This window comes from Denitromonas ohlonensis (assembly GCF_007625205.1).
GTDB classification, from domain to species: Bacteria; Pseudomonadota; Gammaproteobacteria; order Burkholderiales; family Rhodocyclaceae; genus Nitrogeniibacter; species Nitrogeniibacter ohlonensis.
This window is the reverse complement of sequence record NZ_VMNI01000016.1, coordinates 57,672-111,983: the sequence shown is the minus strand read 5'-3', so window position 1 is coordinate 111,983 and position 54,312 is coordinate 57,672. Positions and strand designations below refer to the sequence as shown.

At 62.7% G+C, this 54,312-nt stretch carries 44 protein-coding genes (1 of these 44 cut by a window edge); 22 read left to right on the top strand and 22 right to left on the bottom strand.

Annotated elements, in window-relative coordinates; all coding sequences use genetic code 11:
• The 3 genes from FHP89_RS16435 to gabD form a co-directional block, all read right to left on the bottom strand.
• On the bottom strand, positions 1 to 201 hold a 201-nt coding region (locus tag FHP89_RS16435; protein WP_313792193.1), incomplete at its 3' end, for a TAXI family TRAP transporter solute-binding subunit.
• 76 nt (positions 202 to 277) lie between these two features.
• Positions 278 to 1,582, bottom strand: coding sequence for a 4-aminobutyrate--2-oxoglutarate transaminase (gabT, locus tag FHP89_RS16430; RefSeq protein ID WP_222105424.1), 1,305 nt, complete (start codon positions 1,580 to 1,582; stop codon positions 278 to 280).
• A gap of 31 nt (positions 1,583 to 1,613) precedes the next feature.
• Positions 1,614 to 3,068 carry an NADP-dependent succinate-semialdehyde dehydrogenase gene (gabD, locus tag FHP89_RS16425; protein WP_144178749.1) on the bottom strand — a complete coding sequence of 485 codons (1,455 nt, stop codon included), beginning with the start codon at positions 3,066 to 3,068 and terminating at the stop codon, positions 1,614 to 1,616.
• A 164-nt stretch (positions 3,069 to 3,232) separates the two neighbouring features.
• On the opposite strand from gabD, the gene pdxR reads away from it, so the two are divergent.
• The 7 genes from pdxR (at position 3,233) to FHP89_RS16390 (ending at position 16,953) form a co-directional block, all read left to right on the top strand.
• Positions 3,233 to 4,717 carry a MocR-like pyridoxine biosynthesis transcription factor PdxR gene (gene pdxR / locus FHP89_RS16420; RefSeq protein ID WP_144178748.1) on the top strand — a complete coding sequence of 495 codons (1,485 nt, stop codon included), beginning with the start codon at positions 3,233 to 3,235 and terminating at the stop codon, positions 4,715 to 4,717.
• A 302-nt stretch (positions 4,718 to 5,019) separates the two neighbouring features.
• Positions 5,020 to 5,559 carry a cupin domain-containing protein gene (locus FHP89_RS16415; RefSeq protein ID WP_222105423.1) on the top strand — a complete coding sequence of 180 codons (540 nt, stop codon included), beginning with the start codon at positions 5,020 to 5,022 and terminating at the stop codon, positions 5,557 to 5,559.
• Between the two features lie 70 nt (positions 5,560 to 5,629).
• Positions 5,630 to 6,622, top strand: a complete 993-nt coding sequence (locus FHP89_RS16410) for a carbon-nitrogen hydrolase family protein (RefSeq protein WP_144178747.1) — start codon at positions 5,630 to 5,632, stop codon at positions 6,620 to 6,622.
• Positions 6,623 to 6,750: 128 nt separating this feature from the next.
• Positions 6,751 to 8,214 (top strand): biotin carboxylase, encoded by a 1,464-nt coding sequence (locus FHP89_RS16405; RefSeq protein WP_144178746.1) that lies wholly within the window; start codon positions 6,751 to 6,753, stop codon positions 8,212 to 8,214.
• 16 nt (positions 8,215 to 8,230) lie between these two features.
• Entirely contained in the window at positions 8,231 to 9,235 is a 1,005-nt protein-coding gene (locus tag FHP89_RS16400; RefSeq protein WP_144178745.1) for a C45 family autoproteolytic acyltransferase/hydolase, read from the top strand.
• A gap of 66 nt (positions 9,236 to 9,301) precedes the next feature.
• Positions 9,302 to 12,061, top strand: coding sequence for an aminotransferase class I/II-fold pyridoxal phosphate-dependent enzyme (locus tag FHP89_RS16395; RefSeq protein ID WP_144178744.1), 2,760 nt, complete (start codon positions 9,302 to 9,304; stop codon positions 12,059 to 12,061).
• Between the two features lie 71 nt (positions 12,062 to 12,132).
• A complete protein-coding gene (locus FHP89_RS16390; RefSeq protein WP_144178743.1) occupies positions 12,133 to 16,953 on the top strand; it encodes an NAD-glutamate dehydrogenase in 4,821 nt (1,606 codons plus the stop codon).
• 145 nt (positions 16,954 to 17,098) lie between these two features.
• Here FHP89_RS16390 and FHP89_RS16385 read toward each other — a convergent pair whose 3' ends face one another.
• Entirely contained in the window at positions 17,099 to 18,028 is a 930-nt protein-coding gene (locus FHP89_RS16385; RefSeq protein ID WP_144178742.1) for a DMT family transporter, read from the bottom strand.
• 111 nt (positions 18,029 to 18,139) lie between these two features.
• On the opposite strand from FHP89_RS16385, the gene FHP89_RS16380 reads away from it, so the two are divergent.
• The gene (locus FHP89_RS16380; protein WP_144178741.1) at positions 18,140 to 18,997 is read left to right on the top strand and encodes a LysR family transcriptional regulator; all 858 of its coding nucleotides are present in this window, start codon (positions 18,140 to 18,142) and stop codon (positions 18,995 to 18,997) included.
• A gap of 38 nt (positions 18,998 to 19,035) precedes the next feature.
• On the opposite strand, the gene FHP89_RS16375 is transcribed toward FHP89_RS16380, so the two are convergent.
• Together FHP89_RS16375 and FHP89_RS16370 are read right to left on the bottom strand one after the other, a co-directional pair.
• On the bottom strand, positions 19,036 to 19,530 hold the full coding sequence (locus FHP89_RS16375; RefSeq protein WP_144178740.1) for a DUF3592 domain-containing protein: 495 nt from the start codon (positions 19,528 to 19,530) through the stop codon (positions 19,036 to 19,038).
• A 522-nt stretch (positions 19,531 to 20,052) separates the two neighbouring features.
• Positions 20,053 to 20,565: a hypothetical protein gene (locus FHP89_RS16370; protein ID WP_144178739.1), complete on the bottom strand. Its 513-nt coding sequence runs from the start codon at positions 20,563 to 20,565 to the stop codon at positions 20,053 to 20,055.
• A gap of 103 nt (positions 20,566 to 20,668) precedes the next feature.
• On the opposite strand from FHP89_RS16370, the gene FHP89_RS21420 reads away from it, so the two are divergent.
• A complete protein-coding gene (locus tag FHP89_RS21420) occupies positions 20,669 to 20,923 on the top strand; it encodes a phage integrase N-terminal SAM-like domain-containing protein (protein WP_449240222.1) in 255 nt (84 codons plus the stop codon).
• A gap of 143 nt (positions 20,924 to 21,066) precedes the next feature.
• The gene (locus FHP89_RS21415) at positions 21,067 to 21,174 is read left to right on the top strand and encodes a hypothetical protein (RefSeq protein ID WP_449240221.1); all 108 of its coding nucleotides are present in this window, start codon (positions 21,067 to 21,069) and stop codon (positions 21,172 to 21,174) included.
• A gap of 268 nt (positions 21,175 to 21,442) precedes the next feature.
• Here FHP89_RS21415 and purL read toward each other — a convergent pair whose 3' ends face one another.
• Entirely contained in the window at positions 21,443 to 25,369 is a 3,927-nt protein-coding gene (purL, locus tag FHP89_RS16360; RefSeq protein ID WP_144178738.1) for a phosphoribosylformylglycinamidine synthase, read from the bottom strand.
• A 199-nt stretch (positions 25,370 to 25,568) separates the two neighbouring features.
• Here purL and FHP89_RS16355 point away from each other — a divergent pair, with 199 nt between their 5' ends.
• Genes FHP89_RS16355 through FHP89_RS16335 form a run of 5 tightly spaced genes read left to right on the top strand, consistent with a single transcriptional unit; the run spans position 25,569 to position 31,306 of the window.
• Positions 25,569 to 26,357, top strand: a complete 789-nt coding sequence (locus FHP89_RS16355) for a phosphatase PAP2 family protein (RefSeq protein ID WP_144178737.1) — start codon at positions 25,569 to 25,571, stop codon at positions 26,355 to 26,357.
• On the top strand, positions 26,354 to 27,265 hold the full coding sequence (locus FHP89_RS16350; protein WP_144178736.1) for a lysylphosphatidylglycerol synthase transmembrane domain-containing protein: 912 nt from the start codon (positions 26,354 to 26,356) through the stop codon (positions 27,263 to 27,265). The genes FHP89_RS16355 and FHP89_RS16350 overlap by 4 nt, the downstream gene beginning before the upstream one ends.
• Positions 27,262 to 28,314, top strand: coding sequence for a glycosyltransferase family 2 protein (locus FHP89_RS16345; protein ID WP_144178735.1), 1,053 nt, complete (start codon positions 27,262 to 27,264; stop codon positions 28,312 to 28,314). The genes FHP89_RS16350 and FHP89_RS16345 overlap by 4 nt, the downstream gene beginning before the upstream one ends.
• On the top strand, positions 28,311 to 29,858 hold the full coding sequence (locus FHP89_RS16340; RefSeq protein ID WP_144178734.1) for an ArnT family glycosyltransferase: 1,548 nt from the start codon (positions 28,311 to 28,313) through the stop codon (positions 29,856 to 29,858). The genes FHP89_RS16345 and FHP89_RS16340 overlap by 4 nt, the downstream gene beginning before the upstream one ends.
• On the top strand, positions 29,855 to 31,306 hold the full coding sequence (locus FHP89_RS16335; protein ID WP_144178733.1) for a glycosyltransferase family 39 protein: 1,452 nt from the start codon (positions 29,855 to 29,857) through the stop codon (positions 31,304 to 31,306). The genes FHP89_RS16340 and FHP89_RS16335 overlap by 4 nt, the downstream gene beginning before the upstream one ends.
• A 54-nt stretch (positions 31,307 to 31,360) precedes the next feature.
• On the opposite strand, the gene FHP89_RS16330 is transcribed toward FHP89_RS16335, so the two are convergent.
• The 6 genes from FHP89_RS16330 to ppsA form a co-directional block, all read right to left on the bottom strand.
• The gene (locus tag FHP89_RS16330; protein ID WP_144178732.1) at positions 31,361 to 32,218 is read right to left on the bottom strand and encodes an SPFH domain-containing protein; all 858 of its coding nucleotides are present in this window, start codon (positions 32,216 to 32,218) and stop codon (positions 31,361 to 31,363) included.
• 9 nt (positions 32,219 to 32,227) lie between these two features.
• Positions 32,228 to 32,680, bottom strand: coding sequence for an NfeD family protein (locus tag FHP89_RS16325; RefSeq protein WP_144178731.1), 453 nt, complete (start codon positions 32,678 to 32,680; stop codon positions 32,228 to 32,230).
• Positions 32,681 to 32,705: 25 nt separating this feature from the next.
• Positions 32,706 to 33,164 carry a bactofilin family protein gene (locus tag FHP89_RS16320; RefSeq protein ID WP_144178730.1) on the bottom strand — a complete coding sequence of 153 codons (459 nt, stop codon included), beginning with the start codon at positions 33,162 to 33,164 and terminating at the stop codon, positions 32,706 to 32,708.
• Between the two features lie 76 nt (positions 33,165 to 33,240).
• Positions 33,241 to 33,603 (bottom strand): hypothetical protein, encoded by a 363-nt coding sequence (locus FHP89_RS16315; protein ID WP_144178729.1) that lies wholly within the window; start codon positions 33,601 to 33,603, stop codon positions 33,241 to 33,243.
• A 12-nt stretch (positions 33,604 to 33,615) separates the two neighbouring features.
• On the bottom strand, positions 33,616 to 34,383 hold the full coding sequence (locus FHP89_RS16310; protein ID WP_260851642.1) for a M23 family metallopeptidase: 768 nt from the start codon (positions 34,381 to 34,383) through the stop codon (positions 33,616 to 33,618).
• 375 nt (positions 34,384 to 34,758) lie between these two features.
• Positions 34,759 to 37,125 carry a phosphoenolpyruvate synthase gene (gene ppsA / locus FHP89_RS16305; protein ID WP_144178727.1) on the bottom strand — a complete coding sequence of 789 codons (2,367 nt, stop codon included), beginning with the start codon at positions 37,123 to 37,125 and terminating at the stop codon, positions 34,759 to 34,761.
• Positions 37,126 to 37,232: 107 nt separating this feature from the next.
• Here ppsA and ppsR point away from each other — a divergent pair, with 107 nt between their 5' ends.
• The 3 genes from ppsR (at position 37,233) to FHP89_RS16290 (ending at position 40,567) form a co-directional block, all read left to right on the top strand.
• Complete coding sequence (ppsR, locus tag FHP89_RS16300; protein ID WP_144178726.1) at positions 37,233 to 38,063, top strand: posphoenolpyruvate synthetase regulatory kinase/phosphorylase PpsR; 831 nt, start codon at positions 37,233 to 37,235, stop codon at positions 38,061 to 38,063.
• A gap of 82 nt (positions 38,064 to 38,145) precedes the next feature.
• On the top strand, positions 38,146 to 39,315 hold the full coding sequence (locus tag FHP89_RS16295) for a DUF2863 family protein (RefSeq protein ID WP_144178725.1): 1,170 nt from the start codon (positions 38,146 to 38,148) through the stop codon (positions 39,313 to 39,315).
• Between the two features lie 115 nt (positions 39,316 to 39,430).
• Positions 39,431 to 40,567 (top strand): ABC transporter substrate-binding protein, encoded by a 1,137-nt coding sequence (locus FHP89_RS16290; RefSeq protein ID WP_144178724.1) that lies wholly within the window; start codon positions 39,431 to 39,433, stop codon positions 40,565 to 40,567.
• 43 nt (positions 40,568 to 40,610) lie between these two features.
• Here the strand turns inward: FHP89_RS16290 and FHP89_RS16285 are convergent, their stop codons facing one another.
• The gene (locus FHP89_RS16285) at positions 40,611 to 41,516 is read right to left on the bottom strand and encodes an alpha/beta fold hydrolase (protein ID WP_144178723.1); all 906 of its coding nucleotides are present in this window, start codon (positions 41,514 to 41,516) and stop codon (positions 40,611 to 40,613) included.
• Between the two features lie 10 nt (positions 41,517 to 41,526).
• Positions 41,527 to 43,872 carry a DNA internalization-related competence protein ComEC/Rec2 gene (locus FHP89_RS16280; RefSeq protein WP_260851643.1) on the bottom strand — a complete coding sequence of 782 codons (2,346 nt, stop codon included), beginning with the start codon at positions 43,870 to 43,872 and terminating at the stop codon, positions 41,527 to 41,529.
• An 83-nt stretch (positions 43,873 to 43,955) separates the two neighbouring features.
• On the opposite strand from FHP89_RS16280, the gene FHP89_RS16275 reads away from it, so the two are divergent.
• Complete coding sequence (locus FHP89_RS16275; protein WP_144178721.1) at positions 43,956 to 44,522, top strand: DUF2062 domain-containing protein; 567 nt, start codon at positions 43,956 to 43,958, stop codon at positions 44,520 to 44,522.
• 31 nt (positions 44,523 to 44,553) lie between these two features.
• Here FHP89_RS16275 and FHP89_RS16270 read toward each other — a convergent pair whose 3' ends face one another.
• The 3 genes from FHP89_RS16270 to FHP89_RS16260 all read right to left on the bottom strand — a co-directional run bounded on the left by FHP89_RS16270 (position 44,554) and on the right by FHP89_RS16260 (position 48,710).
• Positions 44,554 to 46,575 (bottom strand): methyl-accepting chemotaxis protein, encoded by a 2,022-nt coding sequence (locus FHP89_RS16270; RefSeq protein WP_144178720.1) that lies wholly within the window; start codon positions 46,573 to 46,575, stop codon positions 44,554 to 44,556.
• Positions 46,576 to 46,780: 205 nt separating this feature from the next.
• Complete coding sequence (gene lolD / locus FHP89_RS16265; RefSeq protein WP_144178719.1) at positions 46,781 to 47,464, bottom strand: lipoprotein-releasing ABC transporter ATP-binding protein LolD; 684 nt, start codon at positions 47,462 to 47,464, stop codon at positions 46,781 to 46,783.
• Positions 47,457 to 48,710: a lipoprotein-releasing ABC transporter permease subunit gene (locus tag FHP89_RS16260; RefSeq protein ID WP_144178718.1), complete on the bottom strand. Its 1,254-nt coding sequence runs from the start codon at positions 48,708 to 48,710 to the stop codon at positions 47,457 to 47,459. Before FHP89_RS16260 ends, lolD begins: the two co-directional genes overlap by 8 nt.
• 134 nt (positions 48,711 to 48,844) lie before the next feature.
• Here FHP89_RS16260 and FHP89_RS16255 point away from each other — a divergent pair, with 134 nt between their 5' ends.
• The 3 genes from FHP89_RS16255 to FHP89_RS16245 are packed head-to-tail and all read left to right on the top strand — an operon-like array spanning position 48,845 to position 51,938.
• Positions 48,845 to 49,864, top strand: a complete 1,020-nt coding sequence (locus FHP89_RS16255) for a hypothetical protein (RefSeq protein WP_144178717.1) — start codon at positions 48,845 to 48,847, stop codon at positions 49,862 to 49,864.
• On the top strand, positions 49,861 to 51,552 hold the full coding sequence (gene recJ, locus FHP89_RS16250) for a single-stranded-DNA-specific exonuclease RecJ (protein ID WP_144178716.1): 1,692 nt from the start codon (positions 49,861 to 49,863) through the stop codon (positions 51,550 to 51,552). Before FHP89_RS16255 ends, recJ begins: the two co-directional genes overlap by 4 nt.
• A gap of 11 nt (positions 51,553 to 51,563) precedes the next feature.
• Positions 51,564 to 51,938 carry a winged helix-turn-helix domain-containing protein gene (locus FHP89_RS16245; RefSeq protein WP_144178715.1) on the top strand — a complete coding sequence of 125 codons (375 nt, stop codon included), beginning with the start codon at positions 51,564 to 51,566 and terminating at the stop codon, positions 51,936 to 51,938.
• 37 nt (positions 51,939 to 51,975) lie between these two features.
• On the opposite strand, the gene FHP89_RS16240 is transcribed toward FHP89_RS16245, so the two are convergent.
• The 4 genes in view from FHP89_RS16240 to holB are tightly spaced (at most 6 nt apart) and all read right to left on the bottom strand, a layout consistent with a single transcriptional unit that may run on beyond the window.
• Positions 51,976 to 52,686 carry an ankyrin repeat domain-containing protein gene (locus FHP89_RS16240; protein ID WP_144178714.1) on the bottom strand — a complete coding sequence of 237 codons (711 nt, stop codon included), beginning with the start codon at positions 52,684 to 52,686 and terminating at the stop codon, positions 51,976 to 51,978.
• Positions 52,687 to 52,692: 6 nt separating this feature from the next.
• Positions 52,693 to 53,457, bottom strand: coding sequence for a TatD family hydrolase (locus tag FHP89_RS16235; protein WP_144178713.1), 765 nt, complete (start codon positions 53,455 to 53,457; stop codon positions 52,693 to 52,695).
• Positions 53,458 to 53,460: 3 nt separating this feature from the next.
• The gene (locus FHP89_RS16230; protein WP_144178712.1) at positions 53,461 to 53,820 is read right to left on the bottom strand and encodes a PilZ domain-containing protein; all 360 of its coding nucleotides are present in this window, start codon (positions 53,818 to 53,820) and stop codon (positions 53,461 to 53,463) included.
• Positions 53,817 to 54,312 carry the 3' end of a DNA polymerase III subunit delta' gene (gene holB, locus FHP89_RS16225; protein ID WP_144178711.1) on the bottom strand. Its footprint extends 551 nt past the window's final position, so the window shows 496 of its 1,047 coding nt (coding positions 552–1,047); its start codon lies off the right edge, out of view; the stop codon is at positions 53,817 to 53,819. Before holB ends, FHP89_RS16230 begins: the two co-directional genes overlap by 4 nt.

Genomic DNA, 54,312 nt, shown 5'->3' with positions numbered 1-54,312 from the left:
GGTGCTCTCGACCGAGCAGCGGATGCCGTGCTTGGCGCGGTCCTTGTTCATCAGGCGGCAGATGGCGCCGCCGGCGGCGTAATACACGCCCGTGACACCGCCAGTGCCGATGGTGACGAACTTGGTTTCGGCCTGGGCCGGCGCGGCACCCAGCGTGGCACCGAGCGCAAGGGCGGTTGCGATAACGGTCAGTTTGGTCATGTGAGTCTCCTCCAGGAGTTTTTATGGTCTGCTTGATTAGCCAGCTTACGGGGCTGGCTTGCCCGTGAATCAATTGTCAGGCGCGAATGGCCTCGAGCGAGGCTTCGATGATGTCCATGCCCTCTTCAAGCACCGCATCGCTCAGCGTCAGCGGCACCATCACGCGCAATACGTTGCCATAATTTCCGCACATCAGCAGCAGCAATCCTCGGCGTGCGGCTTCATCCTTCAACGCCGTGGCAATGTCTGCCGCGGGTTGATGCGGGTCACCATTGCGGCAAAACTCCACCGCCGTCATCGCACCCAGGCCGCGCACTTCGGCCATGCTGGTGAAACGGGCTTGCATCGACGTGAATCGCGCCCGCATCTGTTCACCGATAAGCATGGAGCGCTCGCAGAGTTTCTCTTCCTCGACCACGTCGAGCACGGCCAGCGCACTGGCCACGGCCACTGGATTGCCGGCGTAGGTTGAACCGAGGCCACCGGGGTCAGCGGCGTCCATGACTGCCGCCTTGCCCACCACCGCCGACACGGTCATGCCGCCACCCAGACCTTTGGCCAGCGTAATGATGTCGGGTTCAATGCCGTAGTGCTCGGTGGCAAACAGTTTGCCGCAGCGGCCAATGCCGGTCTGTACTTCATCGGCAATCAACAGGATGCCGTGCGCATCGCAGAGGGTGCGCAGGCGTTGTAAAAAACCGAGCGGCGCAGGCAAATATCCGCCCTCCCCTTGCACCGGCTCGATGAGAATCGCAGCCACCCGCGACGCCTCGATGCTGTACTTGAATACACGCTCGATCGACGCGATGGACTCGTCTTCCGAGACGCCATGCAGCGCGTCAGGGAACGGGACATGAAAGATCTCCCCGGGGAAGGGGCCAAACTTGATTTTGTAAGGGGCAACCTTGCCGGTCAGCGCCATACCGAACATCGTGCGGCCATGAAATCCGCCGCCAAAAGCGATGACGCCGGACCGGCCAGTCGCTGCGCGGGCGATCTTGACGGCGTTCTCGACGGCCTCAGCGCCCGAATTCACCAGAAACGATTTCTTCGGTGTGTTGCCCGGCGCTGCGGCGTTCAGCCGCTCGCACAGTTCCACATAGGATTCATACGCCATCACCTGGAAACACGTATGCGTGAACTTGTCGAGTTGTTCGCGCGCCGCTGCCATCACTTTGGGATGGCGGTGTCCGGTATTGACCACGGCGATACCCGCGCAGAAATCGATCCAGCGACGCCCTTCGACATCCCAGATTTCGGCGTTGTCGGCGCGCTCGGCAAAAAACGGGTGTGCCTGGCCGACGCCTCGCGGCAAGGCCGCCGAACGGCGCGCCATCAGCGCTGCGTTGGTCTTCGCGGTGTTTCCGTTGCGTGCATTCATACGTTTGCTCCTGCGTCTGTCGATCAGCGAATCAGTCAATACCGCCGATGCAGACGTGCTTGATTTCCAGATAATCTTCAATGCCGTACTTCGATCCTTCACGCCCGAGGCCGGACGACTTCATGCCGCCAAAAGGTGCCACTTCGGTAGAGATCAGGCCGGTATTGACGCCGATGATGCCGTACTCCAGCGCACTGGAGACGCGCATGGTGCGGGCCAGATTTTCGGTATAGAAGTAAGAGGCCAGACCAAACTCGGTGTCGTTGGCCATGGCAACGGCTTCGGCTTCGGTCTTGAAGCGGAACACCGGCGCTACCGGGCCGAACACCTCTTCGCGCGCCAGGCGCATCGCCGGCGTGACGTTGGACAGAATCGTCGGCTGGTAATACGTCCGGCCGAGCGCATGACGCTTGCCGCCGCAGACCACACGGGCGCCCTTCTCGCGCGCATCGTCGACCAATTCTTCGACCTTGGCGATGGCGGCGTCGTCGATCAGCGGGCCTTGCGTCACGCCGTCGTCGGCGCCGTTGCCTACCTGCAGCGCGCTCACCGCGGCGGCGAGTTTTTCGACAAAAGCATCGTAAATGCCGTCCTGAATCAACAGCCGGTTGGCGCATACACAGGTCTGGCCGGCATTGCGGTACTTGGAGGCCATTGCACCCTGAACGGCGATATCCAGATTCGCGTCATCAAACACGATAAAGGGGGCGTTGCCGCCCAACTCCAGCGACAGCTTCTTGATCGTCGGCGCGCACTGCTGCATCAGAATCCGGCCCACTTCGGTCGAGCCGGTAAACGTCAGCTTGCGCACGGTGGGGTTGGCGCACATCTCGCCGCCAATGGCACGCGCGTCGCCGGTGACCACGCTGAAAATGCCCTTGGGCACACCGGCACGTTCGGCCAGTTCGGCCAATGCCAGCGCCGACAGCGGCGTGGCTTCGGCCGGCTTGAGCACCATCGCACAACCGGCGGCCAACGCCGGGCCGGCCTTGCGGGTGATCATTGCCGACGGGAAGTTCCACGGCGTAATGGCCACGCACACACCGATCGGCTCTTTGGTGACGAGCACCCGCTTGTCCGCGTGGTGTGGCGGAATGATGTCGCCGTATATGCGCTTGCCTTCTTCGGCAAACCACTCGATGAACGAGGCCGCGTAGGCGATTTCGCCACGCGACTCGACCAGCGGCTTGCCTTGTTCGGCGGTCATCAGCTGGGCCAGATCTTCCTGGTTGGCGAGCAACAGCTCGTGCCAGCGACGCAAAATTTTTGCGCGCTCCCCCGCGGTCCTGGCGCGCCAGGCCGGCTGTGCCAGGCGGGCTGCGTCAATGGCGCGGCGGGTTTCATCCGCGCCGGCACTGGGCACATGAGCGAGGACTTCACCCGTCGCGGGGTTTTCAACGGCAAAGGTTTGCCCGGTATCGGCGTCGGTCCATTCACCGTTGATGTAGCACTGTTGCTTGAGCAGTGAGGTGTCGGTCAGCTTCAAGATGTCGTTCTCCGAGATTGAGGTCGCCCCGAGGTCCGGGCGGCGCTGTTCGACGAGGCATCAGGCCATCGACTATCCAGCAATAGTTTGATTCTAGCCGCCAGATCGGCGCAGTATTGGTCCAATTTTTACAGAAAGACTGATACCAATTATGGTGCGACGCAATGAACACGGCTAGTCAAATCACCTTGATTCGGCAGCGATTCGAGCGAGAGTCCACGGGCCGCAAGCTACGCACCACGCTGTATCTGGCGATTCGGCACTTGATTCTGGATGGTGCACTGCCTCCCGGCACCCCCTTGCCGGCCACCCGGGTGCTCGCCGACGAACTGGGCTTCAGTCGCAGCACACTGGTGCGGGTGTATGAGCAACTGGTCATCGAGGGCTACCTCCAAAGCCGTGGGGGCGCGAGCACTATCGTTTCAGAAGCCATTCCGGCAGCGTCTTCCGAAAAATCCGGCGTCTTCGAACTCCCCCGCCCCGGCGCCTCCTTGTCGTTGCGGGGACGGGAGATCGCGCGGCACGCCAACAGCAGTCGCATCCAGGGCGGTGCGTTTGTCCCCGGCGTGCCCGACGTCGGCCTCTTCCCTTTTCCGACCTGGCGTCGCTTGCTGTCGAAGAATGTGCGTTTCGAGCAGCGCCATCTCGCCCGCTACAGCCAGGGGGGCTATGGTCCCCTGAAGGTGGCGCTGGCCAACTACCTGCGTGCATCGCGAATGATGGCTTGCACGCCGCAACAGATCCTCATCCTCAACGGCTCCCATCAGGCGATCGATCTCTGCGCTCGCATGCTGTGCGACCCGGGCGATCGAGTCTGGATGGAAGACCCCGGCTACTGGGGCGCGCGAAACGTGTTGCGCGCCAACGGCTTGTCGCTCGTGCCCATTCCGGTCGATGAAGAAGGCATCAACCCGCCGGAGGTCACACCGGGCGAAGATCCGCGCCTGATGTTCGTCTCGCCCTCCAGCCAATACCCGACCGGTGTGGTCATGTCGCTGAGCCGCCGCCTGCGCCTGCTCGAGCAGGCCGAAGCCAGCGGTGCATGGATCATCGAAGATGACTACGACAACGAGATTCGCTACCACCCGCACACAATTGGCGCACTGTTCGGTCAGTCTCGCACACAGCGTGTGCTCTACCTGGGCACCTTCAGCAAGGCCATGTTCCCCGGCTTGCGCCTGGCGTATCTCGTCGTGCCCGAATACCTCGCTGAGTCGTTTGCCATTGGCAACGCCGAGCTGTATCGCGAGGGGCGCATGATCGAACAGGCGGCGCTGGCCGAGTTCATCGACGCCGGCCATCTTGGCGCCCATCTCAAGCGGGTTCGAAACATCTACCAGGAACGCCGAAACGTCTTGCACACCGCCATCGAGTCCCGCCTCCAAGGCGCGGTTCGCACCACCGGCGGCATGGCCGGACTCCATCTGCCTTACTTTTTCGAGACGCCTGTCAACGACGTGGCCCTGGCCAGCGAGGCATTGGATGCGGGGATCGTCTTTCGCCCGTTGTCGATGTACTACGACGATGTTCAGCATCAGCGAACCGGCATGGTGCTCGGATTCGCCGCCGTGCCCTCGGAAGCCATCGACGCGGCTGCCGGTCGGCTGTGTGGCATTGTCGAGCGTCACCTCAAAGCCGCCGCACGGTAAGGGCCGCGGCCACGGCCGTCGCACGACAAAAACGATTTTTGCGACCCGGTTGATGGCGGCAGGAGGCTTGCTTTTTACTCAGGCTTCGTGTTGAGTATATTTAACACTCATGCGCAATCGGCCGGTCTTCGGTGCCAATGCGAATCGCGTTGATCTGAATTTTCGCAGCGCAAAATACGCCCCCGTTTGGGGAGGTTCAACCGGGCATCATGATGAAGCGGTCGCGCCCGGAAGCGTCAGGAGGTATGGCTGTGGTGTCGAATATATCAAGCGATAGCACCCCGTCTTCGGACACCCCTTTTGTGGGTGAGCGCATTCGCGAACTTCGCCACCAGAAAGGCGTTTCGCAACGCGAGCTGGCGCGCCGATCGGGCGTTACCAACGGCATGATTTCACTCATCGAACAGAACAAGACGAGCCCGTCGGTTGCCCTGCTCAAGAAGGTGTTGTCGGGTTTTCCGATGTCATTGGCCGATTTCTTTTCCGGTGTCGACGAAGCCGAGTCCACCCCGGTTTTTTTCGCAGCGCATCAATTGAAAGTGATGGACAACGGCGCGATTCGCTTCCGGCAACTCGGCGACCAGGTTCGAGGCCGGTCGATGCAAATCATGACCGAAACCTACCCGCCGGGCGCGGACACCGGCGAAACCATGCTGTCGCACGAATCGGAAGAAGGCGGCTTTGTCATTCGGGGGCAGATTGAGGTCACGGTCGGGCATCAGAGCACCTTGCTCGGTCCGGGAGATGGCTACTACTTCGACAGCCGCCTGCCACATCGTTTTCGGAATCTCGGGAGCGACACCTGTGAGCTCGTCAGCGCGTGCTCCCCGCCGTCGTTCTGAACCGCCGCACACCGAAGCACCCAAGTCACAACAAGAACAACGAATCCTCCCCGCTACAGGAGACGAATGAATGATTCCGTTTGCCATTGCCGGCGTTCAGATGCAGATCTCGACACGGAATGAAAACATCACCGCCATGGGCCGCAAGCTCGATGTGTTGATGGCGCGCTTCCCGTGGGTGCAGATGGTCTTGTTCAGCGAGCTGGCACCGTATGGGCCGTCGCCGCATTACGCCGAACCAACTGGCGGGCCCGCCGAGCAGATTTTTTGTCAAATGGCGCAAAAGCACGGCGTCTGGCTGCTGCCAGGTTCGCTGTTCGAGCGCGTGGGCGATGACATCTACAACACCACACCGGTCATCGATCCGAACGGTCAGGTGGTCACCCGCTACCGCAAGATGTTTCCGTTTCAGCCCTACGAGACGGGCATCAAGCCGGGTGAAGAATTCTGCGTGTTTGATGTGCCCGAGATCGGTCGCTTCGGCGTGTCGATCTGCTACGACATGTGGTTTCCGGAAACCACGCGCACGCTGGTTGCCATGGGCGCCGAGTGCATTCTTCACCCGACCATGACCGACACCATCGACCGCGATGTCGAGCTGCCGATAGCGCGCGCCAGCGCCACCATCAACCAGTGCTATTTCTTCGACATCAACGGCGTGGGCGATTGCGGCACGGGGCGTTCCATCGTGGTCGGGCCCTCGGGCTACGTGATCCATGAAGCCGGCGGCGGCGAAGAGACCATCCCGGTCGAAATTGATTTTGCGCGGGTGCGCCGCGAACGCGAAGTCGGCATTCGCGGACTGGGCCAGACGCTCAAAAGCTTCCGTGATCGGCCGGTGCCGTTTCCGGTGTATCAGCACGACTCGAAGCTGGACGGCTACCTGAACAGCCTGGGCCCGCTGATCAAGCCGACCCGCGGATCGCGCGCGGGCGTGAGTCTGCCGCCTGGCGCCATCGCGGGACCCGACGGTTCGATGCTGATGCCCAACACACATCTGACCCCCAAGGACTACACCGAGACGACGAACTTCGATCCATCTACTGAACCACCGAAGTACTGATTCATATAGAGGGCTTCATCGTGATTACTTACCTGTTGCTTGGTCTGATCATTGCACTACTCATCTGGCTTGGCATACGGAGCACACGGCAAGCCTCAAACACCGTACCGCCTGAGAGGAGACAAGAGATGAGTGAAAAAATCACCAGCATGTCGGACGTTCGCCTGTTCTTTCACCGCAACGAGCGCCCGATCTATTTCATCAGCGCCACCAACTTCAACCTGGCCGGCATGGACGAACGCGTGCCCCACTTCAAGCACATCAACTACATCGATTGCTTTGACGGCCGCCACCCGAACGTGTTCGTACCCAGCGAACAACCGCATCCGGAGTTCGAGGGTATTGAAGACATCAACAACTACATGCTCCAGCACAAGGAAGTGCTCGACTACATCAAAGGCCGCGGCGGCGACCCGGTGGCCGTGTTCCTGATGTTCGACGAAAAGACCGAAGCGCTATGCAAGGAGCTTGGCATCGAGGTGTGGTTCCCCTCCGCCGAGCTGCGCACCCGCTGCGACAACAAGATGGAGACCGTGCGCATTGGCAACAAGGCCGGCGTGCCCTCGGTGCCGAACGTGCTCTCCAAGGTTGAAAGCTATGAACATCTGCTGAAGCTGACCGAAGAACACAAGCTGGGCACCGATCTGGTGATCCAGACCGCCTTCGGCGACTCCGGCCACACCACCTTCTTCATCTCGAATGAAGAGGAATGGAAGAAGTACGCCGACGAGATCGTGAAAGACCCCGAAGTGAAGGTCATGAAGCGCATCAACTGCCGCGGCGGCACGCTCGAAGCCTGCGTGACCAAGTGCGGCACCGTGGTCGGCCCGCTGCTGACCGAGATCGTCGGCCAGAAAGATCTCACCCCCTACAAAGGCGGCTGGTGCGGCAACGAAGTCTTCCCCGGCGCGTTCACCGAAAAGGCCCGCATCACCGCGCGCGACTACGCCTACGCCTTTGGTAACCAGTTGCTCAAGGAAGGCTATCGCGGCTACTTCGACCTCGACTTCCTGATCGACCAGGATACCGACGAGGTCTATCTCGGCGAGCTGAACCCGCGCATCTGCGGCGCCAGCCCGATGACCAACCACGCGGCCTTCGCTTATGCCGACGCCCCGCTGTTCTTCTTCCACCTGCTCGAATTCAGTGGTGCTGACTTCGACCTCGACGTGGCCGCCATGAACGAGCGCTGGAAGAACCCCAAGTACATCGACAGCTGGAGCCAGCTGGTGATGAAGCACACCGAAGACACGGTGGACATCGTCGACCAGGCACCACAATCGGGCATCTACCGCATGGACGAGGCCGGCAACGTGAGCTACCACCGCTTCGACACGCGCCGCCTGGCGGTCGAGAACGAGAACGAAGCTTACTGGCTGCGCATCACCGGGCCGGGCGACTATCGCTACGAGGGCGCCGACCTGGGCATTCTGATTACCCGGGGCCGCTCGATGACCGAAGACTTCCAGCTCAACGCGCGTGCGAAGAACTGGATCCGCGGCATCCAGAACTGCTACAAGGGCCATCCGCTGGGCACCGTGCAAGAACTGGCCGAGCCGGCACCGACCGCCGGCGCGTTCAAGATTCTCTGATCGGAGCACGCGGCGAATGTCGCTTATCCAGAACCAGTCACTGCTCTTTCGCGCGGTCGAGGAAACTCGGCCGGGCGAGGCGTGGCTGGGCTTGTTTCACGCATTCTGGCCGTCGTATCGCCGCTGGTATCTGCAAAGCGGCGATGCGGCGCGCCCCTATTACCTGCCCTGCGTGCGGGCGCTGCAAGCCCACATGCCAGAGCTGATGCCGACCTACGAGACGCTGGTCAATCTGGCCGGCGGCGGCGACCTGGAAGCGCGCTTTCTGTCGCTGTTCTGCCCGCCGCCCTATGTGTCCGCTTGCTCGCAGGCGGTATGGCCAGGTGAGCATCCGGTGCTGGTGCGTAATTACGACTACCCGGCGCAATTGTGCGAAGGCGTGATTCTCAAGACCGCCTGGAATGGTCGGCAGGTCATGGGCGTCAGCGACTGCCTGTGGGGCTTGCTCGATGGCATGAACGAAGACGGCCTGGCGGTCTCGCTGTCCTTTGGCGGGCGTCGCGATGTGGGCGAAGGTTTCGGTGTGCCGCTGGTATTGCGCTATGTGCTCGAGACCTGCACCACCACCGCCGAAGCCACCGCGGCCCTGGCACGCATTCCGGTGCACATGAGCTACAACGTGACGGTGGTCGATCGCACTGGCGAGTTCGCCACGGTGTACGTCGCGCCCGGCAAACCCGGCGATATCCGACGCACGGCCGCCGCCACCAACCATCAGCACAAGATCGAGTGGCACCAGCACGCCAGCGCCACGGCCACGGTTGAACGGCATCGGCGCCTGCTGCTGATGCTGCAGGACAGCGAGCTGTCGGCCGACACACTGATCGGCGCCTTTTTGCAGCCGCCGATCTATTCCACTGCGTTTTCACGCGGTTTCGGCACGCTCTACTCCGCGGCCTACTGGCCCACGGCCGGACGTGCAGATTTCTTCTGGCCCGGCATGTGCTGGCCACAGTCGTTCGCGCATTTCACGCCGGGCGAGCGGCTCATACAGTTCGGCGAAGCGCAGATTCAGACTTGAGAAAGCCGCGGGGAGCCTCCCCGAACATCACGGCACGAGGCCCAGACCTCGGCGAGGAGACACAAGATGAAGGCAAGCAACAAGCCAAAGAAGTCGCTGGGTGAGTATTACAGCGCGCTCCAGTTGCGCACCGACCGCTGGACCAATCTGCGGATCGCGACCGAGCAGCTCACTCAAACGCTGACCGAAAAACGGCGCCTCGACGCCGAGCGCAAGATCCGCGAGCTGATCGAGGTACTGCGCCCGATCGAGCTGTACTGGGCCTTCCCTGGCCATGACACCTTCGAGCGACTCGAAGTCCTGCTCGAAGAAGGCCGGGTCGAGGCGCTTGCCAATATCGTGCGCAATATCTGCCGCGCGCTCATGAGCAACAGCTATCGGCGCAATCCGCACCACCATGACCTCGACGAGTTGATCGAGGGCAGCCCCGACGACGAATCCAACGAGTCACGCCCCAAAGAGCTGCCCTACTTCGAAGTGCTCTTCGTCGACAACTTCACGCCGATTCAGGAAGCCAACCTGCGCCGCACCATGGCCAGCATGCGGCGCCCCGAAGACCCCTTTGTCTATGAGCCGGTCTTCGTCCCCAGCCTCACCGACGCGCTGATCGCTGTCATGTTCAACCACAACGTACAAACCGTCGTGGTACGCAACGGCCTGCGTCTCGAGTCGGACCAAACGCTGGAGATTCTTCACCGCTACATGTCGCGCCTTGAAGAAGACGCGCTGCAGGACGTGGAGCCCAAGGAATACGGCCCCGAGCTGTGCCGCCTGATCGCCAAGCTGCGCCCCGAGTTGGACGTGTTCCTGTTTACCGATCAGTCGGTCGAAGAGATTGCCGGCGCCAACCTGGGTAACTGCCGCCGGGTCTTTTACAACCAGGAAGACCACCTGGAGCTGCACTTGAATATCCTGCGTGGCGTGTCTGATCGCTTCGAGGCGCCCTTCTTCACCGCCCTCACCGAATACGCCCGCAAGCCCACCGGCGTGTTCCATGCCATGCCGATCAGCCGCGGCAAGTCGATTACCCGCTCGCACTGGATCAAGGACATGGGCGAGTTCTACGGCATGAACATCTTCCTCGCCGAAACCTCCGCCACCTCGGGCGGCCTCGACAGCCTGCTCGAGCCGCACGGGCCGATCAAGAAGGCGCAGGAAAAAGCCGCGCGCGCTTTTGGCGCCAAGCAAACCTTCTTCTCCACCAACGGCACCTCGACCTGCAACAAGATCGTGGTGCAAGCCATCGTGCGGCCGGGCGACATCGTGCTGGTCGACCGCGACTGCCACAAATCGCACCACTACGGCATGGTGCTGGCCGGTGCGCAGGTGGTGTATCTCGACAGCTACCCGCTCAACGATTACTCGATGTATGGCGCGGTCCCGATGCGCGAAATCAAGCATCGCTTGCTCGAACTCAAGGCCGCCGGCAAGCTCGATCGCGTGCGCATGCTGCTGCTCACCAACTGCACCTTCGACGGCGTGGTCTACAACGTTGAACGGGTCATGGAAGAGTGCCTGGCCATCAAGCCGGATCTCGTCTTTCTGTGGGACGAGGCCTGGTTTGCCTTTGCCCGTTTCGGCCCGGCCTATCGGCGCCGCACCGGCATGCATTGCGCCGCCCTGCTGCGAGAGCGTTTCAAGTCACCTGAATACCGCGCCGCCTACGCCAAGTACGCCGAAAAAATGGCGGACGCCGATGACGAAACCCTGCTTAAAACACGTCTGATGCCCGACCCTGACAAGGTGCGGGTGCGCGTCTATGCCTGCCAGTCGACCCATAAAACGCTCACTTCGCTGCGTCAGGGCTCGATGATTCATGTGCATGACCAGGACTTCAAGGATGAGGTCGAACAGGCCTTCCATGAGGCCTACATGACCCACACCTCCACGTCACCCAACTACCAGATCATCGCCTCGCTGGACATCGGTCGCCGGCAGGTGGAGCTTGAAGGTTTCGAGTTCATCCAGCGTCAGGTCGAGCAGGCCATGTCGCTGCGCAAGGCGATCAACCACCATCCGCTGATCAGTAAATATTTTCATGTGCTAACGGTGGCCGAGATGATTCCGGCGGAGTATCGTAAGTCCGGCATCAAGAGCTACTGGGATCCCGAGCACGGCTGGAGCGACATTGCCGAGGCCTGGAGTGAAGACGAGTTTGTGCTCGACGCCACTCGCGTCACCCTCTCGGTATCCGGCTCGGGGTGGGACGGAGACACCTTCAAAAACCAGATCCTGATGGACAAACACGGCATTCAGATCAACAAGACTTCTCGCAATACGGTGTTGTTCATGACCAACATCGGCACCACGCGCTCCTCGATCGCCTATTTGATCGAAGTGCTGGTGAAGATTGCGCGTGAGCTCGACGAACGCCTCGACGACGCCAGCGCGGTCGAAAAGAAGATCTTCGAGCGCAAGGTCAAAGCCCTGCGCGAAGACCTGCCGCCCCTGCCCGATTTCAGCTACTTCCACGACGCCTTCCGCCTCAGCGCCGGCAACGGTACCCCTGAGGGCGACATCCGCTCGGCTTTCTTCTTGGCCTATGACGAAGGCAAGTGCGAGTACATCCCCATCGAAGGCAATGCCATCGAAAAGGAAATCGCCACAGGGCGCAAGCTGGTCTCCACCACCTTTGTCATTCCCTACCCGCCGGGCTTCCCGATTCTGGTGCCCGGACAAGTCATCAGCCAGGAGATCATCGCCTTCATGCGCGCGCTGGACGTCACCGAAATCCACGGCTACCGGCCAGAACTCGGTCTGCGCATATTTACCGAAACCGCACTCGCCGCCCTGGAAGCCAAGCCGGTGATCCAGGCACTGCAGTAATCCACCCACACCACAAACACCCCGGGGGGCCACGAGCGCCCCGGTCAAACAACGACAACAAGGAGAACAGCATGTCACCACGCACCGATGAGGCCGGCTCCAGCCAGATCGAAGCGGTCGTCGAACTGATCCGCAGCAAACTGGCACCTGACCAGGCGGCAGTCGTAGAGCCGTTTGCGCGCAAGTACTACAACCAGGTCGACACCGATGACCTGGCTGGCTTCGAAGTCGCAGATCTGTACGGCGCCGTGTTGAGCCACTGGCAGTTCGCCCGCAAACACGAAGGCGACACCAAAGTGCGCGTGTACAACCCGCGCATGGACGAACACGGCTGGGAGTCCACCCACACCGTGATCGAGCTGGTCGGCCCCGACATGCCCTTCCTGGTCGACTCCATCGGCATCGAGGTCAATCGTCAGGGCCTCACCCTGCACCTCATCATCCACCCGGTGATGGCGGTCGCGCGTGATGCCAAGGGCCAGTACCAACGCATGGTCGATGAGGTCAAGACCAAGGGCGCGCGCTATGAGTCGATCATCCACGTAGAAGTTGACCGCCGCACCGAGCCGGCCGACCTCGAAGCGATCAAGTCCGGTATTGAACGGGTGCTCAAAGACGTTCGTGTCGCCGTGGCCGACTGGCCTGCCATGACGGAGCGCCTCAAAGAAGTGATTGCCGATGCTGGCAACAGCGCCACCCCCGAAAGCCCCGACGAAGTCGCCGAAGTCAAAGCCTTTCTCGAATGGCTGTCGGACGACAATTTCGTGTTGCTCGGCTGCCGCGATTACGACCTGATCAGCAAAAAAGGCGAGAACGAGCTTCGCATCCGCAGCGGCTCCGGCCTCGGTCTGCTGCGCGAAACCGGCGACAGCAGGCAATCGATGTCCTTCGCCGCCCTGCCGCCGCAGCTCAAGGCCCAGGCCCATCTGCCCAACCTGCTCACCATCACCAAGTCAAATACGCGCTCGACCGTCCATCGCCAAGGCTACCTCGACCACCTCAGCATCAAGTGCTTCGACGCCAAAGGCAAGGTCACCGGCGAGCGCCGCATCATCGGTCTGCTCACCTCGACGGCCTACAACACCAATCCGACGCGTATCCCCCTGCTGCGGCGCAAGGTGCAAGGCGTGATCGAGCGTGCCGGGCTGATGCCCAAGAGCCATGCCGGCAAGGCGCTGGCCACCATCCTCGAACAATACCCGCGCGATGAGCTTTTCCAGAGCACGCCCGACGAACTTTTCAACACCGCGACCGGCATCCTGCGCCTCGGCGAGCGTCAGCGCATTCGCCTGTTCGCCCGCAGCGATGCCTACGCGCGCTTTGTCTCCTGCCTGATTTACATCCCGCGCGAAAACTACAACACCGAGCAGCGCAAGCGCATGCAGGCCGTGCTGATGGAAGCCTTCGAAGGCGTCTCCTCCGAATTCGAGGTGCACTTCTCGGAGTCCGCCCTGGCGCGGGTGCTGATCATCGTTCGGACCAAAGACTCGGTTATTCCGACCTACGATGTCCGCGAGATCGAAACTCGTCTGATCAATGCCGCCCGTCGCTGGGAAGACGGCCTGCAAAGCGCGCTCATCGAGCACCACGGCGAAGAGCGAGGGATGCGCCTGTGCCGCAGCTATGCCACCGCCTTCCCCGCGGGCTACCGTGAGGACTACCCGGCACGCATCGCAGTGCACGACATCGACCTGATGGAGTCACTCGATCCGCGCAGCGGGCTGGGCATGAACCTCTACATTCCGCTGGAGGCACCGCAAGGCCACATCAACTTCAAGCTCTTCCACACCGGCGCCCCGGTGCCGCTGTCCAGCAGCCTGCCGATGCTCGAGCGCACCGGCGTCAAGGTCATCGAAGAGCGACCGTACCGCATCGAACGACAAGACGGTTCGCTGGTGTGGGTGCACGACTTCGGCATGCAACTGGCCGGTGTCGAAGAGCTTGACCTCGAGCGCTTGCGCCCGCTGTTCCACGAAGTGTTCGCCCGCGCCTGGTGCGGCGACATCGAAAACGACGACTTCAACCGCCTCACCCTGCTCGCCGGCCTCGACTGGCGCGAAGTGAGCATGCTGCGCGCCTACGCGAAGCACATGAAGCAGGCGGCCTTCACCTTCAGCCAGACCTACATGGAGCAGACGCTGGCCAACTACCCGGCGCTCACCGCCCAGTTGGTCAAGCTGTTCAAGACCCGTTTCGACCCGGCGGAAGACACCGACCGCAACGCGCGTTGCGAGAAACTGGTCACCGAGATCAACGCCACGCTCGACAACGTCGCCAACCTCGACGAAGACCGCATCCTGCGTCAGTTCCTCGCCATGATTCAGGCCACCTTGCGCACCAATTTCTACCAGCCTGGAAAAGACGGCAAGCCCAAGTCCTACCTGTCGTTCAAGTTCAACCCCAGCCTCATCCCCAACCTGCCCGAACCGAAGCCGATGTTCGAAATTTCGGTGTACTCGCCGCGAGTCGAGGGCGTGCACCTGCGCGGCGGCAAGGTCGCCCGGGGTGGCCTGCGCTGGTCAGACCGCATGGAAGACTTCCGCACCGAGATCCTCGGGCTGGTGAAGGCACAGATCGTTAAAAACGCCGTCATCGTGCCGGTCGGCTCCAAAGGCGGTTTCGTGGTCAAAACGCCCCCGCCCGCCGGCGACCGCGAAGCCATGCTGGCCGAAGGCGTGGCCTGCTACCGCATGTTCCTGTCCGGCCTGCTGGACGTGACCGACAACCTCGTGCTCGGCGAAGTCGTACCGCCCGCATCAGTGGTTCGCCATGACGAAGACGATCCGTATCTGGTCGTCGCTGCCGACAAGGGCACGGCCACCTTCTCTGACATCGCAAACTCCGTGGCCGCCGAGTACGGCTTCTGGCTGGGCGACGCCTTCGCTTCCGGCGGCTCGGTGGGTTATGACCACAAAAAAATGGGCATCACCGCCCGCGGCGCCTGGGAATCGGTCAAGCGTCACTTCCGCGAAATGGGCATCAACACCCAGGAAGAGCCCTTCACCGTGGCCGGCGTGGGCGACATGTCGGGCGACGTGTTCGGCAACGGCATGCTGCTGTCGAAAAAGATCAAACTCGTGGCGGCCTTCGACCACCGGCATATCTTCTTCGATCCGGATCCGAACCCCGAAACCAGCTGGGTCGAGCGTGACCGCATGTTCGCGCTGCCGCGCTCCTCGTGGGACGACTACGACCGCAAGCTCATCTCCAAGGGCGGCGGTATCTGGCCGCGCAGCGCCAAGTCGATTCCGCTGTCCGAGCAGATGCGTAAGGTGCTCGACACCGACGCCACCGCCCTGCCCCCGACCGAGCTGATCCGTTGCATTCTCAAGGCACCGATCGACCTGCTCTATAACGGCGGCATCGGCACCTACATCAAGGCCAACAGCGAAACCGACGCCTCGGTGGGCGACCGTGCCAACGACGCCGTGCGCGTCAATGGCCGCGACCTGCGCTGCAAGGTGTTTGGCGAAGGCGGCAACCTCGGCGCCACGCAGCTCGGCCGTATCGAGTTTGCGCTCAATGGCGGACGCATCTGCACCGACGCCATTGACAACTCCGGCGGCGTCGATTGCTCCGACCACGAAGTGAACATCAAGATTCTCCTCAATGGCGTGGTCGCCGAGGGCGAACTGACCGACAAGCAACGCAACAAATTGCTGATGGAGATGACCGACGAAGTCGCCACCCTGGTGCTGCGCGATAACTACTACCAGACGCAGATCCTGTCTGTCACCCGCGCGCGCGGCACCGAACTGGTCGACGCCCAGGCCCGCTTCATGCGCCGCCTCGGCAACGCCGGCCGGCTCAATCGCAAGATCGAGTTCCTGCCCTTCGACGAGGAAATCGCCGAGCGCAAAGCCGCTGGCGCCGGGCTCACCTCGCCGGAACTGGCCGTGTTGCTCGCCTACAGCAAAATCGAGCTCTATGACGAAGTGCTGGCCTCGGACATCCCCGAAGACCCGTACATCTCCACCGCGCTCACCCGCTACTTCCCGGTTCCGCTGCGCGAGCGTTTTGCCGACCAGATCCAGCGCCATGCACTCAAGCGCGAGATCATCGCCACGCATGTCATCAACAGCATGGTCAATCGCGTCGGCGCCACCTTTGTCGGCCGGCTCAAGGAAGAAACCGGCGCCACAGCCCCCGACATCGTGCGCGCCTACCTAGCCACCCGCGAAGTCTTCAGTCTCGTCTCGGTGTGGGCCGACATCGAAGCGCTCGACAACCAGATCCCGGATGCCGTGCAAACCCGCATGATCATCGACTCCGGTCGCCTGGTCATGCGCGGCACCCTGTGGTTCCTGCGCCACCCCGATCTCACCAAGGACCTGAGCAAGACACTCAAGCGCTTCATTCCGGGCGCAAAAGAGCTTGCCGAGTCCCTCGAAGAGGTCGTCGGTGCCGGCTACAAGAAAGAGCTCGACAGACTCGCCAACGGCTACACCGAACAAGGGGTGCCCGAGGCCCTGGCACGCCGCGTCGCCGGCCTCGACGAGCTCTACTCTGCACTCGATCTGGTCGAACTCACCACCGAGACCAAGCGCGATCAGCGCACGGCCGCCGCGGTGTACTTCGCTCTGGGCGAGCGCTTCGACCTCCACTGGCTCGGCAAGCAGATCACCAGTCTGCCCGCCGACACCCACTGGCAGTCGCTGGCCCGCACCGCCCTGCGCGACGACCTCTCCGCCCAGGCCCGCAACCTCGCCGCCAACGTCCTGCGTCTGTCACCCAAACTGACCGAGCCGGACGCGCTGATCAAGGCATGGGAGACCCAGCGCAGCACCCAGATCGACCGCAGCCAGCAACTCTTTGCCGACATCAAGAGCTCAACCGGCATCGACATGCCCATGCTGTCCGTCACCTTGCGGGAGCTGCGGAACCTCGCCTGAGCACCACCGCCGGCACCGCGATCAACACGGTGCCGGCAAGCAAGCCACAGCAAAACGCCTCACGCAAATTAATCGCGTGAGGCGTTTTTGTATTTGGCGGAGCGGCACCGGATCTGGCGAACTCAAGCACGCCCCAATCAACCGACTACAACACACGACCACCCATCGGCTGAAGCCACGCGCGCAAACGCTTCAACTGCGCACGCGACCCGATCACCAACACGTTGCCGACAAACACCAGCGCCATACCGAGCAGCGACTCGATCGACCATTGATACCCTTCAAACAGGGTCGAGATACCCAGCGCCACCACCGGAAACAACACCATGGCGTAAGCCGCGCGGTCCGCCCCAATACGCCCCAGCAAGGTCAGATAGCTGCCAAAGGCCACCACCGACCCAAACAAGGCCAGGTACACCAGCGATCCGGCGTATGCCCAGCTCACATCAAACCCAAACTCTGCGCCTGAGGCCGCGGCAATCACGCCAAGCGCGATCGCGCCGTAGGCCATGCCATAGGCGTTGGTTTGCACCACCGGCAGTTTCATCAGCTGATTGCGCGTGGACACCATGCTCCCCAGCGACGCAATGAAGGTCCCGAGCAGGCTCAACAACAAGCCCTTGGGCGTGTTGCCATCCACATCCAGCTGGGCAAACTCGGGCAGAAACACCAGCACAATGCCCACCAAACCCACCAGCGCACCGGCCAACACCGCACCCGCGGGGCGCTTACCAAAAAACAGCGCCCCATTCGCGATATTCATCAGCACGATGGTCGAAAACACCACGGCGATCAACCCGCTGGTCAGATCCGCCGTCGCCCAGTACACCACCATGTAGTTGAAGCCAAACAGGCTCAGCCCCTGCAGCAGCATCCAGACATGCTCGCGTAGCGTAAAGCGCATCGGCAGTTTCTTGAACCAGCACCACAGCATCAAAATCAGCGCCGCCAGCGCGAAGCGATACGCAACCGACACTTCCGTGGGCACCGTGCCCAACTGAAGCTTGATGGCAAAAAAGGTCGATCCCCAGATCAACACGGTCATCAGATACAGCGTGGCGGTGTGCATGAGCATGGCGGGAGACCTGTCAGTGAAAGAAGCCGGTCTTGCTCTTATACGCCGTAAACACCTATTATTTAAGCGAATTTATTTTATGTGTTCAATTACGAAACGTAATTCAAGATCATGGCACGCGATATCGACATCAGCCTCATCCGAACCTTCCTTGCGGTCGCCGAATCAGGCGGCATGACCTCGGCTGCGCACACCCTCAACCTCACCCAGGGCGCGATCAGCCAGAAGATCAAGCGACTCGAAGAACTGTTTGATACGCCGCTGTTTGAACGGAAAAACAAAACCATTCGCCTGACGCCCGAAGGCGAGCGCTTGCTGGTGCGCGCCTACCGGCTGATTTCATTGAATGACGAAACCTGGCAACTCATGACGCAACCCGCCTTCACTGGCGAGATCCGTCTCGGCGTGCCGCTCGACATCATCCGCCCCCTGCTGCCGCCCATCCTCCGACGGTTCAGCCGCGAGCATCCAAGAATCCAGCTCACGCTGGTCGGCGACATGACCGGCAACCTGCTCAACGCCCTTAAAAATGGCGACGTCGACCTCACCCTCACCACCGAGAGTCGCGCCGGCGGTGGCGACGCCTTGCTGCTGAGCGATCAACTGGTCTGGATGGGCGCGCAAAACGGCGAGGCCTGCCAAAAAACGCCGCTACCCGTTTCGCTAGGGTCCGACTCCTGCGCCTTCAGGGGCCCCACGCTCGACGCCCTGAACAAAGCGCAGGTCGACTGGGTGGCCATTTGCGCCCAGGGCAATCTCGACTCCATCCTCGCCAGCATTGAAGCCGACATGGCCGTCGCCCCCTACCTTCAATCGCTGGTCCCGCCCAACCTGAGCGCCATACCACCCGACGCGGGGCTCCCCGCCCTGCCCACCTACCACATCAACCTTCACCTGCCCGACGCTGGCGGCAGCGTCATCGCCAAAGAACTGGCCAAGTACATCCGGCAAGGCTTCGCCGCCCGTTAACTCAGCGCAGCGCGCGCGGCCGACACCTCCAAAGCGCGTCAGCCATGGTAGCCAAGCCAATACAAAACGACTGGCGCCACCGCCAAAGTGAAGGTCACAACAATCCCAAAACCGCCGGGCTTTACCAGAAAGCTCTTGCCCGGGTTGCTCGGGTTATAGAACACGCGAACGTGCCCATCGGCGGTCTTCTGAATCTTGCGCATCTGACGTTCAAGCACGAATCGCGCATTGTGAGAAGCAAGCACAATCCACGGCGAAATACGCGTCCCTTGATACGACACACCACCAACCACGTATTCGTACAAGGCCTTCGACGCGTAATCCTGGTTCGACATCACCAGATCCGCGCCGCCCACCTTCTCCACCGCCGCCGCCAACAAAACCCCATCAGTTTCGAACCATTTTGCGATTCGGAGCTGGTATACGCCTGAGTAAGCAAGCATCACGAAGACGTACGTTGAAGCGAAGAACAAAATCCCTCGCTTTTCGCCATCAAGAGCAAGCCGCCACATATCGGCGATGTATTCACTCATGATTCAATCGCATTCTATTTGGGTCGTGCATAAACCGTGGTCCGCCCCGGGGTTCTTAGCCGACGGCAAAATGCGCAGCATTTTGACGGTCGGATGGGGCGCGTTGTTGGGCATTTGATTATCTAACCTTCGTTTCGCAATTGGAGGAAGACGTGACGGTGCAGCATACGTAGCTCCAATTTTCGAGATGTTTGCTGTTAGCCATAGCTCGTGCTTGCGAATTGCAGTTGGATAATGCGTCACTTTTCGACATATAGGACGCCTCGACGAAACCTGCGAAGTACTCCGCTTGCGATGAGTTGTCGTAGACCCATACGTTTAAGCCTCGCATGGTGTATGGGAAATAATCACTATCGTGCCCGCTGCATCCGACCAGAGAGGCGATTAGTGACGACATCAGTATCCAGCGCATGAGTTCATTCCTGTGCCCAACGCAGAGGTGACCGGCGCTGCGCGGTTTCATCGCGCAGCGTCCAGCGACGGACGGAAGCGAGGTCGACCGCCTGGTTGGGCGTATCGCTCCTAATGCTCACGGCTATCACGGAGAAACTTTTCCTTCGCATCGATAGCCCACATATCGAGAGGCGCCCCATCAAGGGATTGAGCCAAAGCACGCACAAACGGATCAAGTTGCTTTTGGCATTGCCGAACTGTGGAACGAAGACCTCTGATTTCCTTTACCAGAGCATCATGCTCCCGCACCTCCAGCATCCTTTCGACGTTTTCAATGAGGAAACGATGAACTAAGTGATTGCGTGCCCGCAGCGCGTTCCCGAGACCTTCCTCAAGGCCTTCGCTGATGCGCAGATGTTTGCGAAGTAATTGAGCAAGCTGACCAGCGGTCTTCTTTTCTTCGCCGTCCAAAATTGCACCACAGTGGGCAGGATCTAGGCCTGTGGCTCCAAGACGTGAGAACAGATAAAGCAAATAGGCGATGCCGTACTCGAAGGACTGACAGTCGTATAGCGCTGCGCCGGCCTCAAAGAAAACTGGCGCAAGTACCTGCTTCTTCCGTTCGTCGAACAGATCAGGCATGTGCGGCAACACCTAGTACGCCCAACTGTATAGCTTCGAGAGGCTGTCCACGACGTCGGATAACACGTTTAGCACGTCACCTTCCCCTGCCTCTGCCCCGCGTTTGCTCGAAGTCGTTCGGGCTCGAATCCGGCTGAAGCACTACAGCATCCGTACGGAAAGAGCTTATCTAGGATGGATCAGACGGTACATCATTTTCCATGGAAAGCGCCACCCTCGCGACATGGGAAAACAGGAGCTGGAGGCCTTCCTGAGCGCGTTGGCGGTTGAGCGGAATGTCAGCGCGGCCACGCAGAGACAGGCTCTGTCTGCTCTGTTGTTTCTGTACCGCGACGTTCTCGAACTACCGTTCCCGTAACTTGACGATGTGGTTCGAGCAAAGAAGCCCAGACGCCTGCCTACGGTGCTGACTCGGGATGAAGTGGCTGCAGTCCGCGGAGCCATCGGCGACCCTGAAATCGGCGTGGTGATTTGCTTTAATCGGGCTATGACATCCGGACGGTGCAGGAGCTGCTGGGGCATTCGGATGTGGCGACGACGATGATTTATACCCATGTGCTCAACAAAGGCGGCCGAGGCGTGGTGAGCCCGCTCGATCGTGTGGGTTGAGGTGGCGATGGTGGGCAGCGCGTTGCCTCCCCTGCTTCGGGTTTGTTGTGTGATCGCGCTGGGGTGACGGGTTGAATTCCTGCGAATTCCGACAGCGCGGAATGACGCATGTGACGGGCGGATAAGCGAATCGCATCCGCTGGAACAAGGCCCCGACGAGGCACCGATGGCGGATGCGCCTGTGGCTTATCCACCCTACTTGCATTATGAAAAACGGAGCCCTGATTCGGCTCCGTTTTTGTTTGCTGCTTGTGTTACCTGCGTGCCATCAACCAACCCAGTGGCGGGCGTTGCGGAACATGCGCATCCAGGGTGAGTCTTCGCCGCTGCCGGCCGGGCACCACGACATTTGGGTGCTGCGGTGGGTGCGTTCGGGGTGCGGCATCATGATGGTGAAGCGGCCGTCGTCGGTGGTGACGCCGGTGATGCCTTCGGGCGAGCCGTTGGGGTTGAAGGGGTAGCGCTCGGCGGCTTCGCCGTGGTGGTCGATGAAGCGCACGGCGCGGATGACGCTGTCTTTGTCACCAACCTTGAACACGGCCTGTCCCTCACCGTGCGAGACGATGATGGGCATGCGGCTGCCGGCCATGCCGTCGAAGAAGATGGACGGGTTGTCGAGGATTTCGACCTGGCTGAAGCGCGCTTCGAACTGCTCGCTGCGGTTGCGGTGGAAGGTGGGCCAGTGCTGGGCGCCGGGGATGATGGGCGCGAGGTGCGACATCATCTGGCAGCCGTTGCACACGCCGAGGGCGAAGGTGTCGTCGCGGCCAAAGAAGGCTTCGAAGGCGTCGCGCAGTTTGGCGTTGAACAGGATGGACTTGGCCCAGCCCTGCCCGGCGCCGAGCACGTCGCCGTACGAGAAACCACCGCAGGCGGCGACGCCTTTGAAGTCGGCCAGCGCGAAGCGACCGTTCTGCAGGTCTGACATGTGCACGTCGAAGGGGTCGAACCCGGCGCGGGCGAAGGCGGCGGCCATTTCGACATGGGAGTTGACGCCTTGCTCGCGCAGGATGGCGATCTTGGGGCGCACGCCGGTGGCGATCATGGGCGCGGCGATGTCTTCATTGGCGTCGAAGCTGAGGCGCACGCTGAGGCCGGGGTCGGTGGCGTCGGCCAGGGCGTCGAATTCTTCTTGCGCGCAGGTGGCGTCGTCGCGCAGGCGGGCGATCTGGTAGCTGGTTTCGGTCCAGGTCTGTTGCAGTTCGATGCGCGGCGCATTGAAGAGCAGCTTGGCGTTGCGCCAGACGCGGATCTCGTCCTTGTCGTTGGGCTCGCCGATGAAGTGATACGACAGCCCGGCGGCGCGCAGCGGCTCGGTAATGCGGTTGCGGTCGCTGCGGCGGATTTGCACCACGGCGCCGAGCTCTTCGGCAAACAGGCCGGCAAAGACCTTATCGTTGAAGCGGCCCTTGAGGGTGTCGGGCTTTTTGTCGAGGCCGTCGACATCGTTCATCCACTCGTCGTAGCAGACGGTGTCGAGCAGCAGCGAGAGGCCGCAATGCGAGGCAAAGGCCATTTCGCATACGGTGGCCCACAGGCCGCCGTCGCTGCGGTCGTGATAGGCGAGCAGCAGGTCGTCCTGACGGAAACGCTGGATGAGCGCGAAAAATTGCTTGAGCTGGGCGGGGTCGACATCGGGCGCGTGCTCGCCGACGCTGTCGTAGACCTGCGCCAGCGCAGAGCCGCCGAGGCGGTTTTTGTTGTTGCCCAGGTCGATGAGGATGAGCTCGGTGTCTTCATGCTCCAGCAGCTGGAGCTGCGGCGTGAGCGCGCGGCGCACGTCTTGCACCGGCGCGAAGGCGGTGACGATGAGCGACAGCGGCGAGACCACTTGTTTGTCTTCACCGCTCTCTTTCCAGGCGGTTTTCATCGACAGCGAGTCTTTGCCCACCGGGATCGACAGGCCTGCGCGCTGGCAGAACTGCGACACGGTGGTGACGGTGTCGAACAGGTGGGCGTCTTCGCCGCGGTGGCCAGCGGCGGCCATCCAGTTAGCGGAGAGCTTGATCTGCTTGATGTCGGCAATGTCGGCGGCGGCCACGTTGGTGATCGCCTCGCCAACCGCCATACGGCCACTGGCCGGGGCGTCGACGCAGGCCAGCGCGGTGCGCTCGCCCATGGCGAAGGCTTCGCCCTTGTCGCCGTGAAAGCTCATGGACGTCACCGCTACGTCGGCCACCGGTACTTGCCACGGGCCGACCATCTGGTCGCGCGCGGTGAGGCCGCCCACGCTGCGGTCGCCAATGGTGATGAGGAAGTTCTTGGAGGCGACGGCCGGCAGGCGCAGCACGCGGCGGCAGGCGTCGGCGAGTTCGACATCGGTGACATCGAAGGGCGGCAGGAACACGCCCCGACGCGAGACATTGCGCGTCATTTTGGGCGGCTTGCCGAGCAGCACCGACATGGCCATGTCGACCGGCTTGTTGTCGAACTGGCGGTCGGTCACGGTGAGCTGACCGTCGTCGGTGGCCACGCCCACCACGGCAAACGGGCAGCGCTCGCGCTCGCAGATGGCGCGGAAGCCGTCCAGCGACTCGGGGGCGATGGCCAGCACGTAGCGCTCTTGCGACTCGTTGCTCCAGATCTCGCGCGGGCTCATGCCCGGCTCTTCGATGTGGATTTCGCGCAGTTCAAATTTGGCGCCGAGGTCGGCCGAATCGGCCAGCTCGGGCATGGCGTTGGAGATGCCGCCGGCGCCGACGTCGTGAATCGACAGGATCGGGTTGGCTTCGCCCTGCTGCCAGCAACGGTCGATGACTTCCTGGCAGCGGCGCTGGATTTCGGGGTTGCCGCGTTGCACCGAGGCAAAGTCGAGGTCGGCCGCGTTGGTGCCGGTGGCCATGCTGGAGGCCGCGCCGCCGCCGAGGCCGATGAGCATGCCCGGGCCGCCGAGCTGGATCATCAGCGTGCCGGGGGCGAACTTGATCTTGAATGATTGCTCGGCCTGGATGCTGCCCAAACCGCCGGCGATCATGATCGGCTTGTGATAGCCGCGCACTTCGCCCTGCACTTCTTGCTCAAAGCTGCGGAAGTAGCCGGCGAGGTTGGGACGACCGAATTCGTTGTTGAAGGCGGCGGCGCCGATCGGGCCCTCGATCATGATGTCGAGCGCCGAGGCGATGCGGTCGGGCCGGCCATAGGGCTTTTCCCAGGGCTGTTCAAAGCCGGGGATGGCGAGGTTGGACACCGAGAAGCCGGCCAGACCGGCCTTGGGTCGCGAGCCGCGCCCGGTGGCGCCTTCGTCGCGGATTTCGCCGCCGGCACCGGTGGCCGCGCCCGGGAAGGGCGAAATCGCTGTCGGGTGGTTGTGGGTTTCGACCTTGGCGAGGATGTGCTGCGTTTCGGTGCGGAACTGCCACTGACCGTCGGCACTCGGGTAGAGCGCATCGACCGACGCGCCTTCGATCACCGAGGCGTTGTCGGAGTAAGCCACCACGGTGCCTTCGGGCTGGGCCTTGTGAGTCTCGCGGATCATGCCGAACAGGGTTTTTTCTTCAGGGCGGCCGTCAATCACCCAGTCGGCGTTGAAGATCTTGTGGCGGCAGTGTTCGGAGTTGGCCTGGGCGAACATCATCAGCTCGACGTCGGTCGGGTTGCGGCCGATACGGGCGAAGTTGTCGACCAGGTAATCGATTTCGTCGTCCGACAGCGCCAGGCCGAGTTCGCGGTTGGCCACTTCGAGCGCACTGCGACCGGCGCCGAGAATGTCGACACTGGTGAGCGGTTGCGGGCTGTAGTGGTGGAACAGCGCCTCGGCGGCCTCGGTGGTGTCGAGCACCGATTCGGTCATCCGGTCGTGCAGCAGCGGAAGCACCTTGTCGCGCTGAAGCCCCAACCCGCCCTTGGCCATTATGGTGTAGGCAATGCCGCGCTCGATGCGCACCACGGCGTCAAAGCCGCACTGGTGGGCGATGTCGGTGGCCTTGGACGACCACGGCGAGATCGTGCCCAGACGCGGCGTGACCAGAATCAGCTCGCCTTCGGGCGGCGCGTCGTCGGACGGATGCGCGCCGAGCAAGTCCACCAGTCGGCTCATGGCGACGTCGTCCAGCGCAGCATTCAGCTCAATGAAATACTGAAACTCGGCATGGACACCATGAAAGCGCGAAATGACGCGGCCGAGGGTGTCGGCGAGGCGGGTCTGGCGGGGTGCCGACAGCGCTGATGCGCCGCGGAGAGTGAGGATTTCAGTCATGTGATCGGCGGGGACAGGCAGAGGTGAATTGCGTCGCGCCCACGGGCGGCGGCCGGCGAAAAAACGAAGGCAGAATTATACCTGAGCCACGCGCCGCTTACGGGTGACGATGGCCTACCACACGGCGACAGGCACCCCGACGGGCTCGCGTTCGGTTGCTTAGGCTAGAATTCGCCTTTTAGTCCGACCGCGATTGTCCATGACCTCTTCCCTGGCGCCCGCGCCGCTCTCGCCCGGCTGGTGCATCGCTCCGCCGCTGGTGTTTGCGCTGTCTGCCGCCGGGGTGATGGTCAGCGACGCGAACACCCCGGCATTCATCGCCATCAACCACTGGACGCGCGCCCTGCCCGACGGCCTGTGGGCGACGATCACCGATACCGCGAGTGTGCTCTCGGTGGGCGCCTTGCTGGCGCTGTGTTTAAGCCGCGCGCCGCGCGCGGTGGTGGCGACCGTGATGGCCTGGCCGGTGGGCATTGTGGTGATCCGCGGTCTCAAGGCGCTGATCGACGCGCCCCGGCCGCAAGAGCTTTTGCCGGCCGACGCGCTGCACCAGATCGGCGTCACGCTGTCGGGCTACAGCTTTCCCTCCGGCCATACGGCCACCGCATTTACCGTGATTGCCGCGCTGATGCTGAGCACGCCAGCGTGTCGGCGCGCCCTGCCGGCACTGGCACTGCTTGCCCTCGGCGCGCTGGTGGCCGTGTCGCGCATTGCTGTGGGCGCGCACTGGCCGGGCGATGTGCTCGCCGGTGCGGCGGCGGGCTGGCTGTGTGCGGTGGTTGGCGTGCTGCTGACGCAGCGCTGGGCGCTGTGGCAGTCGCGCCGGGCGATGCTGGTGTTGAGCGTTGCCGGGGTTGCGGTGTGTCTGGCGCGGGTGTTTTTTGCCACGGGCTATCCGCAGGCGCAGCTATGGTCGACGATGCTCGGCCTGGCCGGGCTGGTCGCCGCTGGCGTGGCGCTCAAGCACACGATGGCGAGTACCGCATGAAGCGCGCACTGGCGGTTATTCTCACTCTGGCGTTGGTGGCGTGGTTTGTGGCCGAGGGCCAGTGGTCGGCCCTGGGTGAGTTGATCCAGAACACCCCGATCAGCGCGCTGGCCATCGCCGCCGCTGGCTTCGCCCTGAGCTACGCGCTGCGCGCCCTGCGCGTGTGGGACGAATTTCGTCACGATGCGGCCGGTCGCTTCGGCACCTGCCTGCGCATCGTGCTAATACATAACGCAATGGTGAATATCGTGCCGTTTCGCGGTGGCGAGGCGGCTTTCCCGATTCTGCTGGGTCGCAACTTTGGCACGCCGCTCGGCCGGGCCGTCGCGTCGCTGGTGTGGTTCCGCCTGCAGGATGCATTTGTGGTCATGGCGCTGGCGCTGGCCGTGTGGCCGGGCTTGCCGGTCTGGTTGCGCGCTGGCGGCATTTTGGCGGTGGTCGCCACGGCGTTTGTGCTGCCACGCTGGGCACGACGCACGCATGCCTGGCATGAAGGCGGCCGCTGGCAGGCGCGCTTTGGCAAGCTGCGCAACGCCTTTGCCGAATCCACACGCCATGCGCGTTTCGGCTGGCTATGGACGATCGCCAACTGGTCGGTCAAACTGGCGGCCCAGGCATGGTTGCTGTCGGTGCTGCTTGGCGCGTCCGCCCTGATCGGCGCGGCCGGCGCGCTGGGCGCCGAACTGGCCGCGATCCTGCCGGTGCAAGGCGTGGCGGGTTTTGGCACCTATGAAGCCGGGGCGGCGGCGGCGCTGCTGCCCAATGGCATTGATTTTGAAACCGGGCTGCAAGTGGCGCTTGCCCTGCATCTCTTCGTTATCGCGTGTTCGAGTATCGCCGGCGCCCTCGCCTGGCTGGCCGGCCTGAGCATGCAATCTGCACCCAAACAAGGCATTGACCGTCAATGAACACTTCTCCGCTGCCGCACGCTGAACCGCGCATCCCCGACAACCTGCCCAAGCACCGGCTGTCGGTGGTGGTGCCCATGTACAACGAGGCGGAAAACGTCGAGCCGCTGCTCGAACGCATCCACCTCGCACTGGGCCCCTACCCCTGGCCCTGGGAAGTGGTGCTGGTCGACGACGGCAGCTCGGACGGCACGCCGAATGAGCTCGAGCGCTGCGCCAAGAAATACGGCCCCCATGTGCGCGTGGTGGTGCTGGTGCGCAACTTCAAGCAGACCGCTGCCATGCAGGCCGGCCTCGACGCGGCGCGCGGCACCGTCATCGCCACCATGGACGGCGATTTGCAGAACGATCCGATCGACATCCCGCGCATGGCGGGCCGCCTGCTGACCGAAGACCTCGATCTGGTCGCCGGCTGGCGCAAGGACCGACAAGACGGCCTGTGGCTGCGCAAGATTCCGTCGCGCATCGCCAACCGCCTGATCGCCCGCCTGACCGGCGTGCAGCTAAAGGACTACGGTTGCAGCCTGAAGGTTTTCCGCGCCAGCGCGATCAAGAACGTACGCCTGTATGGCGAGATGCACCGCTTCATCCCCGCCTGGCTGGCCACGGTCACCACCCCGAAGCGCATTGCGCAGGAAGTGGTGGCGCACCACGCGCGGGTGTTCGGGCAATCCAAATACGGCATTTCGCGCACCTTCCGCGTGGTGCTCGATCTGGTGTTTGTGTACTTCTTCATGCGCTACCGCACCCGGCCGGGCCACTTCTTCGGTGGTATCGGCATCGCACTCGGCGGCGTGGGCGGCCTGATCCTGACCTATCTGATGGCACTCAAGGTTTTCTTCGGTGAGTCGATCGGTACCCGGCCGCTGCTGTTCGGTGGCTTCTTCCTGGTCATTGCCGGAATCCAGATGGTGACCTCGGGCGTGCTGGCCGAGTTGCTGGCGCGGGTGTATTTCGAGTCGGGCATCACCAAGCCCTACCTCGCTCGCCCGACTAAGGAGCTGTCGGACGCCGCCGGCTGGGCGCAAACCCCCGAGCACCACGAATGAGCGACACGAACGCCCACCCACGCCGGCTCATCGGCTGGCTGGTCTTCCTCCTGCCGCTGATCAGCTACCTGGCCTTTCTCGGCAGCTACCCGCTGTTCGACGTGGACGAAGGGGCGTTCTCCGAAGCCACGCGCGAAATGTTCGAGCGCGGCGACTTCTTGTCGACCTATCTCGACGGCGAGCATCGCTTCGACAAACCCATCCTGATCTACTGGCTGCAAGCCGCGGCCTATTGGGTGCTGGGGCCGAGCGAATGGGCGTTCCGCCTGCCCTCGGCGCTGGCCGCCATCGGCTGGAGCTACGCGACCTGGAAGTTTGCCCGCGAGCGCTTCGGCGCACAGACCGCGCTGGCCGCCTTGCTGGTGGTCAGCACCGCCATCGGCCCCTTTGCCATTGGCCGCGCCGCCACCGCCGACGCCCTGCTCAACCTGTGGCTCGCGCTGGCGCTGTTCGACGCCTGGCGACATCTTGAGTCCGGCCGTCGCGCGCCGCTGTTACGCACCTATGTGTGGATCGGCCTGGGCGTGCTCACCAAAGGCCCGATCGCGATCATCGTGCCGATTGCGGTCACCTTCCTGTTCTGCGCCAGTCGCCAGCAGTGGCGCACCTGGATCAAGGCCATCAGCGACCCGATCGGCTGGGCTTTGCTGATCGTGCTGGTGGTGCCCTGGTATGCCGCAGCGCTGGGCATCCATGGCCAGAAATTCATTGACGGTTTCATCTTCAAGCACAACGTCAAGCGCTTCACCGGCACGCTCGAAGGCCACGCCGGCAGCATGTTCTATTACGTGCTGGCCGTGCCGCTGCTGCTGTTGCCGTGGACCGGCCCGCTGTTCGCTGCCTGCCGCCAGATCCGCAAGGACATGGCCACCGGCGTGCGTCGCTACCTGTGGATCTGGGCGGCGTTTGTGGTGGTGTTTTTCAGCCTGTCCGGCACCAAGCTGCCGCACTACGCGCTGTATGGCGCGACGCCGCTGTTTTTGCTGATCGCCGCGCACCGCTTTGATCATGGTCGCACCTGGGCGCATGCCATCGCGCCAACCATCCTGTTCGCCCTGTTCGTCATTGCGCCATCGCTGCTCGGCTTCCTGTCGGAGAGCAATGCCGGCAATCCGTTCTACCGCGCACAACTGTCGCGCGCCATGGATCTGGCCGGCTGGCCTTACTACGCCGTCACGCTCGGTGCGCTGGTGCTGTGGCTGGCGCTGCTTACCAGCAAGGCAACCGGCACCTGGCGGAAAATGGCCGTGGCCGCGGTGCTGCAGATCGCCGTACTCACCAGCACCGTCGTGCCCTATCTTGGCGACGTGCTGCAAGGCCCGGTTCGCGACGCCGGCCTGCATGCCCACGCGCTCGGCGAATCGGCGGTTCGGATGCGCTTCGACGCCCCGAGCTTCAGCGTGTATGCGCAATCGCCGACGCCTTCGCGCGTGCCGGTTGCGGGTGAGCTGGTCATCACGCGCATCGACCGCGTGCCCGAGACAGGCTTTGACACCGTGTTTGCCGAAGGTGGCGTCGTGCTGCTGCGGAAAAAGGCCGAATGAACAACGCCCAATCCTTCCGCCTGCTGCTGCTTGTGGCGGTGGTGCTCACCGGGTACCGCGCCTGGATCATCGGGCATCTGGGCATCGATCCGTATGTCGACGAGGCCTACTACTGGGGCTGGTCGCAAGCGCTGGATTGGGGCTACTACTCCAAGCCGCCGCTGATCGCCGGCATGATCGCAGCCTCCGAAGCCCTGCTCGGCCACACACTATTGGCCCTCAAACTGCCCGGGCTGCTGTGCTATCCACTTACCGCGCTGGTGCTTCACGCACTGGGCGCGCGCATGTTCACGGCACGCGTCGGATTCTGGTCAGCACTGGCCTTCCTGACCCTGCCGCTGGTATCGACATTGGGGCTGTTTGTCTCTACCGACGCGCCCCTGCTGCTGTTCTGGGCGCTTGGCATCTACGGCGTTGTCGCCGCGCGCGACACCCATGCCTGGCGACACTGGTTGCTGGTGGGGCTGGCCTTCGGGCTGGGCATGATGTCCAAGTACACCATGATCGCGTTTGCGGGCTCTGCACTGCTCGTACTGCTGGCCGAGCCCGGCGGGCGCCGTCAGTTGCTGAGCATCAAGCCCTGGGCGGCCTTTGCGCTGGGCCTGGCAGTCTTCGCGCCGAACGTATGGTGGAACGTGGCCAATGATTTCCCCACCTTCCGTCATACGGCCGAAATTACTCGCCTGGACTCCCGGAGCTGGGCGCCGGGCGAATTTGTGGAGTTCATCGGTGCGCAGTGGCTGTCCTTCGGCCCCCTGCTCACGCTTGGCTTGCTGTGGGCTTTTTTGCGCACCCGGCGACTGTGGCGCGAGGACCGTTATCGTCGCTTGCTGCTCTTCGTACTGCCCTTGCTGCTGCTGGTGTCGTTTCAAGCGTTGACCGGGCGCGCCAACGGCAACTGGGCGGCGCCCATCTTTGTTGCCGGTTGTGTGCTCGTGATCGCCTTTCTGGCCGAATCTGGCCGTTGGCGCTTTGCCGTCAGCGCCGTGGTGCTCAACCTCGCGCTCGGCCTGGTGGTGTATCACTGGCCCGACATTACCCGGGTTGTCGGCGTTGAACTGACGGTCAAGAACGATCCCTACAAGCGGGCCCGTGGCTGGTCAGCACTGGCCGATCAGGTTGCCCCGGTGCTGGCCCAACACCCCGGCGCCGTAATCGTTGCGAAAGATCGCGAATTGCTCGCGCAGGTGATCTACCGACTGGAGCCGCCGCTTTACGCCAGCTGGAACCCGAACGGCGGCGTGGCGGATCACTACCAGCTCACGACCGACCTCAATCGCTATCGCGATCAGCCGGTGCTGTTTCTGTCGCGTACGGCGCAGATCGACGATGTGGCCAGCCGCTTCGATTCGGTCACTGCACTCGGCGAGGTCTCGGTGTCGATCCACCGCAATTTTGAGCGGCGCCTCACCCTGTATCTGCTGACCGGTTTCCGCGGCTACCCATAAAAACCAAGGCGGCCCGCAGGCCGCCTTGATTGCTTTCGTTTTGCGTTGTGCGTCTTAGCGGGCGACTTTGCCAAACAGGCCTTTGACCGCCTCCTGAATATCCGCCGGCAAAATCACCGTCTTCGCATTGTCGGACTGGCTCAGGTCGCGCATGGCGGCGACGTACTTTTCACCCAGCACAAACTGCAATGGCACCGGGTTGTCTCCCACGGCATTTGCCACACGGCGGATTGCCTCGGCCGAGGCTTCGGCCAGCATCACCTGTGCGCTGGCGTCGCGCTTGGCGGCTTCAAGACGCGCTTCGGCTTCGAGCACGGCAGATTGCTTGGCTCCTTCGGAACGGGTCACCATCGCCTTGCGCTCACGCTCGGCGGCAGCCTGCATTTCCATGGCTTTTTGCATGGAGGCCGACGGGTTGATGTCCTGAATTTCAACCGACTTGACGGTCAGACCCCAATCGACCGCCTCGTCGGCGATGCTCTCACGCAGCCGGGCCTTGATCTTGTCGCGCGACGAGAGCGCCTCATCCAGATCCATTTCGCCCAGAATCGAACGCAGCGTGGTCATGATCAGGTTGCGGATGGCTTCGCCGAAATCGGTCACGCCATACACGGCTTTGACCGGGTCAGTCACTTTCACGAAGGCTACCGCGTTGGTCAGGATCACCGCGTTGTCGCGGGTGATGACCTCCTGCTCCTGAACGTCAAGGATCAGATCCTTGGTCACCAGCTTGTAAGCGACATTGTCCAGGTAGGGAATGATGATATTGAGGCCGGGGATGATCGTGCCGTGGTATTTGCCAAGGCGCTCGACAATCCACTCCTCACCCTGCGGAACAATCCTCACCCCTTTGGCGATGGTGATGATCACGAAGATCAACACCGCGATCATGACGATCAAAACGTCTGGCATGCTATTCCCTTAGTGATGTTTGATGACGTTAACGTAACTACCTTCAACCGACAGCACACGCACGCGCTCACCCGAGGCGATGGTGTCTTCGGCCCGGCATTCCCACTGCTCGGCCCCAAGAACGGGCTTCTGGAAACGCACCTGGCCGGGCTGAAAGGGCGCAACCGGCGTGGTCAGCAGGCCGACCTCGCCGATCACCGTGCCGCCAGCCCGACCGATCCGGGTTTTGTGTTGATCGGTGCGGAACACGCGAAACCACAACACCGTCAGCCCCACCGACGCAACCGTCCACAGCAACAACTGAACCGTCAGCGACAGGGCCGGCGCAACGAGCAACAGCAAGCCGACCAGGACTGCGCCCAGGCCGAACCAGATAACAAAAAATGCGGGGATGGCCAGTTCGGCGAGCATCAAGACGATGCCCACGACCAGCCAGTGCCACCAGGTGGGCACAAATTCCATGGAAGTCCTTTAAAGCAGCGTTTGCTTAGTCTTTTTTGCCAGACGCTGCGGCAACGGGCGCCGCCGTCGGGGTGCTGCCCAGTTTGACGACCTTGGTGCCTGCATCCGGCTCTTCGAGCTTCTCGAGTTTGCCGTCCACCGAGGCGCCGCAATCCATCTGCAACTGGCTGTAGCTGATGTTGCCAGTCACGCGCGCCTTGGGCTGAAGCTCCAGAAAGTGCGAGACCGTCACATCGCCGATGATTGTGCCATTAATGACCGCATCATGCGTTCGAACGCTGCCTTCAATGCAACCGCGCTCGCTCAGGACAAGCAAGCCGCGCTCGTCGCCCTTGTTGATGACGTTGCCTTCAATTCGGCCATCCACGCGCAGGCCGTCAGAAAAAATCACATCACCGACAATCTCGACATTATCCGCAATCAAACTGGACAACTTGTTGATTTCAATAGACTTAGCGTTGTCTGATTTTTTCTTGCCAAACATGGGAAATTCTCCTCGGATGCGGGGGCGCACAAAGTTCGGTGCGTCATTGCGATGCACTTAAAGCAGATTGGAAAGTTTACGGCTTTTTCTGGGCGTTCTTGAAGAATGCCAACTCGTCACCCAGGCGGCTGATTTCCGCGGAACGGGCGCTCAGTTCCTTTTCGAGTTCGGCGCGCGTGGCTTGCTCGACGCTGAGGTTCATCCGCTGCAATTCGAGCTCGTCGCGAAGTTTGGCGTTTTCACGCTCGAGTTCAGCGACTCGGTCAGTAGCGGGGATGAGTTGCGCTTCAAAGTACTGCAGGCCGGCATAAGCAGCGCTGCCAATCAGAACGATCAGCAGTAACGGCGTCCAGTTGCGTCGCTGCTGCTTCTCCGTCGCCAGAACAAAGGCGTCGTTCGACAGATCGCGTGTTTCGGATTTGCGACGAAACCAGGTCACGGGGCGTCGGCGTCAGGAGCCGGCGAGGTAATGCACCGGATCCACAAACTCGCCGTTTTCCAGAATTTCGAAATGCAGGTGCGGGCCGGTCGAACGGCCGGTTGAACCGACCGTTGCGATTTTCTGACCCGGCGTGACCACATCGCCTTCTTTCACATAGAGCTTTGAGGCATGCGCATAGCGCGTGACCAAGCCATTGCCGTGGTCGATTTCCACCTTGTTTCCATACTCACGGTGATAGCCGGCTTCAATGACCTTGCCGCCTGCGCTGGCGCGAATCGGGGTGCCCGATGGTGCAGCAAAGTCTTGACCACTATGGAAGGCACGACGTCCGGTAAACGGATCGTAGCGGTTCCCAAACACCGAACTGCGACGGCCCTCGGTGACCGGCGGACGGCTGGGGAAAATCATGTAGGACAATTTGCGTGTCGATGCGCGCTCATCAATGGACGAGAGCACCTGATCAAGACGCGCGAGTTCGTCTTCGAGCTGATCCAGACCGGTTTGCGCCGAGCTGAAGTCGAAGGCCTGCTTGCGTAGAAAGGCTTCGCCAATCGGCGGAATCATGGGGCCGCCCGCGGGGCCGGTTTTGGCAACACCCGGCGCAGCGCTGCCTTTGAGGCGACGCTCGAAGGCGTTGAGCACACCCACGCGATTGGCGAGGGTCTTGGCATCGGATTCAAGACGGAACAGGCGGCCAGTGAGTTCGCCGAGGCGGTCGATCACGAATTTGTCTTCGGGCGCGTCGATACTGACCGCAGCCTCATCGACTGTCGCCACAAGGATTGGCTCCGGCGGCTCAACGAGCCGCGTGCCGAGCCAAATGCCGCTCGCAAGCGTTAGCAATATTGCAGCCGAGACGCCCAGCAAAAAAGTCCGCCCACTAACCGTGCGGACCTTGGACTGGGTCAGCGCCTTGGCGGAGAGAATGACGAAGGCCATTCGTTTCCACTCCGTCGAGTCTGTCTGATTCGCTACTGATGGAAAAGCCCATCGAGCCGCGTGATCATCCCATATATCGGATCCGACAAAATTGCGTTATCGCAAGATCCTGTCGGAGTCGTAACCGCGAAAGTCTAGCATTGTATCGGCAATAAGCAAGCCGGCTTGAGGGCGTGACTCAACGCCTCAAGCCGGCTTGGGCTAACAACGGACTCAGGCTTTGCGGTGTGCAGCCAGCTTGAGCCAGGTATCGACGACCGTATCGGGATTCAGCGAAATGGTCTGAATGCCTTCATCCATGAGCCATTCGGCGAAGTCGGCGTGGTCCGACGGCCCTTGTCCGCAGATGCCAACGTATTTTCCGAGGCGGTTGGCCGCCTGGATGGCCATCGACAACAACTGCTTGACCGCCGGATCGCGTTCGTCAAACGCGTGCGCCACCAGACCCGAGTCGCGGTCCAGACCGAGCGTGAGCTGGGTCAGGTCGTTCGAGCCAATCGAGAAGCCATCGAACACCTCGAGGAACTGCTCGGCGAGCAGTGCGTTGGACGGGATCTCGCACATCATGATGAGCTTGAGATCGTTCACGCCGCGCTCAAGGCCGTTTTCAGCCAGGAGTTCAACAACCTCGCGCGCCTCTTCAACGTTGCGCACGAATGGCACCATGAGCTGGACGTTGGTCAGGCCGAGCACATCGCGCACGCGCTTCATGGCGATGCATTCGAGCTCGAAGCAGTCGCGGAAGCTGTGGGAGATGTAGCGCGACGCACCACGGAAGCCCAGCATCGGGTTTTCTTCTTCCGGCTCGTAGATTTCGCCACCGAGCAGCTTGCGGTATTCGTTGGACTTGAAGTCGGACAGACGCACGATGACGGGCTTCGGGTAGAAGGCGGCGGCGATGACGGCAACGCCTTCGACCAGCTTCTCGACAAAGAACTCGCGCGGCGTTTCGTAGCCACGCGAGCGGCGCAGGATCTCCTGACGCAGCCCGGCGGGCACCTGATCAAGCTCCAGGATGGCCTTGGGGTGGATGCCGATCATGTTGTTGATGACGAATTCCAGGCGGGCCAGACCAACGCCTTCGTTCGGAATCTGGGCAAATTCGAAAGCCAGCTCGGGGTTGCCGACGTTCATCATGACCTTGACCGGAATCTCCGGCAGATTGCCGGTGTCGGTGGTGATGACTTCAAAGTCGAGCTTGCCGCGATACACGTAGCCGGTGTCGCCTTCGGCGCAGGACGCGGTGACCGAATCGCCTTCGTGCAGCAGTTCGGTGGCGTTGCCGCAACCGACAATGGCCGGGATGCCCAGTTCGCGCGCGATGATGGCGGCGTGGCAGGTGCGACCGCCGCGGTTGGTGACGATGGCGCTGGCGCGCTTCATGACCGGTTCCCAGTTGGGATCGGTCATGTCGGTCACCAGTACGTCACCGGGCTGTACGCGGTTCATTTCGGCGGCATCGCGGATCACCTTGACCGGGCCCACACCGATGCGCTGGCCGATCGCGCGGCCGTGCGTCAGTGCCTTGCCATATTGCTTGAGGCGGTATTTCTCCAGCACATGGCCGGACTGCTGGCTCTTCACCGTTTCGGGGCGCGCCTGCAGGATGTAGAGCTTGCCGTCTTCGCCGTCCTTGCCCCACTCGATGTCCATCGGGCGACCGTAGTGTTCTTCGATGATGACGGCGTAGCGCGCCAGTTCGAGCACATCGGTGTCGCTCAGCGAGAAGCGATTGCGATCGGCTTCTTCGACATCCAGGGTCTGGACCGACTTGCCCGCGACGGACTTGTCGGTGAACACCATCTTGATCAGCTTGGAGCCCAGGTTGCGACGCACCACGGCCGGGCGGCCTTGTGCCAGGGTGGGCTTGTGCACATAGAACTCGTCCGGGTTCACGGCGCCCTGCACCACCGTCTCACCCAGACCGTACGAGGCGGTGATGAACACCACGTCCTTGAAGCCGGATTCGGTATCGAGCGAGAACATCACGCCCGAGGTGCCGGTGTCGGAGCGCACCATGCGCTGCACGCCGGCCGACAAGGCGACATCGGCGTGTGCGTAACCTTTGTGAACGCGATAGGCGATGGCGCGATCGTTATACAGCGACGCAAAGACTTCCTTGATCGCGTGCAGGATGTTGTCGTAACCGTGGATGTTCAGGAAGGTTTCCTGCTGGCCGGCAAACGACGCGTCGGGCATGTCTTCAGCCGTTGCGGAAGAGCGAACGGCAAAGCTGCCCTCGCCTTCGGAGGTGATCTTGGCGTAAGCCGCCTTGATTTCTTCTTCGAGCTTGGCCGGGAAGGGCAGATCGACAATCCATTGACGGATCTCGGTGCCGGTCTTGACCAGCGCATCGACATCGTCGACATCCAGCGCATCGAGTGCAGCATTGATCCGATCGACCAGACCTTGATGGGCAAGGAATTCACGATAAGCATCTGCAGTCGTTGCGAAGCCGCCAGGAACACGTACACTGGCGGGTAGCTGGCTGATCATTTCTCCGAGTGAAGCGTTCTTGCCGCCGACATGCTCGACGTCAGACATACGTAGTTCTTCAAACGGGATAACGTAACGGCTCATGGGGCTCTTCCAGAAGGAGTCAGAAAAACTGAAAATCGGAGTTTACAAGGAATTGCTGCCTTGCGGCAAAGACAGGTATACCCGAAATGCTAACCACACCTTGACCCATGACAGAATTCTCTACCCGAACTGTATTCTTTATCTCCGACGGCACCGGCATCACGGCTGAAACACTCGGCCATAGTTTGCTTGCCCAGTTTCCGGACATGCGTTTCAAGCAAGTCCGCCTGCCCTTTGTCGATTCAATCGAAAAAGCGCGGGACTGCGCCACACGCATTCGTGAAGCCGGCCGCAGCGACGGCACCCGTCCGATTGTCTTCAATTCGCTGGTCGGGCCTGAACTCGTGGCCGGCCTGCGCAATGCCGACGCGCTTTTTCTTGACCTGTTCGAGCGCTTCATCGAGCCGCTGGAGCAAGAGCTTGGCCAACGCTCCACTCACACGGTGGGCCGCTTCCACGGCATTGCGGACAGTCTCGACTACAAGAACCGTATCGAGGCGATCAACTTCGCACTGGCGCACGACGACGGCGTCTCGCACGCCGAGCTGGATGTCTCCGATGTCATCCTCGTCGGCGTATCGCGCTCGGGCAAAACGCCCACCAGCCTGTATCTGGCCATGCAGTTCGGCGTCAAGGCAGCGAACTATCCGCTGATTCCCGAAGACTTCGAGCGCAGCAAGCTGCCGACCGAGCTGCACAAGCATCGCCGCAAACTGTTTGGCCTGACCATCAGCGCGGAGCGTCTGTCGCAAATTCGCCAGGAGCGCCGGCCCGACAGCGTCTATGCCTCGCTCGACAATTGCCACTACGAGATCGACGCAGCCAGGCGCCTGATGGAGCGTGAGCGCATCCCCTGGCTGGACTCGACGGCACGCTCGATTGAAGAGATTGCCACCAAGATCATGCAGGACGTCCATCTGAACAAGCGAGGCTATTGATCCGGCCATGTAGAATGGCGCCCCGCTCCCTCGGGCCAGCCCGCCACCGGGCCGGTCCCTCCAAACCCCAGGGCAAGATTTCATGAAACGTCCCCGTAGCAAACGCCGCAGCGGCCTCGGGCCCGACGCCGAGCGTCTCGTCTGGCTGGCCAACGGCCTGGCCGAGTCCGGCAGCCGTGCCGAAGACCGGTTTTGGGAAAATCAGCTCACCGAGCTGATTGACCAGTTGCTGGACGAAGGCGACGAAGACACCATCAACAGCGCGCTCGACCAGCTCTATTCGAGCAGCCTGACGGCTTATGACGAGCTTGCCGATTTTGTCGAGTCCCGCGCCGAAAATGCCGGTCGCAAACTCGCCGATGAAGACGTGCTGCTGGTCGCCGCGCCGCTGCTGTCGTGGTCGCGCTACCGCATTCCGGCGCTCGCCATTTCCGATGCGGTGCTGGCCAATCTGCGCGTACACCTGCAGGCGCACGTGCTGGCCGATGGTGTGCGGCTGTCGGTCGCCAACTACCTGTTCAGCCCGGACCAACTGCCCGTCGGCTATTGCAATACGGCGCGTTTCGCCGAGGAGATCGGCGTGGCGGCCCAGGCCGATCAGGACTTGTCGATTGACGTGGCGTCGCTACCCGAAACCACGCAGTTTCTGTCCGACACCCGTTATCTGCTGTTTGCCGTGGCCGTCCCGCGCGGCACGCCGATGTTCCGCTGGCAGGAAAACGCCGGCGATCGCGACCACGCGCTCACCCAGTGGCGCAGCCAGGGCGGCGCCTGCCTGATTCCGCTGTTGCCCGGGTGCGCCGTCGAAGTGGTCTTGCCCGACGCTTACTTTGCCGCCTCGCGCCGCGCCGATCGCGAGAGCCGCGCCTACGCCGTGCGTGCATCGGTGGCTTTTCTTGGTGCAACACTCGAGGCGCCGGCGTCGAATCTGCGCGCGATCATCGCGCCCTTCCACGACCTCCAGTTGGAGGAATTCCGCATCGGTCTGACCCTGAAGGACGCCGATCAGGTCGTGCACGGCATTGTCTGGCCCTTGCTTGGCGCCGAAGACGATGGGCCCGACGTGCTCACGCAGATTGAAGCCACACTGCGCGAAAGTGGCGTGACCGAGATTCTGTCGCTGGACCACCGTTTTCCGATGGAGTACTGCGACGATTGCGGCGCCCCGCTCTATCCCTCACCCGAGGGCGAAGCGGTTCATGCCGAACTTCCCGAAACGCCCGACGAGCAGATGCCGCGCCACCTGCATTAAGGGCACTCCAGCCGACGCAACACAATCAAGACCGTGCCCGCGCTCAAGTGTGCGCGCGCACGGTCGATAAGACTACGCACGCGCATACGCTTATCAAAAAGGAACGGCAAACACCATGACCGGAACACCCCGCACGCTTCGCGCCCTCATGTTGAGTCTTGCCGTCTCGGCGATGTCGCTCCCTGCCCTGGCTGCCGACATTGTGATCGGTCAGGTCGCCCCATTTACCGGCACGCTGGCCCCCACCGGGAAAGGCGTCAATCTCGGCATACAAGCCTATTTCGGACGTGTCAATGCCGCCGGCGGCATTCGCGGCAGCAAGCTCAAGCTGGTGACCCGTGATGACGGATACAAGGTCAAGGAAACCCTCGTGCAAACGAGCGACCTGATCGACAAGGAAGCCCCCGTCGCGCTCGTGGGCCTGGTCGGTACCGGCAACGTGGCGGCGGTGCTCAAAGAAGGCCTGCTCGAAAAGGCCGGCATTGGGCTCGTTGGCGTGCGCTCGGGCGCCATGATCCTGCGCGAACCCGTGCCGACCCACATCTTTCACACCCGCGCCAGCTATGCCGCTGAAGTCGACACCATTGTTCGACAGATGCAGAGCATGGGGCTGAAGCGCATTGCGGTGCTCCATCAGGACGACCCCTTCGGTGAGGATGGCCTCGTTGCCGCCAAGAAGGCGCTCGCGGCATTCGGCATGGATCTCGTTGCCGTGGGGGCCTACAAAAAAGGCACCACCGAGGTTGAAGCGGCCATCAAATCCATCCACGCAACCGACCCGAACGGCATCATCCTGGTCTCCAACACCGCCGCCAGCAGTGCCTTTGTCAAAGGCATGCGCGAGGCCGGCAGCTTTGCCATGATGATTGCTGTGTCGGTCACGGCCGGGCCGCAGGTGGCTGAAAAAATCGGCAACAAAATGGCCCACGGGCTGGGTATTGTCCAGGTCGTGCCCAAGCCGGAATCACAGGCCATCACCATCAGCCGCGATCTGAGCGAAGACCTTCAGCGAATCGGCGCCAAGGAGGCTCCCGATCACACCATTCTTGAGGGCTATCTGATGGCCAAGGTGCTGGTTGAAGGCATTCGTCGTGCCGGGGAGTCCACGCGGCCGCGCATTCTGGCAGCACTGAACGAGCTGGGCACCTTTGATGCCGGCGGCGTGACCATTCGCTACGGCAGCGCCAGTCACGATGGCTCAAGCTACACCGACATCTCGATCCTCGATCGCAACGGCCGCCTGTTGCGCTGAGCGCGACACGCGCCTGGCGAGGCATGCACCGCCTCGCCGGTGATCAGCGACCTGAGTCGGCCAGTAGAAACTGACTGACCGCTTCGATCTGGCGTGCATCCAGCAACATGGGTGCATGACCGATCCCTTCAAACTCCACCAGCGACGCCTTCGGCCCCCGGCGGCTCATCTCCTGCGCCGTTTCGTGCAGCAGCAAATCGGACTCCGCGCCGCGGATGACCAGGGTCGGACACGAAATGGCGTCGTACATTGCCCACAAGTCGACGTCGGCGGACAGGGGTGTCTTGCGAAACGCCTCGGCAATGCCCGGATCGTAGACCATGGCCAGCCCACCATCGACAGCGCTCACCGCATGCTCGGTGAGATGGCGCCACTGTGCATCGGTCAAGGGGCCGAAAGGCGCACTCACCTCGCGAATGTAGCGCTCTGCCGTGTCGAGATCGGCAAAGACCGGCGCAGCGCCCACATACTCCGCAATACGCTCGATGGACTCGACGGTAATCATCGGCCCCACGTCATTGAGCACCAGGCGCTTGATCGGCGTGCCGGGCAAGGACGCCAGGCACATGCCGATCAGCCCGCCCATCGAGGTGCCGACCCAATGCACTTCGGGCACATCCAGCCGCGCGATCAGGGTCACCATGTCGGCCACGTATTGCGGAAACCCATACTCCGTTTTGACGCTCAGCCACTCGCTGCGGCCCCGACCGACCACATCGGGGCAGACCACGCGGTAATGCTGCGACAATGCTGCGGCAAGAAAATCGAAATCCCGGCCATTGCGCGTCAAGCCATGCACGCACACCAACACCCGCGGATTGCTCGGGTCACCCCACTCGGTATAGGCCATGCGATGCAGACCGTGTGCGCCGGCGCATTGCACCGTGCGATGACGCATCTGCGACGGAGGCGAGCCCATCCAGCCGCTCAGGGATTTCAAAAGATCCATGTTCAAACACTCATTCGACCGAGGCAGAGGACATCAGTCTAGCATCGGCCCGCCTGGGATCTGCACGCTTGCGATGCCAATACCGAGGCCGTTCTGCGTGCTCGCTGACAAGCTGCGCACCGGTTGTACTCAGCCGCACGGACACCGCCCCCTGCAGGTCGGTACGCCAAATCTGCGCGCCCGCATCGTGCCAACGCTCAAGCACCGCCACCACCGGATGCCCGAACGCATTCCCATAGGCACTGGAGAACACCACATGACCGGCATTGACCGCCGCCACCAAGGCCTCGGAGGATGAACTGCGGCTACCGTGGTGAGGCGCCACCACCACCGTGCTTGTCGGCCATCCACCCGCCGCTGCCACCGCGCGTTCAGCACGGGACGACACATCGCCAGGCAACAAGAGTGACCCGCCGGGCACCGAGACATGCAGCACGCAGGAGCGGTCGTTGTCGTCACGAAACTGCGCATCCGCCGCCGGGTGCAGCCAGCGAAAGCTCACACCGTCCCAGATCCAGCGTTGCCCCGCATGGCACGGTGTCGGCGCCGGGCCAGCGCCCAAAGCCACCCCCTGCCCCGTCACAACACGACGGACGGGAAAGCTGCGCAATACGCTGACGGCGCCGCCGGCGTGGTCCATGTCGTCGTGCGAGACCACCAGCAAATCCAGCGTACCGACGCCAGCGCCTTGCAGGTAGGGCACCACATGGCGTTCGCCCGCATCGCCCCCGCGGTAGTAACCGGGGCCGGTGTCGTAGAGCACATCATGCCTGGCGGTGCGTACATGAACCGCCAAGCCCTGCCCGACATCAATCACCCGGGCCTCGAACGTACCCGCCGACGGGCGCGGCGGCGACCACAGCAGCACCGGCGCCCACGCCACCCAGCCCAGCACCCGCCACGGCGTACCGCGCGGCATGATGGCCCACACGGCACCGATCAGGGCAAGCACCATCAGTGGCAATGGCGGCGTTGCCATCGACCAGACCGCGAACGGCAGTTCGGCAGCCCAGGTCAGCGCGCTCATCAGGTGTTCCATCACAAACGCCGCCATGACCAGAAAGAAATCGCCCGGCAAGAGCGCGCCCAGCAATACCAGAGGCACCACAAGAGCGCTCACCAGCGGAATCGCCACCGCATTGGCAAGCGGCGACACCAGCGATAGCTGGCCGAACAGCACGAGCAGCAAGGGCGCCGTCAATACCGTGACCGCCAGTTGCGCCGACGCAAACCCCGACACGCGGCCGCGCACACCGTGGCGCCCCGACAACATGAGAATCAACGCGCCGACCGCGCCGAACGACAACCAGAAACCCGCCGAGATCACGCACCAGGGGTCGAACACCATCACGCCCAGCAGCGCCAGCAACCAGATACGGCTCGCCGGTGGGCGGCGCGACGACAGCAGCGCCACACAGGCGGTCAGCAGCATCAGGACGCTGCGCGTCACCGGCACGCCAAACCCGGCCAGCGCGCCATACGCCAATGCCGCCACGGCGGCAGCCACCACGGTAGCGCGTTGCGCCGGCTGCCACAGCACGGCGCGCGGAATACGCCGCCACAGCCAACCGACCAGCCCGCCGAAAAGCATCGCCACAATCGACACATGCAGGCCAGAGATCGCCACCAGGTGCGCGGTGCCGGTGTTGCGCAGGCTCGACCACGTGGCGTCCGACATGCCGCGCTGATCGCCAACGGCCATGGCGGTGAGCACGCCCGCAATGTCTGGCTCCACGCTTCTATGGATTCGGGCCCGAATCGCATCGCGCCAGCGATCGATACGCGCACCGATACCCCTCGCGACAGGCGCGTCGACCGGCGCCAGCGTGCGCACATACCCCAGCCCACCCACGCCGCGCGCAAACTGCCACCCCGCGTAATCGAATCCATTCGGATTGTGCTGGCCGCGAATCACTTTCAATCGCGCCTCGATCGTCAGTCGTTGACCTGGCACGATGGCAGGGATCACCACCCCCGGCTTGGGATACCAGCTCAGCGACAAACGACTCGGAAGCCCGACCGGGGCCGCATCGGGCGCGAACTCAAATCGCAGCCCGTCATCCGGTCGCCCCGGCAATCCGACCACGACGCCGGTCAAGGTGTAGGTTGCGCCATCGAATGCGTCATCGAGCTGGTCGGCCAGACGCCACTGCGCGCGAAGACTTCCGTAGGCCAGGCCGACCGATAGCCCAAGCATCAGGCACAATGCCTGCCGTTGCCACCGGCCGCGCGTGCGCCAACATGCCACGGCCACGGCCGCAGCAACAAGGCATAGGCCCGCACTGCCCCACACAGGCAATACGCTGGCAGCGTGCTGAACGATCAGCAATGCCAAAAGCACACCAAAAATTGCCATTTGCATAGGCCGGCACTTTAGCGCGATCCGGCCACTCTTAGACAGATCGCGTGCACGCCACGCTAGAATCCACGCCAACCACCATGCGAAAACTCCTCAAGCGCGTTCTCCCTGACCACGCCAGCGTGCACAACAATCGCTGGCTGCGCCCCTTGGGCAGCACCCTCCTGCATCCCAGCCTGTGGCATCTGAATCGTCACTCCGCGGCCGGTGCCGTCGCCGTGGGACTTTTCTGCGGACTGATTCCCGGCCCTTTTCAGATGATCGGCGCCGCGCTCGGATGCGTGGTTTTTCGGGTCAATCTGCCGCTGGCGCTGGTCACGACGCTCTACACCAACCCCTTCACCATCGTCCCGCTCTATTTGCTGGCCTTCACGCTGGGTGACTGGTTGCTCGGCGGCGGCAGTCATTTCGTGGCGCCGCCCGAAATCACCACCATGGCTATCACTCAGTGGATGTCGGCCATGTCGGCCTGGGTGCTGGGGCTTGGCCGCCCCCTGCTGCTCGGGCTGCTGGTGCTCGCCAACGGTCTGGCCGTCACCGGCTATTTTGTGGTGCGTGGCGTGTGGCGATTGCACCTGATGCACGCCTGGCACACCCGGCAGAAAAAGCGCCGCGCCAGAAACGACAAGGGCGCGACCGGCAACTGACCGGTCACGCCCCGTTTGGCTAGCCTTGCGCTCAGACTTTGAAGCGCGCCACCTCGTCGCTCAAGGAACGCGCCAAACCCTCCAGCCGCTCGGCCGTGCGGGCGGTATCACGGACCGCCGCGCTGTTCTGCTCGCTCATCTGAGCGATCGCCTCGACGTTGCGCGCAATGTCGGTACTCGCGGCACTCTGTTCGCGCAGCGCTGCCGAGATATCTTCGACCGACACCACCACATTGGCCGCGCCCGCGTTGATCTGCTCCATCGACTCGCCGGCGCGCTTGGTCAGCACCACGCCTTCCTGCACGCGCTCGACGCCGCTTTCCATGGTGCCGACCGCTTTTTGCGTGCCGCTCTGGATGGCTTCGACCATGCCGGTGATTTCACCGGTGGCCTTGGCGGTGCGCTCGGCGAGCTTGCGCACCTCGTCGGCCACCACCGCAAACCCGCGGCCGGTTTCGCCGGCCCGCGCGGCCTCGATGGCCGCGTTGAGCGCCAGCAGATTGGTCTGCTCGGCAATTTCGCGAATCACATTGACGATGGTCGAAATCTTGCCGGACTGGTCGCCGAGGTCACGAATGACACTCGCCACCTCATGCACTGACTCGGCGATGCGCTCCATTTCGGTCACCGACTGACGCACCACGTCGCCGCCCTCTTTTGACAGCCGGCCCGAGTCGGCGCTCTGAGTCGACGCGGCCTGCGCATGGCGATTGATCTCGTCGATACTCACCGTCATCTCCTCAACCGCCGCCGCCATGCTCGCGGCGGCTTCGCTTTGCCGCTCGGAGCCTTCGGCAACCTGACCGGACCCGGTCGCCATTTCACCCGCTGCGGCCCGCAGATCTTCGGCGCTACGTTTGACCTGAGCAATGATTGCCGCCAAGCGTTCCGCCATGCCGTTGAACTGATGCGCCACATCGGACAGCTCGTCGCGTGCCGAAAAGTCGACGCGTGTGGTGTAGTCGCCCTGCGCCATCTGTGTTGTGCCGGCGGTCAGTTCGCGCACCGAGCCGACAATCGACAGATACATGCCGACCAACAGGTAGCCGGCGATCAGAATGGTGGTCACAGACACCAGCAATTCAATCACCAGCAAGCGGGTCAGTTGATCGGCCCGTACCTTGAGCAACGCGTCGGCGCTGGGAAACAAAGTGCTGTCACTATGGCCGATCAGACTCGAAATGGCTTTGGTGCCCACGGCAAAAAACGCCTCGGGTTTGATATCGAATTTTTGATCAACGATCTGAGCCTGGGTCACATCCCGCAAGTTTTTGTGCGCCGCAGTGATGTCTTCGCCGGCCTGCTTCAAAGCGGCCTCCAGCGAGGGATTGTGGCGTGCCGCGCGACGGAAGCGGTCCATCAGCGCGTCTTTGGTCACCTCGAGCTGACCGAGCTGGCGAACGATGGATTTTTCGTCATCCAGCGTCAGCACGCCCCGCGCGATGATGCCCGTGCCCATACCGCGCAAACGGCCAAGACGCTCGGACATTTCAGGCACGGCGGTGAGCAAGGCGCCGATCAGGTTGGCGGCATCGGCATCCGGGTCAAAGGACAGGCGCGACTGCGATCCGATGTCTCCGATCAGTGTGAGCATGTTCTCGATCATCTGCGTGTGGGCCTTGAAGTTGCCGCCGCGCTCGTTCGGCGTACCGCCCTTGAGCGGCGCCCACCGATTCTTGATCTCACCCCAGGGACCGGCCAGGTCAAAGTCTGCCCCTGGACCGCTCAGCGCGGCATCGACACCGGCCACCGCCTGCTCGACCTCTTGCGCCAGCGCCGCCACTTTGGGTGCAAGGCTGGTGTCACCGCCCAGCAGACCTGAGGTGGTGCCGCGGTGCTGCTGCATTTTGGTCAGCGCCTTGATGGTCGCATCAAGCACGACGAGGCCGGACTGCTCCTGCGCGGTCATGTCCCGCGACACCTGAATCTGTGAATACAGCTGGAACAACAGAAACATCGACGCAACGGCGGCCGTGCCACCGATAAGCAAAAACTTGGTGGTGTAGCGCAACTGATTGAGCAAGCGCACGGCAGGGGCAAAGAGAACTCGCATAACTGTCTCCAGACAGTGGTCGTATACGAGGGCTATTCACGTCACCGCGTCTTACAACTTGAATCAGCGTTTTTGCATACAGGCGAGGAGCCATTGTGGCGCTAGGCCCAAGGACATACGTGCCGCTAGGCAGCGTTTCTCCGAAAAGCCGCACCCTGCGGTGATTTCAGCCGATGTTTACACACCCGGGCCGATCCATTGATGCTTAGGCCAACCGTCCGTCGGTCAAGGTCAGCACCCGTTCAGCGCGCGCTGCGAGCTGCACGTCGTGCGTCACGATGACAAAGCTCGTGCCTTCGGCGGCGTTGAGTTCGAGCATCAGGTCAAACACCGCGCCGGCGGTTTTGCTGTCCAGGTTGCCGGTCGGCTCATCGGCCAGCACGCAGGCCGGACGCGTGACCAGCGCCCGGGCAATCGCCGCACGCTGGCGCTCGCCGCCCGAGAGCTCACCGGGCGTATGGCTGACGCGATGCCCCAAGCCCACCCGCTCAAGCATCTCGGCCGCCTTGGCGTCCGCTTCGGCGCGCGGCATGCGGCGGATATACAAGGGCATGGCGACGTTTTCCAGCGCCGAGAACTCGGGCAGCAGGTGGTGAAACTGATACACGAAGCCGAGCGCCTGGTTGCGCAGCCGCCCGCGTGCCGCATCAGACAGCCGCGACACATCACCACCATTCACGCTCACCCGCCCCGCCGTGGGCGCATCGAGCCCGCCGAGCAGATGCAGCAGCGTGCTCTTGCCGGAGCCGGACGCACCCACAATCGCAATCCGCTCGCCTCGAGCGACGGAAAGCGACACGTCCTTGAGTACCTCGACCGCATCGGCGCCTTCACGAAAGCGCTTCGACAAGCCTTCGCAGGCGAGCACCGGGGGAGTCGGATTACTCATAGCGCAGCGCCTCCGCCGGATTTACCCGCGAGCCGCGCCAGCTCGGATACAAAGTCGCGATCAGGGTCAGCACGAACGACACCGAGGTAATGGTGATCACGTCGGCCGGCAGAATTTTGGACGGCATTTCAGTCACGTAGTAGATCTCTTTGTTCCATAGGGTGGTGCCGAGCACACCCTCGAGCGCGGGAATCACCACATCCAGATTCGTGGCCAGCGCGATGCCGCCAATCACGCCGGCAATCAGGCCAACGATACCGATGATCGCGCCCTGCAGGATGAAGATGCTCATGATCGATCCGGGGCTGGCACCGAGGGTGCGCAAAATGGCGATGTCGGCCGTTTTCTCCTGCACCGCCATCACCAGGGTCGACACAATATTGAACGCCGCCACGGCAACGATCAGAAACAGGATGATGGACATCATCTTTTTCTCCAGCGCCACGGCACGGAAGAAATTGGCATGGCTGCTGGTCCAGTCGGACAACACGGTGCGGGTGTCGTAGCGATTGGCCAGCTCGCGGATCACGCGCGGCGCGGCAAACAAGTCGTCGAGCTTCAGGCGTACGCCACTGACCCGGTCGCCCATGCGATACAGCACTTGCGCATCGTTCAGATGAATCAGCGCCAGACCGGCATCAAACTCGTACATGCCGGCTTCAAAAATGCCCACCACGGTGAATTGCTTGAGTCGCGGCAAAACCGCGGCGGGCGTGACCAGGCCTTGCGGCGCGATCAGCGTCACCTTGTCGCCGGTACGTGCGCCCAGCGCCCGCGCCAGATCGACGCCAAGCACGATCCCGAAGCCGCCGGCCTGCAGCCCGTCGAGCGTCCCCACGCGCATGGTCTTGCTGAAATCGGCCACGCGGTCCTCTTCGGCCGGCAAAATACCGCGTACCATCACGCCGCGCACATTCTGGTCAAACGACAGCATGCCCTGCGCCTGCACAAACGGTGCGGTCCCTTGAACATTGGGATGCTCCGCCGCGGTCTGCGCCGCCTGCTGCCAGGCCTCCATGTCACCCGCTGCGCCGGTCACCTGCGCGTGCGAGGCCACCCCGAGAATCCGGGTACGCAGCTCTTCCTGAAAGCCGTTCATGACCGACAGCACCACAATCAGCGCGGCCACGCCCAGTGCAATGCCCAGCATCGACACCAGGGAAATGAAGGAAATAAACTGGTTGCGCCCCTGCGCCCGCTTTCGCGAGCGGGTATAGCGCAAACCGATGAGCGTTTCATATCGCATCGGGCAATTGGCCTCGAATCAGCAAGGTCGCCATTGTGCCTAATGTCGGCCAACGATGCGATGCAGCGTGCTCAGCCCGGCAAGGCAAGAGACCGCTGCATGCTAGAATCGGCGCCTGCTTTCGGGTCACAAACATGCATCTTCACCTGCTCGTTCCCGGCCTGATCTGGCCCAGTATTCATGCCCGCGGTTTTGCCCACACGCTCACGCTGCCGGCCTTGTCGCGCCTGCTCGGCGTCGGCCGCCACCGCGCCGAACCGGCCGAAACGCCGGAACAGACCTGGGCGCGATTCTTCAACACCGACACCGCCACGCTCGCCGATGCGCCCCTGCGCCGTTGGGGTGAAGCCGACGCCCTGCGCGTCGACACACCGCTGCTGTGCGCCGACCCGAGCCACCTGCACTTTGCCGGCAGCCACCTGCTGCTGACCGATGCGGGCGAGCTGGCCATCACCCGCGATGAGGCCGACGCGCTGATTGACGCGCTCAATGCCGAGTTCGCCGATATCGGCCGATTCGAAGCGCCGACACCGGATCGCTGGTATCTGCATCCCAAGCAGCCGCCCACCGCACAACTATCACGCCTGTCGGCCACCACCGGCCGGCCGATCGTGCACTACCTGCCGAGCAATGGCGACGCGCTCGTCTGGCAGCGCACCATGAACGAGATCCAGGTGGTGCTGCACAATCACCCGATCAATCGCGCCCGCGAAGCGGCCGGCCAACGCGCCATCAACAGCGTGTGGTTCTGGGGCGCAGGCCGCTTGCCGGCATCGCTGACGCCGCCGGCCCAACACATCGCGGCAAGCTCACCGCTAGTGCGCGGCATGGCCCGCGCGGCCGGGTGCGAACCCACGCGACCGGACACCTTCGCCGACCTTCCCGCGGGCGACGCGCTGGTCGAATTGCCAGACGCCTACCATGCGAGCCTCTATCTCGATCTCGACCCCTGGCAAGCCGCCGTGCTCGATCTCGAACAGCACTGGTTTGCCCCCGCGCTCGCCGCCCTCAAAGCCGGCACACTGAAGACGCTGACACTGACGCTGCCCGACGAACGCGGCGGCCGGCAGATCACGCTCTCCAAGCGCCACCTGTGGTGCTTCTGGCGCAAGCCCCAATCGCTCGAAACCTTCACGCTGGCCAATTACTCATGACGCGCATCGTGCCCCGCAAGGCCAACCCCGCCACTGTCCGCCGACTGGCCGAGTCCGGCCTCCACCCGACGCTGGCCCGCCTGTACGCGGCGCGCGGCATTACGGCGGCGAGCGAACTCGACGACGCGCTCGCCAAGCTCATTCCGCCAACCCAGCTGCAGGGCGTGTCTGACGCCGCCATTCTGCTCGCTGACGCCATCGAGGCCGGCGCCCGCATGCTGGTCGTCGCCGACTACGACTGCGACGGTGCCACCGCCTGCGCCGTGGCCGTGCGCGGCCTGCGCGCGATGGGCGCCGAGGTGGCCTATCTGGTGCCGAATCGCTTCGAATACGGCTATGGCCTCACCCCGGCCATCGTCGAGCTCGCCGCGCAGAGCGAACCCGACCTGATCATCACCGTCGACAACGGCATCGCCAGCATTGATGGCGTCGAAGAGGCCCGCTCGCTCGGCATCGCCACGCTGATCACCGATCACCACCTGCCGGGCGACGCGCTGCCGCAGGCCGATGTGATCGTCAATCCCAACCAGCCGGGCTGCAGCTTTCCGAGCAAGGCGCTGGCCGGCGTGGGCGTCATGTTCTACACCTTGCTGGCGCTGCGCGCCGAGCTGCGCACCCGCGGCGCGTTTGACGACGGCAAGGGGCCGAATCTGGCCACGCTGCTCGATCTGGTCGCGCTCGGCACGGTCGCCGACGTGGTGCCACTCGATCGCAACAACCGCATTCTGGTGTCGCAAGGGCTGGCCCGCATGCGCGCCGGCCAGATGTGCGCCGGCGTGCGCGCCCTGTTCAGCGCGGCCGGCCGCGAGCCGACACGCGCCAGCACCTTCGACATGGGCTTTGGCCTCGGCCCGCGCCTGAACGCGGCGGGCCGTCTGGCCGACATGTCGCTGGGCATCGAATGTCTGATCACCGATGACATCGCCCGCGCCATGAACATCGCGCAGGAGCTCGACCGCCTCAACCGCGAACGCCGCAGCATCGAGGCCGACATGCAGTCCGATGCCCTGCTCACGCTCGACGATTTCGTGCCGGGCGAGCGCGCCAGCATCACCTTGTTCGAGCCGAGCTGGCATCAAGGCGTGATCGGCATCGTCGCGGGGCGTATCAAGGAGAAATTCCACCGGCCTGTCGTGGCGTTTGCGCCGGGTGACGACGGCCAGATCAAAGGCTCGGGCCGCTCGATCCCAGGCCTGCATCTGCGCGATGCGCTCGATCTGGTCAGTAAGCAGATGCCCGACCTGATCCTCAAGTTCGGCGGCCACGCCATGGCCGCGGGCCTGACGATCCGCGCCGAGGACTTCGAACGCTTCTCGGCCGCCTTCGAGGCGGTGGTGAACGCCATGATCGACCCGGCTGACCTGACCCGCCGGGTCGACACCGACGGCCCGCTCGAAACCGGCTACATGACGCTCGAAACCGCGCGCCATCTTGAGAACGCGATCTGGGGCCAGAGCTTTCCGGCACCGGTGTTCGACGACGTGTTCGAGGTCGACAACCAGCGCCTGCTCAAGGATCGCCACCTCAAGCTGGCGCTGCGCAAGAACAACACCCGCTTCGAAGCCATCTTTTTCAACTACGCCGAGCCGGTGCCCGCTTCGATTCACGCGGCCTATCGGCTGTCGGTGAATGAATACAATGGCGTCAGCTCGGTACAGCTGATGATCGAGCACATCGAACCCGCCTGAGGACCGCCGCCATGACCGCCCGCCTCCGCCACCAAGTCCGCATCATGCTCGACGACAAGATCGCGCTCGGGCCCGGCAAGGCCACCCTGCTCGAAGCCATCGGCCGGCATGGCTCGATCTCGGCCGCGGCGCGCGAAATGGGCATGTCCTACACCCGCGCCTGGGCCTTGGTCGACGCCATGAATCGCTGCTTTCGGCAGCCAGTGGTGCTGACGGTAACGGGGGGAAAACGCGGCGGTGGCGCAGAGGTGTCGGCCACGGGCCATGACGTGCTGCGCCAGTATCGCGCCATGGAAAAGGCCGCCAACGCAGCGCTGGATGGCCCTTTTGATGGGCTACGCCCGCTGCTGCGCGATCAGGCCGAGCCCCCCGACGACGGCGCCTGAGGCATCAGGCGGCACCGCAACAGCGGTGTGACCCGACTTACTCGATCACTACGCGCAGCGTGCCGCCCGCTGGCTTCGGCTTTGCCGGCGCAGGGGCGACTTTCAAAACAGACGGCACGCGACGCTCGAGCAGCTCGGCAATATCGGTATTACCGTTCTCCAATGCCCAGCTGTGCGCGGTGCGATTCTGGTCATTCACCACGTTGGTGTCTGCACCGCGATCGAGCAGCAACTTCACGATCTCGATATGGCCATTGCGGGCCGCAAACATCAAGGGCGTTGCCAGATTGGGCGCGCGCTGGTTGATATCGGCACCGCGCTCGATCAGCAAGCGCGCGATATCGGTCTGCCCCTGAAAAGCGGCATAGATCAGCGGCGTCCAGCCATCGTGGTTGATCGGCGCGCCGGCTGCGAGGAGTCGCTCGACAATCGGCTGATACCCCTTGAGCACCGCCATCATCATCGCGCTGTCGCCGGCCGGATTGCGCTTGCCGGCACGGGCGCCGCTGCGCAGCAGCAGATCCACCGCGTCCAACTGGCCTTCGCGGGCGGCGAGCATCAGCAAGGTGTTGCCACTCGCATCGACAGTGTCGGCCTCCAGCCCCTGACGCAGCAGCTCGGTCAGCTCGCCGGTATCGCCCATGCGCGCCGCGTTGATGGAATCATCGTAGGCACCGGCCAGGGCCGGTTGAACAGCCATCGAGAAAAGCAGCGTCAGGCCCAGGGCCGCGCGTTTAAAAAGGAGCATGTCGCCTCACACAATCTTGAACAGTGTTCTGAAATTCTCGGTCGTCTGCCGTGCAATGGTTTCGACCGACTCATCGCGCAACTCGGCGATGTGTTCTGCGACATGTTTGACGAAGCCGGGTTCATTCTGTTTGCCGCGATGCGGCACCGGCGCGAGATAGGGCGCGTCGGTTTCGATCAGCATCCGGTCCAGCGGCACATAACGCGCAACCTCCTTCAAAGCCTTGGCGTTCTTGAAGGTGACGATGCCGGAGAAGGAGATGTAAAAGCCCAGATCGAGCGCAGCTTCGGCCACCGCCTGGGTTTCTGTAAAACAATGCATCACGCCGCCCGGCGCCGACGCGCCCTCCTCGCGCATCAGGCGCAAGGTGTCGTCGGCGGAGTCGCGGGTGTGAATGATCAGCGGCTTGTCGCAGGCATTGGCGGCCCGGATATGGGTGCGAAATCGCTCGCGCTGCCACTCGGGTTTGTCTTTGTGCCAGTAATAATCCAGCCCGGTCTCGCCAATGGCCACCACCCGCGGGTGCGCCGCCAGCGCCAGCAAGCGTGCGACATCGGGCTCTTCGCAATCGTTATTGTCGGGGTGCACGCCGACCGACGCATACAGATGCGGGTAGGCCTCGGCCAGCGCCAGCACGCGCGGAAAAGTCTCGAGCTTGACGCTGACGCACAGCGCCTGATCGACCTGGTTCTGCGCCATCAGCGCGAGGATGTCGTCCTTGCGCTCGATGAGTTCGGGAAAGTCCAGGTGACAGTGGGAATCAACAAACATGGGTCAGAGCGTATGCGTGGGGCGGTTGGAGCCGAGGTGACCGGCCAGAATGGTTTCGATGCGACCGCGCAGCAGCTTGCTGGCGTCGTCGTCGGAAAAATGCACGCCGGCGCCCTGCGTCTTGCCGCCTTGCACGCCATGCGGCGTAATCCACACCACCTTGCCGGCGACGGCATGCTTGGCCGGGTCTTCCATCAACTGCAGGAGCATGAACACCTCGTCACCGAGCTTGTAGTCGCGCGTGGTCGGAATGAAAATGCCGCCGTTTTTCAGAAACGGCATATACGCGGCATACAGCGCCGATTTGGAGTTGATGTTCAGTGACAGGACGCCGGGACGGGCGCCAGCAGCGGGTTTGTTCATGAACGGCCTCCGGGCCTGCTGACGGCACGGGCGTACCGCAGCAACATGTCTTCAATCAAAAGCCGGGCGTTCAACGGGTGCTTGATGACCCGCCGAATCTGCACCATGGCATTGTAACAGTCGAGCATAACGGCACGATCGGCGCCGGCTGAACAGCGATCGAACTGGGCCTGGCAATCGGGGAAGTAGCGCGCCTGCCCACCGAGTACGGTCGAACTCAGATCCCACACCCAACGCAGCATCCAGTCAGCCAGTCGCGGAAGGTCAAAATCAGCCGCCACGGCCTCCTTGCTGCGCAGCCAGGCGTCCCAGTCGCCGGCGAGCATGAGCGGGTCTTTGCGGCCGATCCGGCTCACATCATCGACAAATCGCTGGCGCATGGCCGCGCCGTCATTCTCTGCCAACTGCGCTGCGGCCAGCGGCATACCACCTGTGAGCGCCAACAACTGAGTGTCGGTGCTGCCCATCGTGTCCTTCAACCAGGCCTTCGCC

Coding starts and splice junctions, on each gene's coding strand:
- FHP89_RS16400 (WP_144178745.1), top strand. CDS start 8,231: ATGTCGCTTATCCAGAACCAGTCACTGCTCTTTCGCGCGGTCGAGGAA.
- lolD (WP_144178719.1), bottom strand. CDS start 47,464: ATGAGTAATCCGACTCCCCCGGTGCTCGCCTGCGAAGGCTTGTCGAAG.
- FHP89_RS16385 (WP_144178742.1), bottom strand. CDS start 18,028: ATGCTCATGCACACCGCCACGCTGTATCTGATGACCGTGTTGATCTGG.
- FHP89_RS16405 (WP_144178746.1), top strand. CDS start 6,751: ATGAGTGAAAAAATCACCAGCATGTCGGACGTTCGCCTGTTCTTTCAC.
- FHP89_RS16245 (WP_144178715.1), top strand. CDS start 51,564: ATGACCGCCCGCCTCCGCCACCAAGTCCGCATCATGCTCGACGACAAG.
- FHP89_RS16260 (WP_144178718.1), bottom strand. CDS start 48,710: ATGCGATATGAAACGCTCATCGGTTTGCGCTATACCCGCTCGCGAAAG.
- FHP89_RS16270 (WP_144178720.1), bottom strand. CDS start 46,575: ATGCGAGTTCTCTTTGCCCCTGCCGTGCGCTTGCTCAATCAGTTGCGC.
- gabT (WP_222105424.1), bottom strand. CDS start 1,582: ATGAATGCACGCAACGGAAACACCGCGAAGACCAACGCAGCGCTGATG.
- purL (WP_144178738.1), bottom strand. CDS start 25,369: ATGACTGAAATCCTCACTCTCCGCGGCGCATCAGCGCTGTCGGCACCC.
- FHP89_RS16380 (WP_144178741.1), top strand. CDS start 18,140: ATGGCACGCGATATCGACATCAGCCTCATCCGAACCTTCCTTGCGGTC.
- FHP89_RS16285 (WP_144178723.1), bottom strand. CDS start 41,516: ATGGATCTTTTGAAATCCCTGAGCGGCTGGATGGGCTCGCCTCCGTCG.
- FHP89_RS16280 (WP_260851643.1), bottom strand. CDS start 43,872: ATGGCAATTTTTGGTGTGCTTTTGGCATTGCTGATCGTTCAGCACGCT.
- FHP89_RS16395 (WP_144178744.1), top strand. CDS start 9,302: ATGAAGGCAAGCAACAAGCCAAAGAAGTCGCTGGGTGAGTATTACAGC.
- FHP89_RS16330 (WP_144178732.1), bottom strand. CDS start 32,218: ATGCCAGACGTTTTGATCGTCATGATCGCGGTGTTGATCTTCGTGATC.
- FHP89_RS16355 (WP_144178737.1), top strand. CDS start 25,569: ATGACCTCTTCCCTGGCGCCCGCGCCGCTCTCGCCCGGCTGGTGCATC.
- FHP89_RS16325 (WP_144178731.1), bottom strand. CDS start 32,680: ATGGAATTTGTGCCCACCTGGTGGCACTGGCTGGTCGTGGGCATCGTC.
- FHP89_RS16340 (WP_144178734.1), top strand. CDS start 28,311: ATGAGCGACACGAACGCCCACCCACGCCGGCTCATCGGCTGGCTGGTC.
- FHP89_RS16350 (WP_144178736.1), top strand. CDS start 26,354: ATGAAGCGCGCACTGGCGGTTATTCTCACTCTGGCGTTGGTGGCGTGG.
- FHP89_RS16255 (WP_144178717.1), top strand. CDS start 48,845: ATGCATCTTCACCTGCTCGTTCCCGGCCTGATCTGGCCCAGTATTCAT.
- FHP89_RS16275 (WP_144178721.1), top strand. CDS start 43,956: ATGCGAAAACTCCTCAAGCGCGTTCTCCCTGACCACGCCAGCGTGCAC.
- FHP89_RS16410 (WP_144178747.1), top strand. CDS start 5,630: ATGATTCCGTTTGCCATTGCCGGCGTTCAGATGCAGATCTCGACACGG.
- ppsA (WP_144178727.1), bottom strand. CDS start 37,125: ATGAGCCGTTACGTTATCCCGTTTGAAGAACTACGTATGTCTGACGTC.
- FHP89_RS16290 (WP_144178724.1), top strand. CDS start 39,431: ATGACCGGAACACCCCGCACGCTTCGCGCCCTCATGTTGAGTCTTGCC.
- FHP89_RS16320 (WP_144178730.1), bottom strand. CDS start 33,164: ATGTTTGGCAAGAAAAAATCAGACAACGCTAAGTCTATTGAAATCAAC.
- FHP89_RS16335 (WP_144178733.1), top strand. CDS start 29,855: ATGAACAACGCCCAATCCTTCCGCCTGCTGCTGCTTGTGGCGGTGGTG.
- FHP89_RS16230 (WP_144178712.1), bottom strand. CDS start 53,820: ATGAACAAACCCGCTGCTGGCGCCCGTCCCGGCGTCCTGTCACTGAAC.
- FHP89_RS16295 (WP_144178725.1), top strand. CDS start 38,146: ATGAAACGTCCCCGTAGCAAACGCCGCAGCGGCCTCGGGCCCGACGCC.
- FHP89_RS16390 (WP_144178743.1), top strand. CDS start 12,133: ATGTCACCACGCACCGATGAGGCCGGCTCCAGCCAGATCGAAGCGGTC.
- FHP89_RS16235 (WP_144178713.1), bottom strand. CDS start 53,457: ATGTTTGTTGATTCCCACTGTCACCTGGACTTTCCCGAACTCATCGAG.
- FHP89_RS16370 (WP_144178739.1), bottom strand. CDS start 20,565: ATGCCTGATCTGTTCGACGAACGGAAGAAGCAGGTACTTGCGCCAGTT.
- pdxR (WP_144178748.1), top strand. CDS start 3,233: ATGAACACGGCTAGTCAAATCACCTTGATTCGGCAGCGATTCGAGCGA.
- recJ (WP_144178716.1), top strand. CDS start 49,861: ATGACGCGCATCGTGCCCCGCAAGGCCAACCCCGCCACTGTCCGCCGA.
- FHP89_RS16375 (WP_144178740.1), bottom strand. CDS start 19,530: ATGAGTGAATACATCGCCGATATGTGGCGGCTTGCTCTTGATGGCGAA.
- FHP89_RS16345 (WP_144178735.1), top strand. CDS start 27,262: ATGAACACTTCTCCGCTGCCGCACGCTGAACCGCGCATCCCCGACAAC.
- ppsR (WP_144178726.1), top strand. CDS start 37,233: ATGACAGAATTCTCTACCCGAACTGTATTCTTTATCTCCGACGGCACC.
- FHP89_RS16240 (WP_144178714.1), bottom strand. CDS start 52,686: ATGCTCCTTTTTAAACGCGCGGCCCTGGGCCTGACGCTGCTTTTCTCG.